Genomic DNA, 57,671 nt, shown 5'->3' on the forward strand with positions numbered 1-57,671 from the left:
TAAACCTGATACAGGCACCGTGCGTTGGGGAGTTACAACAAGCCAAACTTATATGCCAAAAGATGCTAGTAATGAATTTGATAGCAATCTAACTATTTTAGAATGGTTGCGTCAATATGCGGATAAAGAAGAAGATGATAATACCTTTTTACGAAGCTTTTTAGGAAGAATGTTATTTTCTGGTGAAGAAGTTAACAAAAAAGTTAATGTCCTTTCTGGTGGTGAAAAGGTTCGTTGTCTATTATCTAAACTTATGCTGACTAAAGCTAATGTGTTACTTTTAGACGATCCTACAAATCATTTAGACTTAGAATCGATCACAGCATTAAACAACGGTCTAATAGACTTTAAAGGTTCATTGCTTTTTACTTCCCATGACCATGAATTTATACAAACATTAGCCAATCGTGTCATTGTAGTTTCAGACCAAGGTGTCGTTGACCGCATGGATACTACTTACGATGAATTTTTAGAAAATGAAGCTGTACAAGAACGTGTGGACCAACTGTATGCTTAATTATGCGATAAAAGTAAAGCAAGCCCCTTCAATTGAATTTGGAGAGGCTTGTTTTTTAAAATCTTTTTGTTTTTCCCGTTGAAAATAATGCTACACAACCGTAGCCTGTATGACTAGCAATCGTAGGACCTAAAGAAAAGCGTGTAATTGGTGTTTCTGGGTAGTGTTGTTTTAATTGTTTACTAACTTTTTCTAAAGCTTTTTCATCACCACTATAAGCAATATAAAAATGGTTAACTATAGATAAATCCAGGTCTTCAATTGTTTCATCTACCATTCTCTGCAAAGCTTTTTTACGTCCATGCACTTTATCAACACTTTGTAATTGGCCTTTCTCATCTACATTAAGAATGGGTTTAATATTTAACAAACCACCAATCGCTGCTTGTGCTTTGGTTACTCTACCGCCATGCACCAAATGTTTCAAATCATCAACAGTAAACCAGGAACGCAGATGCTCTTTGCATATATCTAGCCATTGAACGGTCTCTTCTAAAGTCCTACCTTCTTTTTGTAAACGAGCTGCTTCCATTACCAACATCCCCAAGCCTAAACTAGCAGTTTTGGTATCAAAGCTAGTAACCGTAAAATCAGGATATTCTTCTTTTAATAACTCAATTGCATTTAGACTGCTTTCATAAGAGCCGCTTAAACCTGATGAAAAGCCAACGTATAAAATAGATATTCCCTTTTTTGCATAGGGTCTAAAAAAATCCATATACCTACCAACATTAATTTGTGCAGTTTTTGGATGTTTATTTTCTTTTAATTGATCTAAAAACCATGAATTATCAAAAGTTCTTCCAAGATCATCAGTATATTCTTTCCCCTCTAACTCAACAAACATAGGTATGTAAGCAATTTTATCCTTATCTAACAAGTCCGCCGATAAATCGCAGCAGGCATCTGTTATAATTTGAAACATATTCTCGCTCCTTTGGCGTTAACTTTTCTTTATTATACCTTATATTCTCAAATAAATTAAGCTTTTTACGTTTATAAAAAAACATCAGAAATTTTCTCTGATGTTTTTTAAGTTATTTTAAATTTGTGACCAAACACTTTCTAAAATATTTGTTTGATTCCGATCGGGACCCACTGAAAAAGTAGAAATTCTTACCCCTACAAGTTCTGAAATTCGACGAAGATAATTTCGTGCATTTTCAGGCAATTCTTCCAATGTTTTACAATTTGTAACATCTTCTGACCAACCAGGTAATTCTTCATAAACAGGCTTACACCGGTTTAATTCTTTTAGACTAGCAGGGTAATGATAGATTAACTTCCCATCTAATTCATAAGCCGTACAGATTTTCACTGTATCTAAACCACTTAAAACATCCACACAATTTAATGATAAATTGGTAATACCAGAAACCCGACGCGAATGACGCATAACTACCGAATCAAACCAACCAACACGACGAGGACGTCCAGTCGTTGTACCGTATTCATGTCCTACTTTTCTGATTTGATCGCCTACTTCATCGAATAATTCTGTAGGAAAAGGACCGTCGCCTACACGAGAAGTATAAGCTTTACATACACCCACAACTTTATCGATCTTAGAAGGGCCCACGCCACTACCGATTGTCACTCCTCCAGCAACTGGATTTGACGAGGTAACAAAAGGATAAGTTCCTTGATCAAGATCCAGCATAACGCCTTGTGCTCCTTCAAAAAGTACGCGTCTCCCACGGTCCAAAGCATCGTTTAAAATGACAGAGGTATCTGTTACATATTGCTTGATTTGTTGACCGTACTCATAGAATTCTTCAAAAATATCCTCAAAAGCCATTGCATGGTCATCATACATTTTTTCAAATTGTCTATTTTTGTCTGCTAAATTAATTTTCAAACGTTCACTAAAGATATCCTTATCTAGCAAATCAGCGACCCTTATACCAACACGAGCTGCTTTATCCATATAAGCTGGCCCAATTCCTTTAATTGTCGTACCGATTTTATCAGCGCCTTTAGCATCTTCTTGCAATTGATCTAACTTGATATGATATGGCAAAATTACGTGTGCACGATCAGAGATTCGTAAATTTTCTGTTGATACACCGTGTTCTTTTAGATAATTCAATTCTTCTACAAGTGATTTGGGATTTACCACTACACCATTTCCGATAACGCTTGTTTTTTCTTTATAAAAAATACCAGAAGGAATTAGATGCAACTTATAAGTCACATCATCGAATTTAATCGTATGTCCGGCATTATCGCCACCTTGATAACGTGCGATCACTTCTGCATTTTCACTCAAAAAATCAGTAATTTTTCCTTTTCCTTCATCGCCCCATTGTGTTCCTACAACTACTACTGAAGACATATGAATACCTCTTTCTTTTTGGACTATTTAGTAAACAACTCAAGTTTCGCACACCAAATTCGGTAGATAACCCTTGATATAGTTGGGTAGCGTATCGATCCAGTGTTGTAGTTGACTTTCAATAAAGTCTTGTAGTGTACTTTCTGCTTTTTCGCTGACAGCCTGAATGATCTTGACCAACTCAAGCAATGCCACAGACCAATCAAGTTCTTTCATCTGATCTGCGAGTTCATAAAATAAGCCGCCCAGTGTCCGCTCGTCATTGGCACAGCGTTGTTGCCAGCTCAAGAGAATATAACGGGTAAATACAATGGTCGTGTGACAGAGCAGGGCTTGATAATTCCGTGTCTGTGTTTCTTGCGCTAAATGAAGCAGTGATTTTGATGCTTTAAAGAATGTTTCGATATCCCACCGTAAAGAATAGGTTTTGACGATCTCTTGAGAAGACAGCGTCAGATCATCCGTCATAATGGCTAACCAGGCACTTTGTTTACTGTGGTTTTTCACAAAAACGATCTTCACAGGATGCTGACCAGCACAGGGCTGGACGATAATGGACGAAAGAATAGCTTCAGCAGTTACTTCTTCCGTCGATTTTTGGTAGAGTTCGCTTAATTTATAAAAACGCCCTTGGTAGAGATATTTTGTTTTTCCGTTTTTCATCATCCCTATCGTATGAATGCCTAAATCGTGTAACCGATCGATCATTTTCGGACAAGTAAACCACTTGTCCATGAGCACATGCGTGGCATAAATGCCCTGATCAAGGGCACGTGCCACCATTTCAACCGCCACTTCAGGCATGGGACGCTGCGCTTCTTTGAATCGACGAGTGCCCACGGTTCGCTGGTCTTGTACAGAGATGGTGGGCTGGACTTTTTTATTGCCAGAAAGCAAACTAAAATCAATAGGCAGAAACGAATACCCATCGGAAAAACCCAACGTGAGCATACGATATCCTTTGTAGCCTTTTTGCAAGGCATGATCCCATAGACGGGCTAAACCAGGGACTTTTTGACTCCGATTTCGATAAAAGGTAGAATCGTCTAAAATCAAGGTGCGTAGATGAGTTTGAGGATCCGTCAGACGATGGATCTTTTCGATCACCGAAGTACTGAAACGAAGAAGAAAGGTCCGCCAGTTATTGTGAGGATCGTTCATCAAACGATAGACCGTATCTTTTTTCATCCATTGGTCCGCCTCACGTCCAGAAAGGACTTGATGAAGCGATTTGCCTTTAAAGACTAAAGAAAAAAGAAAAGTAAAGATGACTGCGACGGAATAGCCTTTTTGCTTGTGGATGTGAGCTTGACGCAAAAAGGAAGGCACCTTTAATTCGGAAAAAGTCGCTTTTACTTCATTTGGTAATTGATTTTTGATGGCTTTTAAGTGTATCATAAGGGCAAGAACTCCTTTGTCTTTGATTTGTGGTAAATCAATTATAAAACAAAGCGAGTTCTTTTTGTATCTTTTGTTAAAAAAGTCAAGAAGGCGATTGAATTCAATGCAGGCCCAGATCTGGCAATGGATTATCCTATTTTTTTATGTGCGAAACTTGAGTAAACAAAAAATAAACAGCAACGGCCTAGCTTATCGACTGCTATTTTTCATTCCTGAATTATTGTACCAACATCCCACTATTATTACAATGAAAAAATCGAATATTTATCTTTTAAAACTTTTTTCATTAGTCAAAAAACGAACATTAATAAAAAAATAATAAAAATATCTTATAAAAAACGAAAAAAACTATGATTTTAATAAAAATCATAGTTTTCGTATAATGTTTCAAGGGCCTTTTTTTCCTGAATCAATTTCTTACCAATATTTGTTTGTGATACCCTTGTACGATTTTCGACTCGTTCTACTAACCTTTTTGTTGATAGAATATCTTTTTGTTGTTCAACAGATTCTTTTACCGAAGAAAATGGTTGATGTGCCACTAATTGTAATCCATAACTATTTGATAATAATGTATAACCAGCTAAGCCAGTTTCTTTCTGATAGCTTTTGGCAAAACCGCCATCAATGACTAACATTCGACCATTAGCCTTAATCGGATTTTCTCCCTGATTTGCTTTTACTGGCGTATGTCCATTAATAATATGTCCTGTTATCGGCAAACCAAAGTCTTTTAGTATCTCTTGGCAGACTGCTTCTTGATTTCTTAACCGATAATAGGCATTTTTTTCTTCATGATGGGTTTGTTTGTCTTCAATATAATAACGTTCAAAAGTTGCCATAACTTTTTTACCAAATAAAGAAGAACACTCTCCTGTCCATAAATACCATAATAAATCAGTCGAAAAATCATTAGAAAGCTCCGGATGTGCATAACTATATCGGATTTGTGCTTCAAAAAAATCCAACAAGCTTTTCCCAGAATAGTGTGTCTGCCCAATTCTCAGTGATTTAAAATCTCCATTTTGATGAAGCGGGATACAACCGTGAAGTAATAAATTCCCATTATAGCATAAATACATATTCCCTTTTTCCATCAAAAAATCCATATGACGTCGTAAAGGTTCAGAGTTTTGAAATGAAAGTAACAAATTTTTTACTAGCTCTTCTTCTTCCCCTGTCAATTCACAAGGATTATCAGGATCAATTGTAGGTCCGCTGAAATCAACTAATGAATAGATTTTACCCTGAAGACTTATTGTTGAGTTAGTATAATTAATAAAATCTAGCATACTTCTTTCATCCATGAGAAATTCAGGTCGACGCTTGATCAATTGACCTTCTAATTTAAACTGTAATATAGCCGTTGCTTGCTGAATTTTATTCAGACTATCTTTTTCAGCAGCAGAAAAATCTGTTTCATCTTCTAATTTAGGTGAAAACTTATCTAATACCTGATAATATTTATGGCTATACTCTACTAAAGGTCGTAAATTAACACCATAACGATCCTCGATAATTGCTAAGTTTCCATATCTTGCACAAATACGTAAAACATTAATAAGAGCAAGTGGTGAACCGGCCATACTTGCCAACCAAATAATATCATGATTTCCCCATTGAATATCCACTGAATGATAATGAATTAAACGTTCCATGATCATGTCTGGTGCTGGTCCTCGATCATAAATATCTCCTACTACATGTAAATGATCTACAACAAAACGTTGAATGACGTAACATAAAGCACTTATTAAGGGGGCTGCTTGCCTTAGCTGAATAATATTATCTATAATTGCTTGAATATAAGCTTGTTTATCACTTTCTTGTTGCTTTTCTGTCAGTAATTCCTCAATAACGTAGCTAAAACGAGAAGGTAATGCTTTATGGACTTTTGAGCGAGTATATTTACGGCTAGTATAATTAACGACAGTGATCAATAATTGAATTTGCTGTGCATACCATTTTTTTACTTCTTCTTGTGTTTTTCTTTCTTTTTCTAACTTAATTTTTTCTTCTGGATAATAAATTAAAGTAGCCAATTCATCAATATCCACTGTTTTTTTATCTAAGCATTCGGCCAATTTTTCTTTAACACTTCCAGAACCATTGCGTAATACATGATCAAATGCAGCATATTCGCCATGTACATCGCTAATAAAATGTTCAGTTCCCTTAGGTAAATGTAAAATTGCTTCTAAATTGATAAGTTCAGTGATTACATTTTCTTTATTTTCAAAATTTTCCTTTAACAAACTATAATAGTTTACTCCTGACATCTATATACGCTCCCTCAAAAAGTAAAATTGGTATTGTTGTATATAAATACAATACAAGTTAATAAAAATAGTTGCAAGCCTTTTTATTAAAAAAACTTACAACTATAATTCTTTACGTATATAAATTGGTATAGCCAATTAATCACTCAAATGCTGTTCGCGGTGAAAGAGAAGAAAATTTGTTATATTCTTTTATAAATAGTAACTCGACAGTCCCTCGCGCGCCATTCCGATTCTTTTCAATAATAACTTCAATTACATTGTCATTACCTGCTTCTTCTTCTTCCTCTTCATCATTTTCACGTTGATAATAATCATCACGATATAAGAAGGCTACAATATCAGCATCTTGTTCGATCGAACCTGACTCACGAATGTCACTTAAAACCGGTCTTTTATCTTGTCTTTGTTCCACACCACGAGATAATTGTGAAAGAGCTACAACTGGAACGTTTAATTCTTTTGCCAATTTTTTCAATTGACGAGAAATTTCCGATACTTCTTGTTGACGGCTTTCTCTACCTGAACCCTCAATTAATTGCAGATAATCGATTAAAATCAAGCCCAGGTTTCCTTTTTCTTGGGCTAATTTTCGACAACGTGCACGGATCTCAGAAACCTTAATTCCCGGTGTATCATCGATATAAATACTTGCTTTAGATAAACTACCCATTGCTACGATCAAATTACGCCATTCTTCATCTGTCAATTGCCCAGTACGTAAATGACTCGCATCAATGGAGCCTTCTGCACAAAGCATCCGACTAACTAACGATTCAGCGCCCATTTCCAAACTAAAAATAGCTACCGTATTATCGGTTTTTGTACCCACGTTTTGAGCAATATTTAAAGCAAAAGCAGTTTTTCCTACTGCAGGACGAGCTGCAATAATCAATAGTTCATCTTTTTGTAAACCAGCCGTCATTTTATCCAATGCTTGATAACCCGTAGGCAAACCAGTAATTTCTTCATTATTTTGAGCCAATTCGTCTATATTTTCGATCGTTTGGTTTAAAACATCTGCGATTGATTGGAAACCATTACTGTTTCTTTTCTCAGAAACTTCCATGATGCTTTTTTCTGCATCTTCTACAATTTCCTGTACATTTTCATTTTGTTCAAAACCGCTACTTACGATTTTATTGGCTGTTTGAATCAACTGCCGTAAAATTGCTTTATCATCAACGATCTTAGCATAATAAGAGACACTTGATGAAGTAGGTGAAACTTGACTTAATTCGGTTAAATAACTGATACCACCGACATCTTCTAAATCATTTGTTTTTTCAATTTCAGCTTTTAAAGTAATTAAATCAATCGCTTCATTACGTTCATTAAGCTGATACATACATTGAAAAATAATTTGGTGGCTCCTACGATAAAAACTGCTGGGTTCTAGCAATTCCATTGCTTCAATAATCGCATCCGAATCAAGAAAAATGGCACCCAATACAGCTTGTTCCGCTTCTATATCTTGTGGTGGGATACGATCTTGCCAAACTTCATTCATATTTTTTTCTCCTAAATACCTTCGTTTACAAACATACGAATATTCTTTTGAAAACGCAAGGCAGATCTGCTCATTACCAGACCTGCCTCTTCTTATTCTTCTACTACATGTACTCTAATAGTGCCTGTTACTTCAGGGTGCAACTTAACTGCTACGTTTGTATAACCCATTGAGCGAATAGGGTCTTTTAATTCAATTTTTCTTTTATCCACTTTAATATTATATTGACTCTTTAAAGCTTGTGCAATTTGTTTAGATGGGACTGAACCAAAAAGACGACCATCTTCACCGGCTTTAGCTGTAATCTCTACTACCGTTTTCTCATCTTCTAAATCATCTTTTATTTTTTGAGCTTCTTGTAGTTGTTCAGCTTCTTCTTTTTCTTGAGCTTGCTCTTTACCGCGCATTGCAGCTACATTCTTTTGATTTGCTTCTTTTGCTAAGTTATTTTTTATTAAATAATTTTGCGCATAACCATTGGGAACATTTTTTACTTCCCCTTTTTTTCCTTTTCCCTTTACATCTTGTAAGAAAATAACTTTCATCGTTTTCTCACTCCTTGTCATCTAATTTTTTTAACTCATTAATTAAACTTTTTTGTACTTCTTTCATTGACTGATCTTTAATTTGAGTTGCGGCATTACTGAAATGACCACCACCACCCAATTTTTCCATAATCCGTTGAACATTTACACCACCAGAACTTCTTGCGTTGATAGAAATTTCATGTTCAAACTGTTTTGTTATAACAAAGGCTGCCTCGATATCATTCATAGACAATAAAGTGTCTGCTGCCTTAGAAGCTGTGACATTATCATAAATTTCATTTTCAGAAGCTGCTGCCACAACAATATTTTTGGTTATATATTCACTACGTGCTACCAGTTCACTCATTTGTAGATATGAATTTAAATCTGAACTCAACAAATAGCGTACCAATGTCAAATCAGCACCATGACTTTTTAAATAACTTGCCATTTGAAAAGTTTGTGCTGTTGTTCGAGTAAAAAAGCTCTTCGTATCGACATAAATCCCTGATAATAATAAACCAGCAATAAATTTAGGTACTTTTTTTCGTTTATTTGATTGAAATTGGATCAATTCTGCTACTAACTCACTCGCTGAAGACGAAGCAGGCTCAACATAAGTAAGTAAAGGATGATCTGGAAACTCCTCACCACGTCGATGATGGTCAATAATCATAATTTTATCAAAGGCTTCAAACGCCTCTTTTGAAATAGAAAGCGACGGTCGATTATAATCCACCATAACCAACACACTATCATCATCAATATACTCTAGTGCCTTTTTTCCAGAAAAGATCAACTTAGCTATTTCAGGGTGTTTATTTATTTCTGTTAAACAACGCTCAGTATCTTCTGTTACTTCATCTTGTTCAATGATCACATAGCATTCTTTTTGATTAAACTGAGCTAAAGCAGCTACACCAAAAGCACTACCAATAGCGTCCATATCTGGATAACGATGTCCCATAATAAAAATCTTTTTATTTTCAGAAAAAATTTTCTTTAAAGAAGTGCTCATTGCTCGTGAACGTGTCCGCGTTCGGCGAATGGTACCTTCTGTTTGTCCACCAAAAAATTGCGGCTTTGCTTGCGAGTCAGCATCCTTTAATACAACTTGATCGCCGCCTCGTGCTAAGGCCATATCTAAATTGTTTTGGGCAACTTCGCCTATTTTTTCCATCGAGCTATGACCGTATGCTACTCCCATACTCATCGTTAGTACAAATTCGCTATTTGTATTTGATTCTTTTAGTCGTTGTAAAATATCAAATTTTTTTTCTTTAATCTGTTCAAATTCATTCATACTAGCGACAAAAAAATAGCGATCCGTATTTACTCGTTTGTAAAAAATATGATATTCATTCGCCCAGTCAGAAATCATTGTTGTCACTAATGTATTCAATAAAGAAATATTTTTATCATCCATTTTATCAATGATATCGTCATAATTATCCAAAGAAATAATGCCGATCACAGTCATAGACAGGGCTCCTTATAATTTCAAAATCCAATTAACAAAACTAAATAATCGCTTAACTTTTATAAAAAAATATTTTTATCTGGACGTTTCTACTCTTTTCCATTTTATCATAAACTATTTTATTATGCGATTTACAGAAATAAGATAGATGATAAAAAAACCGAATGACAAAAATGTCATTCGGATCAACTTTTTACATTTCATCATTTACGAAAGGTAGCAAGCCCATAATACGTGCACGCTTGATAGCAATTGTCAACTTACGTTGATTTTTTGCACCAGTACCTGTGACACGACGAGGTAAAATCTTACCACGTTCGGAAATAAATCTTTTTAATAATTCAATATCTTTATAATCTACATGTTCAATGTGATTTGCTGCAAGATAGTCTACTTTACGACGTCTACGTCCGCCTCTTCTTTGTTGAGCCATTCTATTTCCCTCCTATCAATTTATTAGAATGGTAAATCATCATCTGAAATATCAATTGATGATCCGCCAAAAGGATCGTTGTTATCACGATCAAAATTAGGTGTTTCAGGAGTTTGAGATGTTTGTGTTTGATTATAACTGTTCCCAAAGTTCGATTGATTGCCACCAACAGAGTCATTATCAGCAGAACGACGTTGCTCACTGACAGAACGAGGTTCCAATAATTGGAAATTTTCTGCCACAACTTCAGTTACAAAAACACGTTGTCCTTGTTGATTTTCGTAATTTCTTGTCTGAATTCTTCCAGTGGCGCCAATTAACGCGCCTTTACGTCCTAAATTTGCGAGATTTTCCGCAGCCTTTCTCCAAATGACACAGTTAATAAAATCCGCTTCCCTTTCACCATTTTGATTCGTAAATGTACGATTCACGGCTAAAGTAAAAGTAGCAACTGCTACGCCATTAGAGGTGTAACGTAAATCAGGGTCTTTTGTCAATCTTCCTACTAGTACAACGTTGTTAATCAAAATTACCATCTCCTCATCGTTATTGTTTCATGTGAAACACGTTATTCTTCTTCTTTCACAATCATATGACGAATGATATCGTTGCTGATTCTTGCACGACGGTTAAATTCATTAACCGCATCTGCAGTTGATGGAGAAGAAACGTTAACGATGTGATAGATGCCCTCGCGGTATCCGTTCATTTCATACGCAAAACGACGTTTTTCCCAGTCTTTAGATTCAATCACTTCAGCACCATTATCAGTAATAATAGTATCGAAACGGTCTACTAAAGCTGTTTTTGCTTCTTCATCAATGTCAGGACGAATAATGTACAAAATTTCATACTTCGTATTTTCCATTGATCTTTCACCTCCCTATGGTCTTTGGCTCCTTTTTTCTAGGAGCAGAGAGAGTTGTCCGTTAAGACTACTCACGAAGTAAAATTATACACGTATTTGTCTAGTTACGCAAGATATTTCGTCTTGATTATTTAGAATTTGTTGTACACAGTTAAGTACGCAAAAAATCAACAAAAGCTTTTTTTATTTTTGTACTTTTGTTGATTTTTGCTACTAAACTGTCTTTATTTATTTTTAATCTTACTTACTCTTCTATTGACTCTTCTTCAACTTTTTCCAACTCTTTTGCATCTACTGTTGTCATAGTAACAACTTTGGCGTCATCCTCCATTTTCATCAAACGAACACCCAATGTTGCACGGCTTGTTTGTGAAATATCATCAACATGGAAGCGAATAATAACACCTCTGTCGGTAATCAGCATAACATCTTCATTGCCTGAAACGGTTGTTAAACCTGCTAATGGACCATTTTTTTCAGTAATATTAGCTGTTTTTATCCCTTTACCACCACGGCCTTTTACTGGATACTGATCTTCACTGGTACGTTTACCGTAACCTTTTTCTGTAATAACCAATACCTCGTCATCTTCTTTAATAACAGAAGCACCGATCACATAGTCTTCTGATCTTAAACGAATCCCTCGAACTCCACTAGCAGTACGTCCCATATCTCGAACTGCTTCTTCCTTAAAGGTGACAGAATAGCCATTATGAGTACCTATGATTACTACGTCATCTCCACTGGTACTTAAAACATTAACCAGCTCATCGTCTTCTTTTAAGCCTATAGCAATTAAACCATTACTACGAATGTTTTTAAAGGATTCTACTGAAGTACGTTTTACTACACCATATTTCGTTGTAAAGAAAAGATATTTTCTTTCTTCTGATTCATTTGGTAAAGCAATAATCGTTTGAATCCGCTCATTGGAATTGACACCTAAGAAATTAATGACGGGGATTCCTTTAGCTGTACGTCCATATTCTGGTACTTCGTATCCTTTTGCCTTATAAACTTTTCCTGCATTAGTAAAAAACAATAAATTGTCATGCGTAGAACAAGATACCAAGGTGGTAACAAAGTCTTGATCATGAATTCCCATACCTTGAACACCGCGTCCGCCGCGATTTTGTGTTCTAAATTCACTATTAGCTGCACGTTTAATATAGCCATTATTGGTTAAGGTAACAACGATCTCTTCTTCTTCAATTAGATCTTCGTCTTCTAAACTTAAAACTTCACCAACCAACAATTCCGTACGACGTTTATCGCCAAAACGTTGTTCGATTTCATGTAGTTCAGTTTGAATAATTTCAATCACTCGTTCGGGTCTAGCTAAGATATCAGTTAGATCTTCGATTTGTTTTAGTAAATCTTGATATTCATTTTCGATTTTATCTCGTTCTAAACCAGTTAAGTGGCGTAAACGCATATCCAAAATCGCCTGAGACTGACGATCAGATAGTTTAAATTGCGCCATCATCGTTTCTTTAGCCTGAGCATCTGTTTCAGAACCACGAATAATTGCAATAATCTCATCAATATGATCTAAAGCAATCCGTAAACCTTCTAAAATATGAGCTCGAGCTTCAGCCTTTTGTTTTTCAAAAATTGTTCGACGAGTAATAACATCTTTCTGATGTTCTAAATAATCTTCTAAGATTTGTTTTAAGTTAAGAATCTTAGGAACACCATTTTCAATAGCTAACATGTTAAAACCAAAAGATGTTTGTAAAGCAGTCATTTTATACAGATTGTTTAAAACAACCGAAGCACTCACATCACGTCTTACATCAACAACAATTCGCATTCCTTCACGTGAAGACTCATCACGTAAGTCGGTGATGCCCTCAATTCTTTTATCTCGATGAAGTTCAGAGATTCGTTCAATCAATTTAGCTTTATTGACCATATAAGGTAATTCTGTAACCAAAATACGTTCTTTACCATTAGCCATTTCGCTAATTTCTACTTTACCCCTTACAGTGATTGAACCCTTCCCTGTTTCATAAGCACGTCGGATACCTGATTTTCCCATCACTAAACCGCCTGTAGGAAAATCTGGACCAGGTAATACTTCCATTAATTCATTTGTCGTTACTTCTGGATTTTCAATCAAACGATCGATAGCTGCAACGACTTCACCTAGGTTGTGCGGAGGAATATTGGTTGCCATACCTACAGCAATCCCTGTCGTGCCGTTAACCAATAAGTTAGGGAAACGGGCAGGTAATACCTCGGGTTCTTTTTCTGTATCATCATAGTTTCCAATAAAGTCAACGGTATCTTTATTAAGATCACGCAACATTTCAACAGATAAACGACTCATACGAGCCTCTGTATAACGCATTGCCGCGGCGCCATCTCCATCAACAGAACCAAAGTTACCGTGCCCATCAACTAAAACGTAGCGATAACTAAAAGTTTGTGCCATTCTTACCATGGCTTCATAAATCGCACTATCGCCATGAGGATGGTATTTCCCCATGACATCTCCGACGATACGAGCGGATTTTTTATGCGGTTTATCCGGTGTAACCCCTAATTCACTCATACCATATAAAATTCGTCGATGGACTGGTTTTAACCCGTCACGAACATCAGGCAGCGCTCTGGCTACAATGACGCTCATCGCATAATCGATAAAGGATCCGCGCATTTCACTTGATAAATTAATATCATGAACATGATTTTCTTGATCTCTCAAAATTTTTCCTCCTTTACGATTTAAATATCAAGGTTTTGTACATAATGAGCATTTTCTTCAATAAAAGCTCGTCTAGGTTCTACATGATCGCCCATCAACATTTCAAAAACTTGGTCCGCCTCAATTGCGTCTTCTATACTTACACGCAACATTAAGCGATTTTCTGGGTTCATTGTTGTTTGCCATAACTGATGTTCATCCATTTCTCCAAGCCCTTTATAACGTTGAACAGATGGCTTAGGACTTTGAGGAAGAGAATCGATGACCTCTTGCAGTTCTTCCTCCGCATGTTCACCGGGTTGTACGTAGCGAATGTTTTTGCCTTGTTTAACCCCATATAGCGGTGGTTGTGCAATATACACATACCCTGCTTCCACAACGGGCCGCATATAACGATAAAACAACGTTAATAAAAGTGTACGAATATGAGCGCCATCCACATCAGCATCTGTCATAATAACTAATTTATGGTAACGTGCTTTAGATACATCAAATTCTTCGCCAAAACCAGTACCCATCGCGGTAAATAACGAACGAATTTCTTCATTAGCCAAAATTTTATCCATACTTGCTTTTTCAACATTCAATATCTTTCCTCGTATAGGTAAAATTGCTTGAAATTCACGGCTGCGTCCTTGTTTAGCAGAGCCTCCAGCAGAATCTCCTTCGACAATAAATAGTTCGCTTTTTTCTGGATCTCGGCTAGAGCAATCTGCCAATTTCCCAGGCAAGTTACTGATCTCAAGTGCGCCTTTACGTCGTGTGACTTCCCGAGCTCGCTTAGCAGCTTGTCTAGCTTTTGATGCTAGCATTCCTTTTTCTACAATTCGACGACCAATAGAAGGATTTTCCATCAAAAACTTAGCAAAATGCTCAGAAAATAGTCGATCAGTGACCGTACGTACTTCAGAGTTTCCTAATTTGGTTTTTGTTTGTCCTTCAAACTGTGGGTCTGGATGTTTAACTGATACAACAGCAGTCAAACCTTCTCGAACATCTTCACCGGAAAGATTATCATCATTTTCTTTCATTAACTTTTGTTTATGTCCGTAATCATTAATAACACGAGTTAATGCTGTTTTAAATCCGGCTTCATGTGTACCACCTTCATAGGTGTGAATGTTATTAGCAAATGTCATCAAATTTGTATGATAACTATCAGTATATTGTATCGATACTTCCACATTGATATCTTGTTGTTGCCCTTCTAAATATATCGGTTCAGGAAACAAAACATCTTTACTAGCGTTTAAATGTTCAACATAACTTTTGATTCCGCCTTCGTAATGATAATTTTTAACTACGGGTTCTTCTGGACGACGATCTTCAATAGAAATATGCAAACCACGGTTTAAAAAGGCAAGTTCACGAATTCGAGTTGCCAATTTATCAAAACTAAATTCAACAGTTTCATTAAATATTTCTGAATCAGGTTCAAAATGAACTTCCGTGCCTTGTAATTCTGTCTCCCCTATTACTTTTAAATCTCCCGTAACTTTTCCACGGTGAAATTCTTGATAATAAATTTGACCATTTTTATAAACCTTTACCTCTAGTTTTTTAGATAAGGCATTAACTACTGAAGAACCAACACCATGTAGTCCTCCAGAAACTTTGTATCCACCACCGCCGAATTTTCCGCCAGCATGAAGGATCGTAAACACCGTTTCTACCGCGGGTCTACCCGTCTTATTTTGAATATCTACCGGAATCCCACGGCCGTTATCTGTTACTGTTATACTATTATCTTTTTCAACAATAACCTGAATTTCTGTAGCAAAACCAGCAAGGGCCTCGTCAATTGAGTTATCTACGATCTCCCAAACTAAATGGTGGAGCCCCTCAGAGCTAGTAGAACCAATATACATTCCCGGTCTTTTTCTTACAGCTTCTAGCCCCTCTAAAACTTGTATCTGGCTAGCATCGTATAAATCTGCTTGTTCACGCATATTCTTATCTTCTTCTGCCACTTATACATCTTCTCCTTCTAGTTGTCCTTGGTTGATATAAAAAATTTCAGGCTCTACAGACATTTTATCTTTTACTTGTTTTAGTGTTGTCGTTGTTAAGAAAGTTTGAACTTTCCCTTCAATTGTTTCTAATAAATGTAGTTGCCTGGAATCGTCTAGTTCACTCATCACATCATCTAGTAACAAAACCGGATACTCTCCTGTTTCTTCTTTTATCAAATCAATTTCTGCTAACTTTACACTTAAGGCAGCAGTTCTTTGCTGTCCTTGAGAACCAAACGTTTGTACATCTTTTTTATTAATTAAAAAAGATAAATCGTCCCGATGGGGGCCCACTAGTGTAATTTGTCGTAAACGTTCTTTATCTTTTGTTTTTTCAATTTCCTGGGTGTAAGCTTTTTTAACTGCTTGTTCATCATTCCAGTGATCTCCAGGGATACTCGAACGATATTCAATCGTTAGTTCTTCCTTTGATTGAGTAATTTTTTGATGCAATTGGTTTGCCCAAAATTCCAAACGTTTGACAAACTGTTGACGAGCCAACAGCACTTTACTCCCGTGGTCAATCAATTGCTCCGATAAAATGTCCAAGTATAGTTTATCAGTTTGTTTATGCTCAGCCAGTTGTTTAAGATATTGATTTCGTTGTTTTAATATTTTTTGATATTGCGTAGACTCGTAAAGATAAACAGAATCAATCTGAGCAATTTCCATATCTAAAAATTTTCTTCTTCCTTGTGGGCTACCTTTGACTAAAGAAAGATCCTCTGGTGCAAATAAGATGACATTTAACTGGCCAATATAACTAGAAAGCTTTTTTTGCTCCATATGATTAACTTTTGTTTTCCGACCTTTTTTAGTCAAAAACAACTCAATTGGAACACTTGTATATTTTTTTTGAATATTGCCTTTAATAAAACTTTGATCTTTTTCCCACTGAATAAGTTCTTGTTCGTTATTGGTTCGATGACTACGAGTTAAAGCTAGTGTATAAATACTCTCCAGCAAATTCGTTTTACCTTGAGCATTTTCACCTAAAAAAATAACAACATTTTTATGAAAATCTACCAATAATTCATCATAATTACGAAAATTTTTAATATGTAGATTATTTAGACGCATCTTTTGTGCCCTTTTCTGTCATAAAAAAAGTACCTATTTCAGGTATTTCAATCATTGTTCCAGCATAAAGTTTTCTTCCTCTGTGATTTTCAATTTCTCCATTAACAAAAATAGTATTTTCTTGTAAATACCATTTTGCTTGTCCACCGCTCGAAATGACATCGAGTTCTTTCAGTAATTGAGCAAGCGTCATATATTCTGTTTTCAAAATGATTTTTTCTTTCATTTTATCCCTCGATTTTCTTTTCGACATATACTTATATTATACCCTTTTTTAACAAATAAAACAAATAAATCCTTCTAATTTTGTTTCTCAGAAGTTTTAACATATTTAGATAATTTCAGCCTAAAACAAAAAGAAGAGCTTAGAATTTAATCTAAGCCCTTCTTAAGTTAAAAAGTATATTTTTATTAATTGGTCCGTACCGGTGTGATCAGTTGTAAGAAATCACCTTGACCTTCTGTAGGTTCCAAGGTAAAAGGTCGAACAGCTGAAATAAAGCAAATCCGTATTGTTGTATTTCCAAAAGCACGTAATGCATCTTTCATATAATCAGGGTTGAAAGAAATTTCTAATGGATCACCAGAAACTTTTTCATATTTTAAATCTTCTTCTACTTTACCGACTTCTGGTGAATTTCCATGTAAAACAACACTATTTTCTGTAATTTGCAGGCGAACAATATTATTACGACTTTCATGAGAAAGTAAAGAAGCCCGTTCAATAGCTGATAAAAGACCAGAAACATCAAATTCAATTTCGGTATTAAAAGAAGATGGGATTAAACGGTCTGTATCTGGATATTTTCCTTCAAGCAGACGTGAATAAAATTTCATCGTTTCGGTTTCAAATAGGACTTGATTTTCCATGATACTAATTTTAACTGTATCTTCTTCATCAGTTAAGGAGCGAGATAATTCAACCAAACTTTTTCCTGGAATAACAATATCAAATTCCTCTGTGTCATTTTCTAATGGGATAGTTCGTTGGCTGAGACGATGTGAATCAGTCGCTACAGCCAATAAACGATTATTTTGTAGTGTAAAATGAACCCCGGTTAAAATAGGACGACTTTCGTGTTGCGAAACAGAAAAAACCGTCTCGTTAATCAATTTATTTAACATATCAGCAGGTAATTGAATTTCCCTTTGTCGATCTACTGCTGGTAAATGTGGATAACTTTCTGAGTCTAGTCCATTAACCAAGAAGTTTGCTTTTCCAGAAGTAATTTCTACTTGATTATTATCCAAAACCTCTAAAGTAACATGATCTTCGGGCAATCGCCGGATAATTTCATTAAAAAAACGTGCTTGTAAAACAATACTTCCCGTACTTTCAATGTTCATTTTAGCTTTTTCATCATCAGAACTTAAAAAAGATTCAATTGAAATATCGGCATTACTTCCTGTTAGGGTTAAACCATTATTAGCCAAATCAATTTTTACTCCTGTAAGTATAGGCATCGTTGTTTTGGTAGAAATAGCACGTTGTACTGTTTGTAATTGTTGGGTAAAAGCTGTTCGGTTTAATGTTACTTTCATAAATAGGCACTCCTTTATATATTATATTAATAAAAAAATCGCAGTAATAGTAGAGCAGTGAATATTGTGGATAACTATAAAAAACAAGGGAAATTAATACTTTTCCACCTGTGGAAAAGTTGTGGATATCTTTTTGATTTTTCCCACATTTATACACATCATTGCATCAAGTGATTTTTTATCTCTTTAATTTCTGATTGTGCTTTTTCGTCTTCTTCCATTAATTTTTGAACTTTTTCATAAGCATGGATAACAGTTGTATGATCTTTCCCTCCAAAATCAGCTCCGATTTTAGGCAAGGAATAATCTGTTAATTCTCTACATAAATACATAGCGATTTGACGAGGGACAACAATACTTTTTGTACGTTTTTTGCCGGTTAAATCACTAACGTTCAAATGGTAGTAATCAGCAACTTCTTCTTGTACTTGTTCAACAGTAAGTTGACTTAAATTTGTTCCGATTTTGAGCGCTTTTAAAGCTTCCGCTGCTAAACTAGTTGTGATATCAGAACTTTGGATGGCAGCATAAGCTTGGACTCGCACTAAAGCTCCTTCTAGTTCTCGAATATTAGAATCAATTTGACCGGCAATATAACTTAAAGCATCGTCTGGAATTTCTAAATTTTCGGCTTCTGCTTTTTTACGTAAGATAGCAGTCCGAGTTTCTAAATCTGGCGGGGTAATATCTACTGATAACCCCCAAGCAAAGCGCGAGACAAGTCGCTGTGGCAAGGTAGGGATTTCATTAGGTAAACGGTCACTTGTTAATACGATCTGTTTATTATTTCTGTATAACTCTTCAAATGTATTAAAAAATTCTTCTTGTGTACCTTCTTTATTAACTAAAAATTGAATATCATCTACAAGTAATAAATCCATTGTACGATATTCATTCCGAAATTCTTCCATCTTATTATTTTGAATAGAACTAATAAAGTCATTAGTGAAATTTTCACTCGAAACATATTTAATCTTGGCATTAGGGTGAGTCACAAGCATTTGATGACCAATCGCCTGCATCAAATGGGTCTTTCCTAAACCAACACCGCCGTAGAAAAAGAGAGGATTATAGATAGAAGCCGGTTCTTCAGCAACAACTAAAGCAGCAGCATGAGCCATCTGATTACCTTTACCAATAACAAAGGTATCAAAAGTATATTTTGAATTGAGCATTGTTTTATGTTCAGGAACTTTGGGTGTTTCTTCTTCAGGTTCTACTTCTTTTTGCTTATAACGCTCTGCTTCATCTGGCGTTACAAAAGTAGGAAGAATTTCTTCTCCGCTCATCATAAAGAAAGTTTCAAGAATTTTTCCAGCTAAATTTTTTTCCCAATAATTTTTCTGAACTGTTGTGGGAACTTCGATAATTAGTTGGTTATCGTAATATGAAATAGGTTTTGCAGGTTCAATCCAGGTATTATAACTCACTGGATTCATCTCTTTTCTATAACTATCTTGCAGTTCTTTCCATATTGTTTCCAGAGATGGCATAGCAAATCCTCCTATAATAAATTAATCGAGATAGTATTAATTTATCATGGATTTTAAAAGTTTTCCACAGCTATAAAAGAAAAAGGGAAATAATTTTTTCCACACTGTGCACAAAAAAAATAAATGAAAAATTCCCAAGGTGCAAAATTAATTATCCACAGCTTTATATTTTTGTGGGCATTTTCTCTTTTCCACTTTTTTTCCACAGAAATAAGCGGAAAAAACTTGTTGATGTAAAAGCATTTATGAGATATATCCACAAAGTTGTTCGCAGCTGTGGAAAACTTTTTCCAGATATGTTTAGTTGTGTATAAACTGGGGAAATTCATGAGGATCTTTTTATATGTGGATAACTAAAAATTTTTAGTTATCCCAAGTTTGTAAACAAAAAAATGTGGATAACTAAGGTGAAAAAATTCAATAATAAGCAAGAAAAATAGGATTTTTTGTTGACAAAATAGGCAGATAGTCGATATACTATCAAAGTATGTCGTATAGACTTAAATTAGAAACCTTGATGGAGGTGGAATAGATGAAAAGAACATACCAACCTAATAAACGTAAACACCAAAAAGTTCACGGTTTTCGTAAACGTATGAGCACAAAAAACGGACGCCACGTCATTGCTAGTCGTCGTCGTAAAGGCAGAAAGGTTCTTTCTGCATAAGCCACTGAGCTTTCAGTGGTTTTTTTTATTCTTTTTTATACAAAGTTTTTTGTATAAGGGATGATTCATCTTTGCAAGTTATGGTATTATTTAGAAGTGAGTAGCTAGAATAGAAGGAATTGATGAAAAGGACATGAGAAAGTCTTATCGCGTAAAAAAAGAAAAAGAGTTTCAATATGTTTTTAAAAATGGAAAATCATATGCGAATAAAAAGTTTGTAGTCTATGTATTAGTGAAAGAGCAACCTCATTTTCGTGTAGGAATTTCTGTCGGTAAAAAAATAGGAAATGCGGTTACACGTAACGCTGTTAAACGTAAGATTCGCGCAAGTATCTATGAAATGAAAGACAGGATCGATCCTTCGCTTGATTTTCTTGTTATTGCACGTCCGTCCGTTTCAAATTTATCTTCCAAGGAAGTGTACTCGAATTTATTACATGTCTTCAAGTTATCGAAGATTATTAAATAAACGAAAGGAAAATTGTTCAGTGAAAAAAAGAAAACGTCTACTACTGATTTTAGGACTTATTTCATTAGTGGTATTTTTATCCGCTTGTGCTATGACAAATGAAGTGACATCTGAAAGTACTGGTTTTTGGGATCGCTACATTGTTTACACTTTTGCTCAAGTAATCCAATGGTTGTCTCTTGGAGGAAACCGTGGCATAGGGATTATTTTATTTACAATAATTGTAAGGATTATTTTATTCCCACTAATGAACTTTCAAACGAAAAGTATGCGAAAAACGCAGGAAGTGCAGCCTAAAATCACTGCATTACAAGAGAAATATTCTTCAAAAGATACAGAAACACAACAGAAATTACGTGAAGAGCAACAAAAATTGTATCAAGAACATGGGGTAAACCCTTATGCTGGATGTTTACCACTTTTAGTACAAATGCCGATCCTTATGGCAGTTTATCAAGCGATCTCTCGCGTACCAGAGTTAAGAGAGGGAAGCTTTTTATGGCTTCGCGTACTAGGAGAGCCTGACCCCTATTATATATTACCTGTTCTTGCCGGGATTTTTACTTTTTTAAGTACATATCTTTCAAGTATGAGTCAAGTAAATCCTAACTCTAGTGTTAAGATCATGAACTATGTGATGCCGATAATGATTTTGGTTATGGCAACAAATTTGCCGGGTGCTTTATCGTTATATTGGGTTATTTCAAATGCTTTTCAGGTTGGACAAACATTGTTGATCAACAATCCATTTAAAATTCGTCGTGAACGTCAAGAGGCAGAGCGTCAAGCAAAACAACGTGAACGCGAGTTGGAAAAAACTAAGTATCCAGGTAAAAAACAACGACATAAAAAACGTAAATAATCCAGAAAGGAGAGTTATTTATGCCAATTTATGAAGGACAAAGTGTGGAAGACGCGATACAAAATGGGTTAAAGGCACTTGGTGTGACTCAAGATGAAGTACAAACTACGATTATTGAAGAAGGTAAAAAAGGTTTTTTAGGTGTAGGTAAAAAGAATGCGCAAGTATCATTAGAATACATGGCAAAACAAGAAACTGAAAATAATTCTGAGACAGTAAACGAAACAGAAGCAGATAATGAAAAATCGTCAGAAGAAATTGAGACAGTGGAAGAAGTTTCAGATAAGGAAGCTGAACAAGCAGAAAAACTATCTGAAGGTTTAGATGATCAAGAAGCACTAACACAGTTGGGCATTTATCTAACAGATATAACTAAAGAATTGAATGCACCAGCAACGATAAAAACTAGCCGGGATGCTGGCAGAATTGTTTTTGATTTAGATACTTCTAAAAAAGGTCTTTTGATCGGACGACATGGTAAAACACTCAATGCTTTGCAGTATTTGGCTCAAGTATATATTCATCGAATTGCTAAAGATAAACTTCCTATCGTGGTAAATGTAGGAAATTACCGACAAAAACGTGAAGATATTTTAGAAAGTTTGGCTGAAAGAACAGCGGAAAAAGTAGATCGTACAGGTATGCCAGCATTTTTAGAACCTATGCCAGCATTTGAAAGAAAGCACATCCATGCTGTTTTAAGTAAAAAAAGTTACGTTACTACTCATTCTGAAGGAGACGAGCCTTATCGTTACTTAGTTGTTGAACCAGCTAAAAAGTACTATTAAGTCAATTTATCTCTGAAAAACTTATATTGAACGCTTTTCTTATGTCTATAATTTGATCATAAGAGAAGCGTTTTTTGTTATGAACCATAATTAATAGGACATTTTATTAATAGGCGTTTGACTTCATTTCTATTTTTAAGTATAGTTTACCTAGATCATTCTTATCAGAGCTATTACTTTGGTAAAAAAGAGAAGCTGTATTTTCGACAGCTTCTTTTTTTATCCACCAATCGTTGATTGGGTAAATTGAACGACAGTGCCATAGGCAAAAATTTCAAAGAAGGGACCGTTATCACCATTGATTCTTTCATGTTCGAAATGGCAATTGATGACGGCATTTGCTCCATAAGCAAATGCTTTTTCTTTTAATTGGTAGCCGACTTCTTTTAAAGCTTCATTTGGATCAAAATCAGGGTCAAAAATATCAACGGTAAATCTTTCTGCAACAAAAACCAGATCTCTTACGATATAAGGTTTGTTGACATTTCCAGTAGATAATAAAATCCGTTCGACGCGTTCTTCATGTTCCATAATGAACCCTCTTTTCTCCTTATTGTTAATCTTATTTTAGCTTTTTTTTAAGTTAATGGCAAAAGTTTCTAGTAAAAAATCAGAATGCTTGATAACATCACTAAATTATGCTAATCTAAAGCCATAATTTTATAGATAAGCAGTCAAAGTGCGAAGTCTATCCATGTAGAAAAATGGGTGGAGTGGGCACTTTTTTTTGTGCGATTGATACGATAAAAAATGATACATAGGAGGAAGAAACGTGGCAGAAGTATTGCAAGAATTTGACACAATTGCAGCGATTTCTACACCACCGGGTGAAGGAGCAATTAGTATTGTTCGTTTGAGTGGCGAAGAAGCTATCTCTGTAGCAGATGGTATATTTAAAGCAAAAGATGCATTAGCTCAAGCGTCTAGTCATACGATTCATTATGGTCATATCGTGGATCCTAAAACTGAAAAAACCCTAGATGAAGTAATGGTATCTGTAATGCGTGCACCTAAAACATTTACTAGAGAAGATATTGTCGAGATCAATTGCCACGGAGGCATGATTGTCGTTAATCAGATCTTGCAATTGCTCTTAAGAACTGGTGCACGTTTAGCTGAACCAGGCGAATTTACCAAACGAGCTTTTCTAAATGGCAGAATTGATTTATCACAAGCTGAAGCGGTGATGGATTTAATTCGGGCAAAAACAGATAAAGCGATGAATGTGGCTTTAAATCAACTAGATGGCGACTTATCTCGTTTGATTCGAACTTTAAGACAAGAAGTATTAGATACGCTAGCGCAAGTTGAAGTGAATATTGACTATCCTGAATATGATGATGTTGAAGAAATGACAAGTCAATTATTATTAGAAAAAGCAGGACAAGTTAAACAGCAGATACAAAGCTTGTTGGAAACAGCGCAGCAAGGAAAGATTTTACGAGAAGGATTGAATACTGCAATTATCGGTCGTCCTAATGTCGGCAAATCTAGTTTACTTAACCAGTTATTAAAAGAAGAAAAAGCAATTGTTACAGAAATTGCGGGAACGACAAGAGATGTCGTTGAAGAATATGTCAATGTCCGAGGCGTACCGCTTCAATTGATTGATACAGCTGGTATTCGTGATACTGAAGATACCGTTGAAAAAATTGGTGTTGAAAGAAGTCGTAAAGCATTGAGTGAAGCGGATTTAGTGCTTCTAGTCTTAAATCAAAGTGAACCCTTGGCAAAAGAAGACAGACAATTACTTGAAATGACAAAAGGTAGTAAAAGAATCATTCTGCTTAATAAAACAGATTTAATACCACAATTAGATCTTAATGAGTTAAATGATCTGCTGCAAGGTGACCCGATGTTTGAAGTTTCTGTTACCAATAACCAGGGGTTGGATCAGTTAGAAGAAGCAATTTCTGCTTTATTTTTCGGTGGCCAAACCCAAGATAAAGATGCTTCTTATCTGTCTAACACACGACATATCTCATTGCTTGAAAATGCTTCTTCTGCTTTAGATGAAGTGATTGCAGGTATTAAAGCAGGGATGCCGGTAGATCTTGTACAGATTGATATGACACGTTGCTGGGATTATTTAGGAGAAATTGTTGGTGATAGTGTGCAAGATGAATTAATTACGCAGCTATTTAGTCAATTTTGTTTAGGAAAATAGGAGGAAAAACGTAATGCAAGAATATCAAGCTGGTTCCTATGATGTAATTGTTATTGGCGCAGGACACGCTGGAGTAGAGGCTGCTCTTGCAGCTAGTCGCATGGGAAAGCAAACATTACTGTTAACAATAGATTTGGGAATGGTGGCCTTTATGCCATGTAATCCCTCCATTGGCGGTCCGGCTAAAGGTGTCGTTGTAAGAGAAATTGATGCCTTAGGCGGTGAAATGGGCAAAAATATAGATAAAACATATATTCAAATGCGTATGCTTAATACAGGAAAGGGGCCCGCAGTAAGAGCTTTACGGGCACAAGCAGACAAACATGCTTACTCTACAGAAATGAAGCATACAATTGAAAAAACAGAAAATTTAACTTTAAGACAAGGTATTGTTGAACGTTTAATTGTAGAAGATAATGTTTGTAAAGGTGTGGTGACAGCAACTGGCGCACGTTATGCTGCTAACGCAGTAATCATTACAGCTGGAACTGCTTTAAGAGGGGAAATTATTATTGGGGAATTGAAGTATTCTTCTGGACCTAATAACTCACAACCTTCTATCAGTTTAGCAGATCATTTGGAAGAATTAGGATTGGAGATTGATCGCTTTAAAACAGGCACGCCCCCTCGTATAAAATCGTCGTCTATCGATTATGAAAAAACGGAAATCCAACCAGGAGACAAGGCAGCTAACCATTTTAGTTTTAGTACGCCAGATAGTATTTATAAAAAAGAACAAATTCCTTGTTGGCTAACTTACACTAATCCAGGGACACATCAGATTATTCGCGAGAATTTAGACCGTGCACCCATGTTTACTGGTATTGTTGACGGAGTTGGCGCAAGATACTGTCCATCGATTGAAGATAAGATTGTTCGCTTTGCTGATAAGAAACGACATCAACTCTTTTTAGAACCTGAAGGAGCTGACACAGAAGAAATTTACGTTCAAGGTCTTTCGACTTCTTTGCCTGAAGGTGTTCAAACCGATGTTCTTCATTCCATTGAAGGTTTGGAAAAGGCAGAAATGATGCGCACAGGTTATGCTATCGAATATGATGTTGTGCTGCCTTATCAATTACGTCCTACTTTAGAAACGAAAGTTATTGATAATTTATTTACTGCTGGTCAAACAAATGGTACGAGTGGTTATGAAGAAGCGGCAGGACAAGGTTTAATAGCAGGAATTAACGCTAGCTTAAAAATACAAGAAGATGAACCATTTATTATGAAGCGTAGTGACGGTTATATTGGCGTTATGATCGATGATCTAGTGACCAAAGGAACCAACGAACCTTATCGCTTATTAACATCACGTGCAGAATATCGCTTATTATTACGTCATGATAATGCGGACTTACGTTTGACTCAAAAAGGCTATGATATGGGTCTTGTTGGAGAAGATCAGTATCAAGTATACTTGAAGAAGAAAACAGCGGTTGAACAAGAAATTGAACGTTTAAAATCGATCCGTATTAAACCAGCAGAAGTTCGAGATTTCTTAGAAGAAAAAGGTTCAGCGCCTTTAAAAGACGGCGTATTAGCCAATGAATTTTTACGCCGTCCAGAAGTAAGTTATCAAGATTTATTGCAATTTATAGCAAGGAATGAAGAGCTAACTGATAAAGAAGTTGAACAAGTTGAAATCCAAATTAAATACGAAGGCTATATTAATAAGGCCATGACCAAGGTTGATAAATTAAAACGAATGGAAGCCAAACGCGTGCCTGAAAATATAGATTATGAGGCCATTGATGGTTTAGCTACAGAAGCGAAGCAAAAATTACAAAAAATTCATCCCGAAACCATCGCGCAAGCAAGTCGTATTAGCGGTGTGAATCCTTCTGATTTGAGTATTTTGATGGTGTACATTCAAGAAGGAAAAGTTGCAAAACATTCTTCTATTTAATAATTTTAAACTTACTGTTTCTGTATAATATAGAGCAGTAAGTTTTTTTATATCAGAAAGTAATGGTTTAGCTCATATAAAAGTTTTCTTTGGAAAAAACACTTGTTTTCCTAGTATAATGAAAAGTAGGAGGGAAATGTATGAGAGAAGAAACATTTAAATATCCAGATACGCAAGCTTATGAATTTGTTAAACAAGAACTGAACAAACGAGATATTAGTTACCAAGATATTGCTAAAATGGCTTATGATGTAGCTTATGAATTTATTCCTGAAGCAAAATTAACTGAATTTGAAACAGCAACGGTTGATGTGTTGCATAAAAGAGAAGTTTTGAATAATGCGATGGTAGCGCTAGATTTGGATCGTTTAGCAACCCAAGAAAAATTAAGCCAACCTTTACAAAAGATTATTGAAAATGATGCGGGCGTTTTTGGAGTAGATGAAACACTTGCTGTAAGTATTGCAAGTATTTATGGAACGATTGGTGTAACTAACTTTGGTTATCTTGATCGTGTAAAAAGTGGTGTCATTCGAAAATTGGATACTGAAAAAGAAGGGCGAGTAAATACTTTTATTGATGATTTGATTGGTGCGTTAGTTGCAGCGGTCGCAGGAAAAATGGCTCATAAATATGCCTAATTATATTGAATGTAGGAAACTTTCTGTTAAGTGTTAAATAACAAAATGATGCAGCTTTTTGTCTTGAAGTTTGAAAGAGGAATTTTTTGCTAAAGCTTTTATACTAAGAAAGGGGCGTTTTGCTGTGTTATTTCGAGACCGGATGGATGCAGGTGAGCAACTGGCAGAGGCTATTGGTTTATTGGATGTTAAAAATGTCGTCATTTTAAGTTTACCTAGAGGTGGCATTCCTCTTGGAAAAATCATAGCTAAAAAACAAGGTGCGCCATTGGATATTATCTTAGCAAAGAAAATTGGTCATCCAACCAATCCTGAATATGCAATTGGTGCTATTGCAGAAGGTGGGACACCTATTTTAGGAGATGGTTATGTTGAGAAACTCCATGCACAATGGGTACAAAAAGAAATTCCTTTCATTCGAGTAGAAATGGCACGTAAACGAACGCTTTATAGAGAAAGTTTAAAAGATAGCACGCTAAAAGATAAAAATGTCGTTATTGTTGATGACGGTATTGCAACGGGCTTAACGATGTTTGCGGCAATAAAAGCTGTAAAAGAGGCGGGACCCAAAAGTGTAAGCGTTGCTGTTCCAGTAATCCCTAAAACAATATACGAACAGTTAAAACAAACAGTGGATAAAGTTTACGCTGTAAAAGCCCCTGATGATTTCTTAGGCGGGGTTGGCGCTTATTATGCAAGTTTTCCGCAATTAAAAGATGAGCAAGTTAAAGAAATATTAAAAAGCTAAGGATTGGTATCAAGGGAGAAAAATGGAAATCTATTTAAAAAGTATAGAAAAAGAGGCAGTTTTAGTTACTGAAATTATGACGGATGCGTTTAATTATGATGCTGAAATATATTTTGGTAAAGGAGCTGAATTCGGACCGCCTGGCTATTCGGACGGAACGCTAGCGCGTAAAGTTCTGCAAAACGTTCATGTGAATAATTATTTTATTTATTTATCCAATAAACAACTCGTAGGTTTCCTTAGTATTGATATAAAAAATGGTCAATTAGACTATTTTTGTATTCGATCAAATTTTATCAACCAAGGGATTGGCACAGCAACTTGGTCTGAAATTGAAAGAATATTTCCTGAGAAAAAATGGCAGGTTGAAACGCCTGCCTATTCTTTAAGGAACCATCGTTTTTATGAAAAATTAGGATTTAAAAAAATCGGAGAAAAACCCTATGACTCAGAAACTGCAGCTTTCTTATTCGAAAAATAGTTTGTTTAATTATTTAGGTGCTTTTTCTTATTATCTAAACACTTAAAGTTCTAGGTATTAAATTTCTGCCTTTTAAAAAGCTTCTTCAGATTGTTGCATAGCAATATCAAGTAGCTTTTGATTAAATTCCTTTTGCAGCGGGTTTATAGCTGCATTTTTATTTATGATTAGGTTAATATAAAATTTTGGCGCATTTTCTAAAGGTAAGCTAATAATATCTGTACGATTTTTGACTAGTAAATCAACCATAATTCCTACAGAAATGCCAGAAGCAATGAATGACCCCGCTGTCTGTATTTCTTTTGTATAAGAGATTTGTTTGGAATTAATCTGATTGTTTTTTGCCCAATGATCGAATATTGCATAATGTGTATATTCTTCATCTAAACTAATAAAAGAATAGTCTGAAAGCATTTCAGCTGTAACCAAAGATTCTTTAGCTAAGGGGTGGTTTGGCGCTACACATACTTGTAAAGGGCGTTCGTCTATTAAGTACTGCTCTAGCCAAGTTTCTTCAACGTTTGGAGAATCACTGCCACTAATTGCAATTGATAACTTATTCTCGTGTAACAAGTCCATCATGATTTTTGAACTTTCTTCTTCAACCAATTGTAAATTTGCAATAAATTGATTCATAGAGGGAAGCAAGTCTGATAAATAAGCACCACCGATGGTTGGTAAAAAACCTAATTGAACCGTATTTGTTTCAATATTAGCCATCTCTTTTTTGGTTGCTGTTAATAAATCAATAACTTTGCCTGAATTTTTATATAAGATTTCTCCGGCAGCTTCTAAATGAAAACTTCTTTTTGAGCGATCACGTGTAATTAATTTTGTATTAAACTCATTTTCTAATCTTTTCAAAGAAAGAGAGATTGAGGGCTGGGAGACATAAAAAGCTTCGGCTGTTTTAGTAAAACTAGAACTTTCTACTAGATGTTTAAAGTAAACCAAGTCTTGTATTTTCATCGTTTTTAACCTTCTTATAAATTTTATTTATAATAGCATAACAAAACTATATTTCACAAAGAAGTTGTTCGATGATATATTGAATCTAAGCTTAAAAAAAGCGATTACAAAGCTGATTTAAAAACATCTTTAGCTATTTGCTTTCAGAAAAACGAAAAGTTTGTTCATTTTTTAATTGTTTTGGTAAAAATAAGAAAGGAGAATTTTGTGGAGTATATCAAACAGATTTTTTTGATCTTTTTGTTTGCGCTTGCAGGAGAAGCTTTATCCTTACTTATTCCCATTGCTATTCCTGGAAGTGTCATTGGCATGGTACTATTATTTTTTTCCTTACACTTTGGTTGGTTAGAGATGGAAAAAGTTGCTGATGTAGGAAATTTTTTAACTAATAATATGGCGATCTTTTTTGTTCCAGCCGGCGTAGGTTTAATGTCTCATTTAGATATTTTAGCTTCAATTTGGGGGCGGCTTTTAATCATTATCTTTATTTCTTTAATTACTGTTTTAACTTTAGTGGGTATTATAGTGCAAAAAATAAAAAATAAGGCTGAAAAAAGTGCTTCTGTAAAGGAGGTAGAAGAAAATGCTTGAGGAATTTGTTAATGATCCTTTTTTTGGGATTTTTTTAACTCTTTTTTTCTATCTCATGGGTTTAAAATTGCATAAAAAATGGCAACTTGCTATTTTTACACCATTGATTTTTGCGATTGTTTGTGTAATCATTTTCTAATTGGTCTTTAGTATTCCTTTGACAGCCTATGATAATGGTGGGCAATTTATAAGTATATGGATCACGCCTGCTACTGTTTGTCTAGCAATAAAATTAGAAAATAATTTTCAATATTTAAAGGATAATTATATTCCCATACTTACAGGACTTATCTCTGGGGTATTGATACATACTGCTTTGATTTTAGCTCTTTGCTTACTTGTATCATTTAATGGTGATTTGTTTGCAACACTTTATCCAAAATCAATTACTACAGCAATTGCCGTAGGTGTCTCAGAATCTCTAGGTGGCATTGAATCATTGACGGTTGCCGTGGTTGTTTTCACTGGTATTTTAGGAGCTGCGATTGCTCCGGGCCTGTTTAAACTGATGAAAATTAACGATCCAGTAGCTCAGGGGATTGCGCTTGGTTCAGGAGCGCATGCTATGGGTACAACAAAAGCAATTGAAATGGGAGAAGTGCAAGGCGCAATGTCAAGTTTATCTATTGTTGTAACCGGTATTACTGTGGTATTGATTTCCCCAGTTGCCGAGATTTTACTAAATGTGTTTTTTTAAATTAAATTATTTGTAGAAGGAGAAATTATAAATGACAAAAAAAGATATTACAGAAGAAAATAAAGAAGACGTAAATAACGGCGGTTATGATGCGCCAAGTAATGTAAATGAAGTCGAAGTGATCAATACTTATGAACTAGAAGAAAAGGCGAAAGAAGTGGTTCCTAAAGGCGGCTTTGATTATATGTCAGGAGCATCTGGGGATGAATTTACTTTACAACAAAACACGAAAGTATGGGATAAAAAAGGCATACTACCTCGTGTGTTAGCAGACGTTGAATTCCCGGAAACGAGTACATCGATCTTCGGTCAAGAATTAAAAGTTCCCTTTGTTATGTCGCCGATTGCCGCTCATGGGCTAGCACATCAAACGAAAGAAGCTGGAACAGCAAGAGGGATCGCAGAGTTTGGTGGTTCTATTATGTCCATTAGCGCTTATTCTGGCGCTAGTTTTTCTGAAATAGAAGAAGGACTAAAAGATAATAAGCGTTGGTTCCAAATTTATATGTCAAAAGATGATGAAATGAATAAAAACATTATTGATGAAGCTAAATCCGATGGTGCCAGTGCCATTATTTTAACAGCAGACGCAACTTTAGGTGGGAACCGTGACAGAGATGACCGTAACAAGTTTGTGTACCCATTTGGCATGCCCATTGTTTCTCGTTATTTAAAAGGTGATGCAAAAAATATGTCGCTAAATAATATCTATGCGCAATCTAAGCAAAAAATTAGTACAGATGATGTTCACTTCTTAAAAGAGTATTCTGGCTTGCCCGTATTTGTCAAAGGAATACAAACGCCAGAAGATGCGATGTCAGCGCTTGGAGCTGGAGCTGATGGTATTTGGGTATCAAATCATGGAGGCAGACAGTTAGATGGTGCACCAGGTTCTTTTGAAGCATTAGAATCCATTAGTAAAGCAGTTCAAGGTCGTGCGCCCATTGTTTTTGATAGTGGTATTCGTCGCGGAGAACATATGTTTAAAGCTCTTGCTGCTGGTGCGGATATTGTAGGTATCGGAAGACCTGTCTTGTACGGCTTAGCCCTAGGTGGATGGAAAGGCGTCCAATCCGTTTTTGAATACTTTGAGAATGATCTAAGACGAGTAATGCAATTAGCCGGCACGCAAACAATTGAAGATATCAAAAAAGCACGTTTATTTGATATTAAATAATGAAAAAGATATAACTTAGAAGTATATAGCGGAGGATTACGTATTTTAGTAACCCTCCGCTATTTCACTGTTTTAATTATGTTTTTTTATAAATAACTAAAACTTGAAACACCGAAAACCCGACTAAAGGCTTGATATAACTAAGATTGTTCTAATAAAAATAGCACGAACCTTTCCAAATTGGTAAAATAGAATTGACTAAAAAACCATCTACCAAGGAGTGTTCATGCTATGTCAATTATAACATCAAACAACCAAAATAAAAACGAAATTTCATCCTCCATTGATACTTTTTTCCAACGGTTTAATGTATCCACTATTGCGAAAAAATCGAATGCACAAAAGGAAAAAGGAGTGAACTTTCTCGTGCTTTTTCGCTACCTTGTAACCACCCTCTTTTCCAATCGCTCTGCTTTCCGTGACTTCCAACTTCATCAGGAGGAGTTAGGATTTTCAGATAAAACGTTTCGCAACCTACTAAACAATGGGAAAATTAACTGGCAACGCTTCTTGATTCTCTTATCCAAACAGGTCATTGCTTTCATTCGTCCGTTGACAGAAAAGGATCGTAAAGAAGTGTTTATCGTAGATGATTCCATGTATGAGCGTTTGAATGCGAAAAATGTAGAGCTTTGTGGTTGGCAATACGATCATACTGACCACAAAAACAAGAAAGGCTTTCGTTTTCTTCAACTTGGTTGGAGCGATGGCAATACCTTTTTGCCTGTGGCGTTTAGCCTTTTGTCCGCAAGTAAGAAAGTACGTGAAGTAGAGAAAATAGATCATCGGACACACGCTGGGAGAAGAAAAGCACAAGCACAACGCAAAGGAACCGACGTACTCATAGAGCTTCTTCAAGCTGCTCTAAAAGAAGGAATACAGGCAAAGTATGTGCTCTTTGATTCGTGGTTTTCAAGCCCGAAAATGTTTCATGCTTTGCGCGGACTCAACCTTCATGCCGTTTGTATGGTGAAACGTTCAAAAAAAGTCTATTATCGCTATCACGGCGAGTGGGTCGATGTAAAGACTATTTTTCAAATAGAGAAAAAGCGAAGAGGTCGTTCAAGATATCTTCTTTCTGTTTGTGTTGAATCTGAATTGGAGGGTAAGATACTTCCAATTAAGCTTGTGTATGTGAGAAATCGCAACAAGCGGAATGATTATCTTGTCTTGGCTACAACCGATCTTTCTTTGAACGAAGATGAAATCATTCAGCTATATGGAAAACGCTGGTCGATCGAAGTGTATTTTAAAATCTGTAAACAACATCTCCGTCTAGCCAAGTACCAAGGGCTTTCTTATGATGGGATTTTTGCGCATACCATTACAGTCGCCGTTAGTTATCTCATTCTGGCTGTCCAACATCGTGAACAAGCCGATGAACGAACGATGGGCGAGTTATTTTATTTGATGATTGAAGAACTATCTGATATTAGTTTTTCAGAAGCTATCGTCCAACTTCTCGAGCTTTTTAAGGAAGTATTTGCGAACGAGATGATCCTTTCTGAAGAAACTTTAAATAACATCATGAGTCAGTTTATACAAAAACTACCTCAATCAACACAAAGACAGTTAAAAAAGGTTGCTTGAAATGAAATTTATCGTCCTTTTGCTTGATACCATAGGCTTAATGTGTACTTTTTATATTTCAAGTTTTAGTAAATAAATGATCTTTTTTCACTGATTTCACTACCCTTGGAAAAACCAAAAAACCAAAAATAATACACAAAACACCATTTCCCATAAATATATACGAGCCAAACGTTATACTATCAAATAAAAAAGTATAAATTAAAGAGCCGATGGGCAAAAGAGCCCGATTAGCTGTAGTAAGAATGGACATGACACGTCCAAGAAATTCCGTTGTAATCGTTTTTTGTAAGTAAACCATATTATTCACTTCTATGATAGCTAATGAAAAACCAATGAAAAATGAAACAACGCCTCCGTATAAAGTGATTGAGAATAGTTGATTCATATTTTGGAAAAGAATTCCTAATAATAACACTTCTATCCCCAAGGAAAATACTGGAATCATTATTTTAAAAATAAATGAACACCAGCTTGATTTAGAAGGAAAAATCACGCTAAAATTTTGGTTGGCAATATATGAGCTTTATTTTGGTGATTTTGAAAGTGGTGAGGAAATGGTCCATCAATTAGAAAATGTCCAAAGATTACTTTCCGATAGGGGGAAAGTAAACTTAAGAACTATTTTTGACATTCGCAGAAAAGATGCAATAAATTACAGAAAAAATATTCAGTAATCCATTATTATTTTGGTATTTTAATCTTTTTAACTTCTTTTAGCCTGATAAAAATGAACGCGATGATTTATAAGATCAGTTTGACAAGTTATGTTAAGTATCCGAATCTATCAATTATGGTCGTAATTTAAATTGCTCTATGACTGCTCGAATCTCATCTCTAACACGTTGAAAATCTGACCAATCTTTACCTGCTGGGTTATCGAATTTTCAGCTTGTGAGTAAAGAAATTTATATTGTCTTTTTTCTCTCATGAGCTTTTTTATGATAACTATTGACGTAAGATAGATAAACATCTATATTATATATAGAAAAACTTCTATATATGGAGGGGAAGAAAATGGATTATGGATTAACTGCGAATGTTTTTAAAGCTTTAGGTGATCCGAAAAGGGTACAGATTGTAGATATGTTATCTTGCGGTGAAATGTGCGCATGCGATTTATTAGAACGTTTTAACTTTACTCAGCCTACACTATCGCACCATATGAAAGTATTGATCAACGCAGGTATTGTACAAACTAGAAAAACAGGGACTTGGCATAATTATTCATTGAATGAAGAGAATATGAAGTTTCTTTCCAACCTTATTCAAAACTTGATTCAAAATACTGAAGAATGCCGTTGTCATACAATAGAAAAAAGTGATTGTTCCTCTAGTAATGAAAGTAAAGAGACATGCAACGCTATCAACCAGTAATTGTTAAGCTGTAGTCAAATGGCATCCAGAAGAAATTACTGGTGCAGCTTTGCATAATATTTTAGTTTAGAATCCTAGATTTTTAACCGAATCGTTTGTTTAAAGGAGAAAAAAACATGAAAAATGATGTAGCACAAGAACCGACTTTACAAGGAAGTGGCGGTATGGGACTATGGGAACGTTATTTGTCCCTTTGGGTGGCACTTGCTATGATCGCAGGGGTTTTATTAAGTCAGTTTATACCAGCTATTCCTGAATTTTTGAATCAATTTGAATACTATAATGTCTCCATCCCCACAGCAATTTTGATTTGGCTGATGATTTTTCCAATGATGTTAAAAATAGATTTTAGTAGTCTTTTACATGCGGGAAAAAAACCTAAAGGACTCATGTTAACAACCACAATTAATTGGTTAGTCAAGCCTTTTACCATGTTTGCAATCTCTGCTTTCTTCTTTTTAGTTGTATTTAGACCATTCTTAAGCCCCGAGTTAGGTAGAGAATACATAGCTGGAGCCGTCCTTTTAGGCGCTGCCCCTTGCACAGCAATGGTCTTTGTATGGAGCAGTTTAACCAAAGGGGACCCAGCATACACGTTATTACAAGTTTCTATTAATGATGTTATCGTTCTCTTTTTATATGCGCCTATCGTTGCTCTTTTATTAGGCGTAGGAAATGTTTCTGTACCGATGGGAACTCTTTTTCTTTCAATCTTTGTATTTATTGTAATCCCACTTGTGTTGGGAATTATTGTCAGAAAGTACGTAGTAAAAAATAAAGGGAAAGATTATTTTGAAAATACGTTTGAAAATAAGTTTGACGGAACAACAAGAGTAGGTTTGTTATTAACGTTAGTTATTATTTTTTCCTTTCAAGGAAATCAAATTATAAGCAATCCTTTTCATATTCTATTGATTGCCATTCCGTTAATTATTCAAAACATCGCTGTTTTTTTCCTTGGATATGGAGGAGCGAAAGCATGTAAGTTACCATTTTCTATAGCAGCACCAGCGGCAATGGTTGGAACAAGCAACTTTTTTGAAATTGCAGTAGCTGTCTCGGTTTCTTTGTTCGGGTTAAATTCTGGTGCGACATTAGCAACTGTAGTTGGTGTTTTAATAGAAGTTCCTACCATGTTATTACTTGTTAAATTTGCTAATAAAACAAAGCATTGGTTCGATGGATATACGTATTAGTAATACATTTTTATAGATGAAATGGAAACGAAAGGAAGATAAAGCTTTAAAAATCAGTTCTAATCCTCTTTTTCTAAGAATTTCCAATATTTGTTTTCCTCTTGCTCAGATATTGCTTCTCGATTACCCGGTATTAGACCAGTAAAGACAGGAAACATCCTTTCTATTTTCAGTTATTTTTGTTCAACTGTTTTTGATTCTTTAGGAAATCATCTTACTTTGTGGTGGACGGTTTCCTTATTTTTTAGTTATTATAGGGACCAGCTCCGTTTTTCCATGTATCGTGACATAATCAATCAATTTATCGACTAAATCTTTGGTTCATTGATAGTTTTCATTCGGTGATATAAGTGTGGATAAATTGCTGTTTATATGGAAAATTGAATAAATGGCATTCAATTAAAATATTTAGCAAACCCTTATTATTTTGTTATTTTTCATGAAATAAACAAATTCTTCAAATATTCGTAAGAAAAAAATAATCTTTGGGTGCTATAATGAAAGAAATAAAGGAGGAACATTTACATGAAAAAGCTACCACCGATTCTAAAGCCATTTGCGCTGGTGACTTTTTCTCTTATCATTGCAACGGCTACAGGGGTTGTAAATGGAAGGAGTTATCGTCAACCAGTGGCAGAAACAGAGACAACGACTACTGAAACCACTACAGAAGGTTCTGTAAGTACAGATGGAACAATGGAAACCTCCGATACAGCACCTTTGAATGAAGGCGAAAATAGTAGCTTACAACAAACACATGAAACGGATAACGACCTTGAAGAGGGTTCTGCAAATTCGGATGAAGGTGTACAAGAAGGAACGCAATCAAGTTCAGCCGTTGAACAAACGCCAGATAATGGGGAACAACCTGCAAGAGATCAACAGGAATCTCCTAATCAGCAAGATACGCCAGAACAAGGAAATGAACCACAAGAACAAGAGGAACAGAGTGGTCAGCAACAAAATCAACAAGACGTGCCTGATAACCAACAAAATCAACAACAGACACCTGAAGAAGGTGATGAACAATGACGCTTCTATTAGATATTATTAATGGATTTCATAAGTTTTTGTGGTATTTGAACATTAGTCCGAAGTATTTAAATCGTGCGTATACGATATTAAGCCTATTTCCTACACTTTATATTTTACGTATCGTGTATGGGCTATGGGTTAATCAAAATTATATTCAATTTAGTTTATATCTTCTTGTTTTTGTTATTTTGCTTTACTTTGTGGTTTTAAATTTCATCTACTATTTTTTTGACAAAAATGTTAAGGGTGATGTTACGCGATTATTTGCTAAGTATTTACCAGAAGATGTCTTTAATATCGAAGGTGATAATCAAATTTCACACAATTTGATGCCGAATACAAGCGAAGTGGCAATAGACTTTGTCGTTCATTTTGAATTACAACTAGAAGAAAATATCCAAACTTTGATCAGTGAAGATAAGATACCTACAAATAATTTAACAAACAGCGATGGCTTTTTACTTATGAAAAATACCTTGCACCCTTACTATTACTTGAAAAAGGTAGAAGAAGATCAATATGAACTACAAATCGGTACAAGCTATCGGGATTTAGAAAAAATTGGGACAATTCATCAAAAAGAAGCATTAGATCCGGTGGGTTTGTTTATTGTAGGCGGAGATTTTGTTAAAGAGGGCGTTCGCTATCATGAGCGTTATCATCTGAAATTATTGGTAAAAGATAATCCAACTCAGGATGTAAGTGCTGAAAAAATAAAGAATGAAGCAGAAACAACGAGTGAAGTGGGTAGTCGTAGCCAACGTCATAAAAAGAAAAACGCTAAATAAACCTATGCCCATGAATGTCTAACTCTGACATTTGTGGGTTTTGTGTTTTTTATTGGACAATGATAGACTTTATTCAGTATTAAAAATAATAAGTAGAAAAGAGTGAAAAGATGACGAAAGATTTGACTCTTACAGATTTATCTAATTTTTCCAATGATTTAAAAGAAGTACCAGCTAGCAATGTAATCGCTCGTGCTGTTCAAGAAAACGGTGTGGATGCTGCTAGTAAAAATTTTGCTGCAAAAAAAGCGTTAAACCGAGTCTTTTCTATTGAAGTAGAAACTGGAGAAGTGACTCATCAAAAACAAAGCGGACGTTGTTGGTTATTTGCTACTTTAAATACATTGCGCCATGATTTTGCTAAAAAATATCAGTTAAAAGATTTTCAGTTTTCACAGAACTATCTGTCTTTTTACGATCGCCTAGAAAAAGCCAATAAAATGCTAGAATGGGCTATTCGTTTGATTGACCAAGCAGAAGATGATCGTGAGTATTTAGCAATGCTTGAATGGGGCGATGAAGATGGCGGCCAATGGGCGAACGGTCCTGCTTTGATCAATAAATATGGATTAATTCCGCAGAGTGCGATGCCAGAAACCTATAATAGCGATAAAACAGCAGAGATTTCTAGAGTAATCAATTTGAAATTACGTAAAGCTATTGCTCATATGAAGACAATGGTGATCACGCCTAGCCATGAAGCGGATTTGCGTACTTATAAATTAGAATGTTTAAATGAAATTTATCGGATGTTAGTTTATGCTTTCGGGCAACCTCCAGCTTCTTTTGATTTTGAATATCGTGATAAAGATAATAATTATCATAATGTGCGTAATCTGACCCCAAAAACCTTTTTTACTGATTATGTAGCTGTTGACTTTGATCAATATACGGATTTAATTGATGCGCCTGATCATGAATACGGTAAAAATTATGGTCTGCCAAATCAGGATTATATATTTGACGGTAAAAAAATTGAGTTAGCTAACGTTGGCCTAACTGCTATGAAAAAAGCTGCTATTGCTTCTTTAAAAGATGGGCAAACAGTTTGGTTTGGTTGTGATGTAATAAGGGATATGGATCGAAAAGAAGGTATCTTGGATCCAAATTACTTTAAAAAAGGAGAACTTTTTGCAGCAGATCTCCAATTAGATAAAGCAGAGCGCTTAGCAACACGTGATGCTGAAGTCAGTCATGCGATGACATTAACTGGTGTAGATATTGTGGATGGTCAACCTACGAAATGGAAAGTTGAAAATAGCTGGGGGGATAAAACCGGCGATAAAGGCTATTTTATAATGTCAGATGCATGGTTTGATGAGTATGTATATGAGGTAGTTGTTCAAAATCAATATTTACAAGAAGAAGACAAACATGTTGCCTCTAAGGAAAAAGAAGACTTGACACCATGGGATTCTTTAAACTAATAGAAGGTGCTTGGGAATGAACCCAAGTATCTTTTATTGTTTTTAATTTTAAGCAGATAAAAATAAGTAATGAAAAGTGTTGAATAAATTTTTGTTTCACGTGAAACGTATTTAGCTGCTAATGCTTATTAAAATGAAGCTAAATTTTGATTTTAGAGCCAAGGAGATAAGTAATGAAGATAAACTTACTTTTTTCAATTGATGATCAATTTGTTGAGCAAATGAAGACTACATTGTTTTCTATTTATCAAAATACAGATGCTAGTCATCAATTTACAGTTTATGTTTTACAAAAAAAGTTACTAGAACAAAATGAAGCGATAAAGAGTTTTTGTACTCAGTGGGGTATGAACTATGTCCCGCTTGTAATTGGCGATGATTCTTTATTTGAATATGCTCCGGTTTCCTCACGTTATCCAGAAACCATTTATTATCGATTAATGGTACATAAATTTCTTCCTTGTAGTGTAGATAAAATTCTTTATTTAGATGCAGATATTCTTTGTATTAATGACTTCTCAGATTTGTATCAGCTTGATCTTAAAGAGTATTTGTATGCAGCAGCAAGCCATAAAAAGCTGACAAATATGACGAAAATGATCAATCAAGTACGATTAAAGACTTACGAGGCTGAAGGGTATTATAACTCAGGTGTTTTACTAATTAATGCGAAAAAAGCACGAGAAGAGGTTCAAGCAGAGGATATTTTTCATTTTATTAAAGAAAATCAATACAATCTTTTATTACCTGATCAAGATATTTTAAATGGTTTATATGGAAATAAAATTTTGCCTATTCCAGATGAAATTTATAATTATGATGTAAGAAAGAATGCTACTTATGATGCAATTAGTATGGGAGAATGGGATTTAGACTGGGTTAGCCGCAACAGTGTTTTTTTACACTTTTGCGGAAGAGAAAAACCTTGGGAAGACAAATATCGTGGCCGTTATGCTGCTTTGTACAAACATTTTTGGTATAAAGCAAAGAATGAATAGTATAAATACACTTGTTTTTAATGCAAGTGTATTTATTTTGTGCGCTCGGCATGGGCGATAACTTGGTGGTGAAAGTCCACTACAGGCTTGGCAGTAGGAACTGTTAGCTAAAAGCAAGGGTGTCCGTCGTGAGGCGGAATCTGAAGGAAGCTGGAGGCAAACACTCGCACTGACGAACAGGAATCTCATAAGAAGGCTGAATTGGGACGGACGAGCTTGCAAAACAAAGCAAAGTCCAATACTGCCCGAATCCCATACAGTAAATGAGGCGGTGACGTGAGTGGAAAGTTATCGCACCTTACCCGAGGAGGTCTGCCTAGCGATAGAAATCGTAGTAACAACGAATAGGCAGAAGTCAGCCAAGGTCATAGTAGTATCCTATGGATATGAAGGACTGAACAATAATAACTTTGAAGTAAACAAGGAGGTGGACGTGCTCACCAGGACCGCAGCCAATACCGTGGTAAAGACCGGTAGGTAGCTCACTCGTGGAAGGATAAGCTGGAAGCAAAAGAAGAAATGAGGAGCGCGTAAGGGAGCACGACAATAAGATGATGAACCAAAGTGGCTTTCCATTAATGAACGAACTCGTCAGCTCAATGAATATAGATCGAGCGATCGAGAAAGTCAAAAAGAACAAAGGAGCACCGGGAATCGATGATATGACGGTATCTGAAATCAAATCTCATTTGAACAAGTATCGTCGTCCCTTTGTACAAAAGCTGAGAGAAGGGACCTATCGCCCACAACCAACAAAACGTGTGGAAATTCCTAAAGGAAACGGCAAGAAACGAAAATTGAGCATCCCCGTCGTACGGGACCGCGTAGTACAACAAATGATTTTACAAGTCATCACGCCCTTGATCGACCCGACCTTTTCGGAAAACAGCTATGGGTTTAGACCTGGAAAAAGCTGTCAACAAGCAATAGCGAAGGCAGGCCAATATTATGAAGAAGGCTATGACGTGGTTGTCGACTGTGATTTAAAGAGCTATTTCGACACGATTAACCATCAGAAACTTATGCATCGTATGCAATGGTACATCGAAGAAAAGGCCGTTCTCCAACTTATTTGGAATTTCTTAAACGCAGGAGTAATGGAGGGCGAAATTCTTCGTCCAACTTCAAAAGGAGCCTCCCAAGGGAGCCCGCTTTCTCCTCTTTTAGCCAATGTTTATCTGGACCAATTGGACAAGGAACTCGAAAGAAGAAACCATCGGTTTATTCGATACGCGGACGATTTTATTATCTTTGTCCAAAGCGAGCGGGCCGCTCAGAGAGTCCAAGAAAGTATTACCCAATTCCTGGAAAAGAAATTACGATTGACGGTGAATCAAGAAAAGAGCCAAATCATTAAGGCGCATCAATTAGAATACCTGAGCTATCGTATGAGAAAAGATAAGGGAAAGTAAAGAGCCGACCCACAGCGTCGGCCAAACAAAAGTTCAAAAGAACGCTGAAAAGATTGACGAACCGAAAAAGGGTGGGCACGCTAGATGAGATGATCAAAACCATCAATCAGTACACCCAAGGTTGGATTCAATACTATAAAGACGGAGAACTAAAAACTTTCCTAGCTAAACAGATGGAATACTTACGACATAGGTTGCGAGCCTTGATTTGGAAAAGATGGAAGAAAGTCGATACGAAATACCGCCAACTGAAGGCAAGAGGGGCCTCTCATAAAGAGGCCATGACGTATGCGAATAGCCGGAAACAGTATTGGCGAATTTCAAAATCAAAACTTCTAAATAGAATCTTCAGCAAAGAAAAGTTCAAACAATGGAAACTCAAGGATTTCATTGAAATCCTTGAGAAATAAAAGCTTAAATTATTGAACCGCCGTATACGGAACCGTACGTACGGTGGTGTGAGAGGTCGACTAATCAATTAATGGTTAGTCTCCTACTCGATTAAAAGGAATAACTTTTAGACAGTTGATGGTAGTGTTTTTTTGTTATAAAAAAGTAAAAAGCTTTTGTAAAAGACTATCAAACTATTGCATAGCTAGCTATTTTGCGTTACAGTAGAGGATAGTCCGTGAAACATTTCTGTTTCACAAGAGAAAGGAAATCCTATGTTAGCTGAAGAATTTCAACAAAAGCTTTATCAACATCATATTGAGTTGTCACAAAAACAAATACAGCAATTTGAACATTATTATAAGCTTTTGATAGAATGGAATCAGAAAATAAATCTTACTGCAATAACGGATAAAAATGAGGTCTATTTAAAGCATTTTTATGATTCAGTGGCGTTAGCTTTTTCAGTCAATCTGGATAAAAAGGCCTCTATATGTGATATCGGTTCTGGCGCAGGTTTTCCTAGTATTCCCTTAAAAATTGTTTTTCCTGAATTAAAAATAACCATTGTTGACTCCTTAAATAAACGGATCAATTTTTTGCATACATTAGTTAAAGAACTAGGGCTAACAGAAGTTTATTTATTTCATGATCGAGCAGAAAATTTTGGCCAAGATTTGAAAAATCGATCTTCTTATGATTATGTAACTGCAAGAGCAGTTGCACGTCTGGATGTTTTATGTGAACTTTGTTTGCCGCTTGTAAAAAAGAATGGGTATTTTTATGCTTTAAAGGCTGCCAAAAGTCAAGAAGAATTGACTGAGGCCAAAAAAGCAATAGCAACTTTAGGGGGTAAATTCATAGAAGATAAGAAAACGTATTTACCTAACACACAAGATGAGCGAAATATCTTGGTCATTGAAAAGACAAAAGAAACCCCTAAAAAATATCCAAGAAAACCTGGCTTACCGAATAAAAAACCTATAAGGTAAAATTATAAAGGCAGTGATGGGAGGAAAACCTTCTTTTATCAGCTTCTAACAGAGGAGGAAAGTTTAATGGTTCGTATTATTTCCGTAGCTAATCAAAAAGGTGGCGTAGGAAAATCGACTACAGCGGTTAACCTAGGTGCTTGTCTAGCTTACCTAGGTAAAAAAGTTTTACTAGTAGATATTGATGCACAAGGAAATGCCACCAGCGGCGTGGGTATACGAAAACCCGATGTGGCACAAGATGTGTATGATGTGTTAATTAATGAAATTAAGTTAGAAGATACAATTTTACCTAGTTCCCGTGCCAATTTGGATGTCGTACCAGCAACGCTTCAATTAGCTGGCGCAGAGATTGAGCTAACAGCGATGATGGCTAGAGAGTCACGTTTAAAAACAGCGATAGATGAACTCAAAGAACAATATGATTTTATTTTAATTGATTGCCCACCATCACTAGGGCATTTAACGATTAATGCCTTTACAGCAAGTGATGGCATTTTGATACCTGTTCAGTGTGAATATTATGCTTTGGAAGGCTTAAGTCAACTGTTAAATACTGTTCGCTTAGTACAAAAGCATTTTAATCCTGAGTTGGAGATTGAAGGTGTCTTATTGACAATGTATGATGCCCGTACCAATTTAGGGGTAGAAGTTGTAGAAGAGGTTCGTCGTTATTTCCAAGAAAAAGTTTATCAAACGATTATCCCAAGAAATGTTCGTTTATCTGAAGCACCCAGTCATGGTTTATCAATTGTTGATTATGACTTACGTTCTAAAGGTTCTGAGGTCTACCAAGCACTAGCAAAGGAAGTGTTGGCTCGTGAAAAAGCAAAATAAAAGTTTAGGTAAGGGTATAAATGCCTTGTTTCAAGATCTTTCGGATATTGAAGAGGTCGAAGCAACGGAAAAAATTGTTGAGTTATCCTTGAATGAATTACGGCCGAACCCTTACCAACCACGAAAAACATTTGAAGAAAAATCATTACAAGAACTAGCAAATTCGATTGAAAAATCAGGCGTTTTTCAACCAATCATTGTACGTAAATCAAAGGTAAAAGGTTATGAAATTATCGCCGGTGAGCGCCGCTTCCGTGCTTCCAAATTGGCCAAAAAAGAAATGATCCCAGCGATCGTTCGTGACTTTGACGAAGAAGCAATGATGCAAGTAGCTGTTCTAGAAAATTTACAAAGGGAAGATCTGAATCCCTTAGAAGAAGCTGAAGCCTATGAAATGTTAATGAACAACCTGCATTTAACACAAGCTGAAGTAGCTGAACGTTTGGGAAAAAGTCGTCCTTACATAGCGAATTACCTTCGTCTTTTAACTTTGCCAAAACTAGTAAAAGAAATGGTACAAGAAGATCGCTTATCGATGGGCCAAGCCCGGACCTTACTGGGGTTAAAAAACAAAGAGCAGATGCTAAAACTTGCTAACCGTTGTGTAAAAGAAAACTTGACCGTACGACAACTAGAACAGTTAGTAGTCGATGCAAATGAAGCAAAAGATAAAAAGAAAGTACCTCGTGTGGTTAAAGAAAAACCTTACTATCTACGAGAAAGTGAAGACCGTTTAATGGATAAGTTCGGAACGAGTGTACAGATTAAAGAGAAAAAAGGCAAAGGGAAAATTGAGATTGATTATTTGTCTCAAAATGATTTAACACGTATCTTGGACATTTTGAATATTCACTTTGATGAAGAATAATAAGGAGAATGCTTATGTATGATCTAGGGGATACTGTAGAAATGAAAAAGCCTCATGCTTGTCAAACAAATCGTTGGCAAATTATCCGTATGGGCGCTGATATTAAAATAAAATGTGAAAATTGCGGACATATTGTTATGATGACACGCCGTGAATTTGAAAAGAAAATGAAAAAAGTTATAGAAAAGAAAAAGGAAGAGTGAAATTAGATGGCATTGACCGCTGGAATCGTAGGTTTACCTAATGTAGGGAAGTCTACTTTATTTAACGCAATTACAAAAGCTGGTGCAGAAGCAGCGAACTATCCATTTGCCACGATTGATCCTAATGTAGGAATTGTCGAAGTGCCTGATTGGCGTTTGCAACGTTTGACGGATTTATTTCAACCCAAAAAGACAACTCCTGCAAGTTTTGAATTTACTGATATTGCAGGTATTGTTAAGGGTGCAAGTCAAGGTGAAGGGTTAGGAAATCAATTTTTAAGTCATATACGTCAAGTAGATGCTATCTGTCATGTAGTACGTTGTTTTGATGATGACAATATTACTCATGTTGATGGAAAAATTGATCCTTTGGCTGATATTGAAACAATTAACTTAGAACTAATTTTGGCTGATCTAGAATCTGTTAATAAACAATATAACCGTGTTGAAAAAGTAGCTAAGACAAAAGATAAAGCAGCGATGGCAGAATTAGCAGTTTTAGACAAAATCAAGCCGGTTTTAGAAGCAGGAAAATCTGTTCGTACAATTGAATTTTCAGAAGATGAACAAGCGATTGTTAAGGGCCTATTCTTATTGACGGCTAAACCTGTTTTATATGTGGCTAATGTGGCAGAAGATGATGTTCAAGATCCAACAAGTAATCAATATGTTCAAAAAGTACAAAATTTTGCTGCAACTGAAAATGCTGAAGTTATTACTGTTTGTGCTCAAATTGAAGAAGAGATTGCTGAATTAGATGATGAAGATAAAGCAGAATTTTTAGAAGATTTAGGTATTAAGGAAAGTGGTTTAGATCAATTAATCCGCGCATCATTTAATCTATTAGGTCTAGCAACCTACTTTACCGCTGGGGAACCCGAAGTTCGTGCTTGGACCTTCCATAAGGGAATTAAGGCGCCACAAGCAGCAGGTATTATTCATTCGGATTTTGAACGTGGTTTTATTCGTGCTGAGACGGTATCTTTTGCTGATCTTGATAAGTATGAAAGTATGCATGCAGCAAAAGAAGCTGGTCGTGTTCGACTTGAAGGCAAAGATTATGTTGTTCAAGACGGTGATGTCATGTTATTCCGTTTTAATGTATAATAAACTGCCAATTTATAAATAAACTATGTTAAAATAATTCTTGTCAAATGCTTGTTTACCAGGCAAGAAGGGAGAAACGACGAACATGGAAGCAGAAAAACTGCGAGAATACGTTGCCCAAAACCGTGAATGGGAGAAGCAACTAACAAAAAGAAACCAACAATATATTTTTGATTTAAACAAAGCACTTGATGCTGCGAATTTACCAGAAGAAGAAAAAGTACAAGTTTTACATGAAATGTTGCCAGTGTTGGTAAAAGAGCAAAAAGACGGTCGAACCGCGCGGCAACTTTACGGAACAGTCTCAGAACGAACGGAAGCTATTTTAGCTGAACCTACCAAAGTTGAAAGTTCCAGACCTGTTTTGATGTGGGTAGATAATACCTTGCTTATCTTAGGGGTATTTGGTTTAATGATGGGAATCATAGGAGTGCTGTCTTCACAAAACAACCAAGTTTACGGCATTGTCACATTAATATTAATGGCAATGGTTGGTGGTTGGGTCTTTTACTTGATGTATAAATATATGTATCAATATGAACGACCAGGAGCGGATAAAAGCAAGCGTCCTAAATTATGGAAATCGATATTGATTTTAATAGGTTCTTTTTTCGTATGGACCGCTGTGATCTTTTTATCAGCCTTACTTCCAGACGTGATCAATCCGGTTTTAGATCCGTTCTTTTTAGTTATCATTGGTGGTGCTTCATTGTTACTTCGCTATTATCTAAAGAAGAAGTACAATATCGTTGGCAGTTTATCAATGCCTAAAAATAAGTAAAAAACTTGCATTATAAACCCTTTTAATAAATTATCCGAACTATAATGAGACGATCCTTGTGTTTTAAGGTTCTTGTCGTAAGCTTGCGACAATTTAGGGTCTTATCAAATATAGTTCGGGTATTTTTGTCTTTTTCTTATATCATAGTATGTTTCTTATTGTGAAGCTTGACTTCATGCGTGTTTTTTGCTATTTTCATTAAAATATATTGATTTTATTAAATAAAGGAGTGTTATAACAAATGACTAATTGGGAAACTAAGTTTGAAAAAAAGGGGATAACATTTGATGATGTATTACTTGTCCCGCAAGAAAGTCATGTGTTACCCAATGATGTTGACATGAAGGTAAAATTAGCCAAAAATATTCAGCTTAATATCCCGATTTTAAGTGCCAGTATGGATACTGTAACAGAAAGTAATATGGCTATTGCTATGGCCAGACAAGGCGGACTTGGCGTAGTTCATAAAAATATGTCGGTTGAAGCACAGGCCGATGAAGTAAGAAAAGTAAAAAGGTCTGAAAGTGGCGTAATTATTGATCCTTTCTTTTTAACACCTGAGCATTCAGTTTCTGAAGCAGAAGAATTGATGAGTCGTTATCGAATTAGTGGTATACCAGTGGTAGAAACGATGAAAAACCGAAAACTAGTGGGGATTATGACCAACCGTGATTTACGCTTTGTTACTGATTATTCAATCTCTATTGGCGAAATTATGACCAAGGATCATTTGATCACAGCTCCTGAAGGCACTTCTTTAAAAGATGCAGAGAAAATTTTACAGGCTCATAAAATTGAAAAATTACCTATTATTGATAATAAAGGTAGCCTAAGTGGGTTAATTACAATAAAAGATATTGAAAAAGTGATCCAATTTCCTAATGCGGCTAAAGATGAACATGGAAGATTGTTGGCTGTGGCAGCTGTCGGGATCACTAGTGACACCTTTGAACGAACCCAAGCCCTATTAGAAGCAGGTGCTGATGCTATCGTCATCGATACAGCGCACGGTCATAGCTCAGGTGTACTGCGTAAAATTAAGGAAATCCGTGCAGAATTCCCTCAAACAACTTTAATTGCTGGTAATGTGGCAACAGCACAAGGAACAAAAGCTTTGTATGATGCTGGCGTCGATGTGGTAAAAGTAGGCATCGGTCCTGGTTCAATTTGTACAACCCGGGTTGTTGCTGGTGTAGGCGTACCACAATTGACTGCGATTTATGACGCAGCTTCTGTTGCTCGTAAGTACGGTAAGACAATTATCGCAGATGGAGGAATTAAATTTTCTGGTGATATTGTAAAAGCTTTAGCTGCTGGTGGTTATGCGGTAATGTTGGGTAGTATGCTTGCAGGAACAGAAGAATCGCCAGGTGAATTTGAAATCTATCAAGGTCGACGTTTTAAAGCTTATCGAGGTATGGGCTCATTAAGTGCGATGGAAAAAGGCTCAAGTGATCGTTATTTCCAAGGTGGTGTCAATGAAGCAAATAAATTAGTTCCAGAAGGTATTGAAGGGCGCGTTGCTTATAAAGGTAGTGCATCTGACATTATTTTTCAAATGTTAGGTGGATTAAAATCTGGTATGGGCTACGTTGGGGCAGCGGATTTAAAAGCTTTACGCGATGATGCTCAATTTATTCAAATGAGCGGTAATGGTTTAAGAGAATCCCATCCTCATGACATTCAAGTGACAAAAGAAGCGCCCAACTATTCAGTAGAACAATAATTCAATTTAATATAATAATTAAAAGACGCGACAAAATAATTAACGTTGTCGCGTCTTTTGTGTTTATCCAATTTTAGTCATGCCGCCCATGTAAGGTACGAGAACTTCAGGAATTGTTACAGAACCATCTTCATTTTGATAATTTTCTAAAATAGCAGCTACTGTACGACCTACTGCCAAACCAGAGCCGTTTAATGTGTGTGCATAATGGAGTTTACCTTCTGTATCGCGGTAACGAATCATTGCACGCCGCGCTTGAAAATCTTCACAGTTTGAGCAAGAACTGATTTCTCTATAAGTATTTTGTGCTGGAATCCATACTTCAAGATCATAAGTTTTTGCTGCGGAAAAGCCCATATCTCCTGTAGATAAAGTCATTACTCGATAAGAAAGTCCTAATTTTTGTAGGATAGATTCTGCGTCAGCTGTCATTTTTTCTAACTCATCATAAGAATGCTGGCTATCTGAAAACTTAACCATTTCTACTTTATTAAATTGATGTAAACGGATCAGGCCTCGAGTATCGCGGCCAGCACTTCCTGCTTCTGAACGAAAAGCTGGGCTTAAGGCAGTGAAATAGACTGGTAATTGACTTACATCTAAAATCTCGTTGCTATAGTAATTTGTTAGAGGAACTTCAGCTGTCGGGATCAAAGTTAAGCCACTATCTTCTAACTGAAAGACATCTTCAGTGAATTTAGGAAACTGGCCAGTACCAAACATCGCTTGACTATTGACTGCATAGGGAGTAATCATTTCTGTATACCCTTGTTGGTATACATGTTGGTCTAACATAAAATTGTATAGTGCACGTTCTAGACGAGCGCCCAGTCCTTTGTAGTAAACAAAACGGCTACCAGAAACTTTTGCTCCTCGTTCAAAGTCGAGTATATTTAAGTTTTCACCAATCTCCCAATGATTTTTAGGTTCAAAAGAAAAAGTTTGAGAAGCTCCCCATTTGCGAATCTCGACATTGTCCTCTTCATCTTTTCCAACGGGTACACTGTCATGAGGGAGATTAGGTAAAGTTGTAGCGATGGTGTTTAATTTTTCGTCAATTGTTGCAATCTCTTTATCCAACGCTTTAATTTTGCTACCTACTTCACGCATTTCAGCGATTTGTTCAGAAGTATCTTCTTTATTACGCTTTGCTTGCGCAATTTTTTCGGATACATTATTACGATTCTTTTTCATTTCTTCTGTTTCCACTAACAAACTACGGCGTTTTTTGTCCAAACGGAGAAATTCGGTTAGCGTTTCTTCTGGAACATCCCTAGTTTGTAATTTTTCTTTTACTTGTTCGAAATTCTCACGAATCATTTTAATATCTAACAATATTTTTTCCTCCTTAAAAATTATAAAATAAAAAAACTATTTCATCCTAAGCGAGTATGCTTGGGACGAAATAGTTTGCTTCGCGGTGCCACCCAAGTTCGGCTAAATTGCCGCACTTGACTCTTGTAACCAAAGAGTGCAGGTTCTTTTTTTAAAAGAAACATTAAAAACTGGATTCTACCGTTTTTCTTTACTGATTCACACCTACCATCAGCTCTCTGAAAAGAATAAACGATATACTAGGTTTTTTGCTTGTTGATATGACGCTTTTAGCATAGCTGAAAAAAATTGTTTCGTCAACTAGAAGATTGATTATTACCAACTAACGGTAGATGGATAATAAATGAAGTCCAATCGGGATTAGACTTGGCATAAATATAACCACCATGCAAAGCAACAATGCTTTGAGCAATAGCTAATCCTAAGCCGGTCCCACCTGTTTCTTGTGAGCGTGATTCTTCCACGCGATAAAAGCGATCAAATAAAGAATCTAATGATTGTTTGGGAATCATCTTACCATTATTTTTCACTGAAATAACAGCTTCAGTGCCCGTTTTTTCAAGTTGGATAACTATTTTATCAGCACCTTCACCATATTTTAAAGCATTTGAAAGTAAGTTATTGAATACACGGACTAGTTTTTCTGTGTCGCCTTCCATTTCAAGTTGCTGAGGTTGTGCAGTTGTTTCAATGATGATCCCTTTATTACGTGCTTCAAGTTCAAAGTCAGCGGCTAGTTGCTCTATTAATTGAACCATATCAAAGGTAATTAAGTTGACCGGACTGCTTGGTTGGCGAGCTTTAGTATACTCAAATAAATCATCCACCAGAGATTTCATCTGCTTTGTTTTAACAAAAGCAGTATGAGTATATTTTAATAGCTCTTCTTCTGAATGATACTGTCGGTCTTCAATCAGTCCTAAATAACCTATGATTGAAGTTAAAGGTGTCCTGATATCATGACTGATATTTGTTATCAATTCATCTTTTGACTTTTCAATACGCCGCTCTTCTTCAATAGCTGTTACTGTACTATCTACTAAACCATTAATACTATCAACTAAACGTGCTAGGTCACCACGTAGTTCAAAAGGAATACGATGCCCGTAATTTCCATTTGCAATATAATGAAGCTCGCTAATAATATGACGTTGTTGCATTTGACGGTAACGACGAATTAACCGCCAATATAAGAAAATAATATCTAAGATAAGTAAAACAGGAATTAAGATATTTTTTCCACTAAGAAAGATATCTGTATTAAGATTTCTTACAAAACTCGTTCGTGATTCAAAAACTGCTTCGTTTAAAGCTGGTGTATTACTTATTATAGAAGAAAGCATCACCGATATTGCTATATTAACAATAATCAACAAAATAATTGTAACGATTGCTTCAACGAATAATTCACTAATTTCTTTTGAGGTAAGAATAACTTTGTTTTTTGGTTCTTTTTTATTTCGCATCGATCTTGTAGCCAACTCCCCATACGGTTTGAATGATTTTTTCTCCTCCAGTGGCTTCTTCAATTTTATCACGCAAGTGGCTCACATGTACCATGACTGTTTTTGCCGAGACGACACTTTCTTGTTTCCAAACACGTTCAAAGATTTCATCAGCACTGAAAACGCGATTTGGATGTGAAGCCAACAAGTAAAGAATACCAAATTCTAAAGCAGTTAACTGAATTTCTTTTCCACCAATGGTTCTTACTTCATGAGAGTCCCGGTTAATAACCAGTGAACTAATTTCTAAAATATCAGGTTGTTCTGAAGATATTTGTGTTTGTGTTCTCCTTAGTAAGGATTTAACACGAGCCATAACTTCCAATGGATTGAATGGTTTTGTCACGTAATCGTCGGCACCAGCGACTAACCCTTTAATTTTATCCATATCTGTAGTTTTAGCGGTTAATAATATGATTGGAATCTGCGACTCTTTCCTTAATGTTTTAACAATTTGCATTCCATCTAATTCTGGCATCATAATATCTAAAATGACCAGTTCTATATCAGAAAGAGTATGTATCTTGGAGAGTACTTCTTTCCCATCGTAGGCTACAATGGGTTCATAACCTTCATTGTGTAAATAGATACTTAATAATTCAACAATTTCTTTATCATCATCGGCAACTAATATTTTCATTTAGAGCCCTCCTTTTATAATTAAAGGTAATTCTTAATTACATTTTACCAAAAAACGAAACAATTTGATAAATTTATACTTATTCTTTAGAGAATAATAGAAATTATTTGTACAAGAATTTAAAAAAAGCGAACATTGTTATTCAAAAAGAAGGAATTTTAACCAAATTTTTTATTGGAAACGAACAAAAGTCAGCTATAAAATAAAAGAAAGCGAAATAACTAGAAACGTTGGCAGAAAGACATTTCGTTGTTGACGGATCGTTATTTTATTGGTATATTATATTTTGTCTTCAGGCAAGCCATTATCTTTAAGTTAATAAATAATAAGACATTTCTTTTTAAAAAAAGAAAATAAAATAAAAATTAGCTAACTTGCAAAAAGATATTGACAAACACTTGTCGAATTGATAAGATATAAAAGTTGCTACGGCAACAAGCAGTAGACCTTTGAAAACTGAACAAAGCAAGCAAACGAACCAATGTGTCGGGCGCTTCTTTGAAAGAAGAAGCAACCAAGCAATAAACGCGAACAACACGCGAGCAAAAAGTTGAAGAGCTAAGTACGATCAACGGTGTTGATCGATCAAATTCAAGATGAGAGTTTGATCCTGGCTCAGGACGAACGCTGGCGGCGTGCCTAATACATGCAAGTCGAACGCTGCTTAAGAAGAAACTTCGGTTTTTTCTTAAGCGGAGTGGCGGACGGGTGAGTAACACGTGGGGAACCTATCTATCAGCGGGGGATAACACTTGGAAACAGGTGCTAATACCGCATATGGCTTTTTTTCACCTGAAAGAAAGCTCAAAGGCGCTTTACAGCGTCACTGATGGCTGGTCCCGCGGTGCATTAGCCAGTTGGTGAGGTAACGGCTCACCAAAGCAACGATGCATAGCCGACCTGAGAGGGTGATCGGCCACACTGGGACTGAGACACGGCCCAGACTCCTACGGGAGGCAGCAGTAGGGAATCTTCGGCAATGGACGCAAGTCTGACCGAGCAACGCCGCGTGAGTGAAGAAGGTTTTCGGATCGTAAAGCTCTGTTGTCAGCAAAGAACAGGAGAAAGAGGAAATGCTTTTTCTATGACGGTAGCTGACCAGAAAGCCACGGCTAACTACGTGCCAGCAGCCGCGGTAATACGTAGGTGGCAAGCGTTGTCCGGATTTATTGGGCGTAAAGCGAGCGCAGGCGGTGATTTAAGTCTGATGTGAAAGCCCCCAGCTCAACTGGGGAGGGTCATTGGAAACTGGATCACTTGAGTGCAGAAGAGGAGAGTGGAATTCCATGTGTAGCGGTGAAATGCGTAGATATATGGAGGAACACCAGTGGCGAAGGCGGCTCTCTGGTCTGTAACTGACGCTGAGGCTCGAAAGCGTGGGTAGCAAACAGGATTAGATACCCTGGTAGTCCACGCCGTAAACGATGAGTGCTAAGTGTTGGAGGGTTTCCGCCCTTCAGTGCTGCAGTTAACGCATTAAGCACTCCGCCTGGGGAGTACGACCGCAAGGTTGAAACTCAAAGGAATTGACGGGGGCCCGCACAAGCGGTGGAGCATGTGGTTTAATTCGAAGCAACGCGAAGAACCTTACCAGGTCTTGACATCCTTTGACCGCCCTAGAGATAGGGTTTCCCCTTCGGGGGCAAAGTGACAGGTGGTGCATGGTTGTCGTCAGCTCGTGTCGTGAGATGTTGGGTTAAGTCCCGTAACGAGCGCAACCCTTATTGTTAGTTGCCAGCATTGAGTTGGGCACTCTAGCAAGACTGCCGGTGACAAACCGGAGGAAGGCGGGGATGACGTCAAATCATCATGCCCCTTATGACCTGGGCTACACACGTGCTACAATGGGAAGTACAACGAGCAAGCCAAGCCGCAAGGCCTAGCGAATCTCTGAAAGCTTCTCTCAGTTCGGATTGCAGGCTGCAACTCGCCTGCATGAAGCCGGAATCGCTAGTAATCGCGGATCAGCATGCCGCGGTGAATCCGTTCCCGGGCCTTGTACACACCGCCCGTCACACCACGAGAGTTTGTAACACCCAAAGTCGGTGCGGCAACCCTTCGGGGAGCCAGCCGCCTAAGGTGGGACGAATGATTGGGGTGAAGTCGTAACAAGGTAGCCGTATCGGAAGGTGCGGCTGGATCACCTCCTTTCTAAGGAAAAATACGGAAGGTCGACACATCGTTTGCGCTTTGTTCAGTTTTGAGAGGTCTACCCGTAGGGGGCCTTAGCTCAGCTGGGAGAGCGCCTGCTTTGCACGCAGGAGGTCAGCGGTTCGATCCCGCTAGGCTCCATAAACGATCGATTTTGGGTCGTTTGTTTGGTTCTTTGAAAACTGGATAGAAAAACAACAATCAACACCAACCGAGAATCCGCGTTGAACACGTTTTTTAACGAAGTTTACGCACATGTTCGAAGGGCTTTGATCGCTCAAAGCAAGAACCTTCGAGAAACCCTTGACCGCAAGGTCAAGTCAGGTTAAGTAAGAAAGGGCGCACGGCGGATGCCTTGGCACTAGGAGCCGATGAAGGACGGGACCAACACCGATATGCTCTGGGGAGCTGTAAGTAAGCTAGGATCCAGAGATTTCCGAATGGGGAAACCTCGCATTTTTCATCGAATGCGGCTTGTTCTGTGAATAGATAGCAGGCAAGCGGAAGACGCAGTGAACTGAAACATCTTAGTAACTGCAGGAAGAAAAAGAAAAATCGATTCCCTGAGTAGCGGCGAGCGAAACGGGAATAGCCCAAACCAGGATGCTTGCATTCTGGGGTTGTAGGACGTTTATGAACGGATGGGAATGTTAGCCGAAGGCTTTGGGAAAAGCCGCCGGAGCGGGTAAGAGCCCCGTAGGCGAAAACAGTTTTGTCCGTAAACGGATCCTGAGTACGACGGGACACGTGAAATGCCGTCGGAAACCGGGAGGACCATCTCCCAAGGCTAAATACTCCCTAGTGACCGATAGTGAACCAGTACCGTGAGGGAAAGGTGAAAAGCACCCCGGAAGGGGAGTGAAAGAGATCCTGAAACCGTGTGCTTACAAGGAGTTAGAGCCCGTTAATGGGTGATAGCGTGCCTTTTGCAGAATGAACCGGCGAGTTGCGCTGGCTGGCGAGGTTAAGTCTGAAAAGACGGAGCCGCAGCGAAAGCGAGTCTGAAATGGGCGTTGAGTCAGACGGCGCAGACCCGAAACCAGGTGATCTACCCATGTCCAGGTTGAAGGTGCGGTAAAACGCACTGGAGGACCGAACCCACGTACGTTGAAAAGTGCGGGGATGAGATGTGGGTAGCGGAGAAATTCCAAACGAACTTGGAGATAGCTGGTTCTCTCCGAAATAGCTTTAGGGCTAGCGTCAAGGAAGCAATGATGGAGGTAGAGCACTGTTTGGACGAGGGGCCCGTCTTGGGTTACCGAATCCAGATAAACTCCGAATGCCATTGATTGACCCTTGGCAGTCAGACGGTGAGTGATAAGATCCATCGTCGAAAGGGAAACAGCCCAGACCACCAGCTAAGGCCCCTAAATGTATGTTAAGTGGAAAAGGAGGTGGGGTTGCTTAGACAACTAGGATGTTGGCTTAGAAGCAGCCATCATTGAAAGAGTGCGTAATAGCTCACTAGTCGAGTGACCCTGCGCCGAAAATGTACCGGGGCTAAACATACTGCCGAAGCTGTGGAAAACACCTTAGGTGTTTTGATAGGAGAGCGTTCTAAGGGCGGTGAAGGTCGACTGAAAAGACGGCTGGAGCGCTTAGAAGTGAGAATGCCGGTATGAGTAGCGAAAGACAGGTGAGAATCCTGTCCACCGTAAGACGAAGGTTTCCTGGGGAAGGCTCGTCCGCCCAGGGTTAGTCGGGACCTAAGCTGAGGCCGAAAGGCGTAAGCGATGGCCAACAGGTTGATATTCCTGTACCTGTTATCTTCATTTGAGTGATGGAGGGACGCAGGAGGCAAAAGAAAGCAGACGAATGGAAAGGTCTGTCCAAGCAGTACGTCGGAGAAAGAGTCAAAGGCTTTTTCTTATTAACGATAAGCTGTGACGGGGAGGGAAATTTAAGTACCGAAGTTCTGGCGTCACACTGCCAAGAAAAACTTCTAGCAAGAAGGTAATGGCCCGTACCGCAAACCGACACAGGTCGTCGAGGAGAGTATCCTCAGGTGAGCGAGCGAACTCTCGTTAAGGAACTCGGCAAAATGACCCCGTAACTTCGGGAGAAGGGGTGCTGCTCTAACGAGCAGCCGCAGTGAATAGGCCCAAGCGACTGTTTATCAAAAACACAGGTCTCTGCAAAATCGTAAGATGACGTATAGGGGCTGACGCCTGCCCGGTGCTGGAAGGTTAAGAGGAGTGCTTAGTGTAAGCGAAGGTACGAATTGAAGCCCCAGTAAACGGCGGCCGTAACTATAACGGTCCTAAGGTAGCGAAATTCCTTGTCGGGTAAGTTCCGACCCGCACGAAAGGCGCAACGATTTGGGCACTGTCTCAACGAGAGACTCGGTGAAATTTTAGTACCTGTGAAAATGCAGGTTACCCGCGACAGGACGGAAAGACCCCATGGAGCTTTACTGTAATTTGATATTGGGTGTCTGTGATGCATGTACAGCATAGGTAGGAGCCGTAGAATTCGGGACGCGAGTCTCGAAGGAGGCATCCGTGGGATACTACCCTTGCATTATGGCCACTCTAACCCGCGCCACTGATCGTGGCGGGAGACAGTGTCAGATGGGCAGTTTGACTGGGGCGGTCGCCTCCTAAAAAGTAACGGAGGCGCCCCAAGGTTCCCTCAGAATGGTTGGAAATCATTCAAAGAGTGTAAAGGCAGAAGGGAGCTTGACTGTGAGAGCAACAACTCGAGCAGGGACGAAAGTCGGGCTTAGTGATCCGGTGGTTCCGCATGGAAGGGCCATCGCTCAACGGATAAAAGCTACCCTGGGGATAACAGGCTTATCTCCCCCAAGAGTCCACATCGACGGGGAGGTTTGGCACCTCGATGTCGGCTCGTCGCATCCTGGGGCTGTAGTCGGTCCCAAGGGTTGGGCTGTTCGCCCATTAAAGCGGCACGCGAGCTGGGTTCAGAACGTCGTGAGACAGTTCGGTCCCTATCCGTCGCGG

Annotated in this window: 52 protein-coding genes, 1 tRNA gene, 2 rRNA genes and 1 other annotated feature (2 of these 56 running past the window's edge); of the genes, 33 read left to right on the forward strand and 22 right to left on the reverse strand. The window is 37.0% G+C overall.

The genetic code is table 11. From position 1 onward, the window contains the following. A protein-coding gene (locus tag C7K42_RS08395) for an ABC-F family ATP-binding cassette domain-containing protein (protein WP_014123413.1) crosses the window boundary here: on the forward strand, window positions 1-517 show its 3' portion. Its footprint begins 1,106 nt before the window's first position; the window shows 517 of its 1,623 coding nt (coding positions 1,107-1,623); the start codon falls outside the window, past its left edge; the stop codon is at window positions 515-517. A 55-nt stretch (window positions 518-572) separates the two neighbouring features. Here the strand turns inward: C7K42_RS08395 and C7K42_RS08400 are convergent, their stop codons facing one another. The 16 genes from C7K42_RS08400 to dnaA all read right to left on the reverse strand — a co-directional run bounded on the left by C7K42_RS08400 (window position 573) and on the right by dnaA (window position 20,187). After that, window positions 573-1,442: a DegV family protein gene (locus C7K42_RS08400; RefSeq protein ID WP_014123412.1), complete on the reverse strand. Its 870-nt coding sequence runs from the start codon at window positions 1,440-1,442 to the stop codon at window positions 573-575. 117 nt (window positions 1,443-1,559) lie between these two features. Continuing rightward, window positions 1,560-2,852, reverse strand: coding sequence for an adenylosuccinate synthase (locus C7K42_RS08405; protein WP_014123411.1), 1,293 nt, complete (start codon window positions 2,850-2,852; stop codon window positions 1,560-1,562). Window positions 2,853-2,891: 39 nt separating this feature from the next. Then, window positions 2,892-4,250, reverse strand: coding sequence for an IS4-like element ISTeha3 family transposase (locus C7K42_RS08410; RefSeq protein ID WP_103099640.1), 1,359 nt, complete (start codon window positions 4,248-4,250; stop codon window positions 2,892-2,894). A 359-nt stretch (window positions 4,251-4,609) separates the two neighbouring features. Beyond that, the gene (locus C7K42_RS08415) at window positions 4,610-6,532 is read right to left on the reverse strand and encodes a fructose-1,6-bisphosphatase (protein ID WP_014123410.1); all 1,923 of its coding nucleotides are present in this window, start codon (window positions 6,530-6,532) and stop codon (window positions 4,610-4,612) included. A gap of 142 nt (window positions 6,533-6,674) precedes the next feature. Further along, on the reverse strand, window positions 6,675-8,042 hold the full coding sequence (gene dnaB, locus C7K42_RS08420) for a replicative DNA helicase (protein ID WP_014123409.1): 1,368 nt from the start codon (window positions 8,040-8,042) through the stop codon (window positions 6,675-6,677). A gap of 92 nt (window positions 8,043-8,134) precedes the next feature. Next, a complete protein-coding gene (gene rplI, locus C7K42_RS08425) occupies window positions 8,135-8,587 on the reverse strand; it encodes a 50S ribosomal protein L9 (RefSeq protein WP_014123408.1) in 453 nt (150 codons plus the stop codon). A gap of 7 nt (window positions 8,588-8,594) precedes the next feature. Then, window positions 8,595-10,049, reverse strand: coding sequence for a GGDEF domain-containing protein (locus tag C7K42_RS08430; RefSeq protein ID WP_014123407.1), 1,455 nt, complete (start codon window positions 10,047-10,049; stop codon window positions 8,595-8,597). A gap of 193 nt (window positions 10,050-10,242) precedes the next feature. Beyond that, a complete protein-coding gene (rpsR, locus tag C7K42_RS08435; protein WP_014123406.1) occupies window positions 10,243-10,482 on the reverse strand; it encodes a 30S ribosomal protein S18 in 240 nt (79 codons plus the stop codon). A 23-nt stretch (window positions 10,483-10,505) separates the two neighbouring features. Beyond that, window positions 10,506-11,009: a single-stranded DNA-binding protein gene (gene ssb, locus C7K42_RS08440; protein WP_041591730.1), complete on the reverse strand. Its 504-nt coding sequence runs from the start codon at window positions 11,007-11,009 to the stop codon at window positions 10,506-10,508. A 41-nt stretch (window positions 11,010-11,050) separates the two neighbouring features. Beyond that, window positions 11,051-11,350, reverse strand: a complete 300-nt coding sequence (rpsF, locus tag C7K42_RS08445) for a 30S ribosomal protein S6 (protein WP_014123404.1) — start codon at window positions 11,348-11,350, stop codon at window positions 11,051-11,053. A gap of 244 nt (window positions 11,351-11,594) precedes the next feature. Further along, window positions 11,595-14,060, reverse strand: coding sequence for a DNA gyrase subunit A (gene gyrA, locus C7K42_RS08450; protein WP_103099905.1), 2,466 nt, complete (start codon window positions 14,058-14,060; stop codon window positions 11,595-11,597). A gap of 20 nt (window positions 14,061-14,080) precedes the next feature. Then, on the reverse strand, window positions 14,081-16,030 hold the full coding sequence (gyrB, locus tag C7K42_RS08455) for a DNA topoisomerase (ATP-hydrolyzing) subunit B (RefSeq protein WP_014123402.1): 1,950 nt from the start codon (window positions 16,028-16,030) through the stop codon (window positions 14,081-14,083). Further along, complete coding sequence (gene recF / locus C7K42_RS08460; RefSeq protein ID WP_014123401.1) at window positions 16,031-17,152, reverse strand: DNA replication/repair protein RecF; 1,122 nt, start codon at window positions 17,150-17,152, stop codon at window positions 16,031-16,033. Further along, on the reverse strand, window positions 17,139-17,378 hold the full coding sequence (yaaA, locus tag C7K42_RS08465; protein ID WP_014123400.1) for a S4 domain-containing protein YaaA: 240 nt from the start codon (window positions 17,376-17,378) through the stop codon (window positions 17,139-17,141). The genes recF and yaaA overlap by 14 nt, the downstream gene beginning before the upstream one ends. Window positions 17,379-17,563: 185 nt before the next feature. Further along, window positions 17,564-18,694 (reverse strand): DNA polymerase III subunit beta, encoded by a 1,131-nt coding sequence (dnaN, locus tag C7K42_RS08470; protein ID WP_014123399.1) that lies wholly within the window; start codon window positions 18,692-18,694, stop codon window positions 17,564-17,566. Between the two features lie 158 nt (window positions 18,695-18,852). Continuing rightward, window positions 18,853-20,187 carry a chromosomal replication initiator protein DnaA gene (gene dnaA / locus C7K42_RS08475; RefSeq protein ID WP_014123398.1) on the reverse strand — a complete coding sequence of 445 codons (1,335 nt, stop codon included), beginning with the start codon at window positions 20,185-20,187 and terminating at the stop codon, window positions 18,853-18,855. A 532-nt stretch (window positions 20,188-20,719) separates the two neighbouring features. On the opposite strand from dnaA, the gene rpmH reads away from it, so the two are divergent. The 4 genes from rpmH to jag all read left to right on the forward strand — a co-directional run bounded on the left by rpmH (window position 20,720) and on the right by jag (window position 22,973). Beyond that, window positions 20,720-20,854 carry a 50S ribosomal protein L34 gene (gene rpmH / locus C7K42_RS08480; RefSeq protein ID WP_014125892.1) on the forward strand — a complete coding sequence of 45 codons (135 nt, stop codon included), beginning with the start codon at window positions 20,720-20,722 and terminating at the stop codon, window positions 20,852-20,854. A 133-nt stretch (window positions 20,855-20,987) separates the two neighbouring features. Next, window positions 20,988-21,323 (forward strand): ribonuclease P protein component, encoded by a 336-nt coding sequence (rnpA, locus tag C7K42_RS08485; protein WP_014125891.1) that lies wholly within the window; start codon window positions 20,988-20,990, stop codon window positions 21,321-21,323. A gap of 19 nt (window positions 21,324-21,342) precedes the next feature. Then, on the forward strand, window positions 21,343-22,185 hold the full coding sequence (locus tag C7K42_RS08490; RefSeq protein WP_014125890.1) for a YidC/Oxa1 family membrane protein insertase: 843 nt from the start codon (window positions 21,343-21,345) through the stop codon (window positions 22,183-22,185). A 20-nt stretch (window positions 22,186-22,205) separates the two neighbouring features. Further along, complete coding sequence (gene jag, locus C7K42_RS08495) at window positions 22,206-22,973, forward strand: RNA-binding cell elongation regulator Jag/EloR (RefSeq protein WP_014125889.1); 768 nt, start codon at window positions 22,206-22,208, stop codon at window positions 22,971-22,973. Between the two features lie 219 nt (window positions 22,974-23,192). On the opposite strand, the gene C7K42_RS08500 is transcribed toward jag, so the two are convergent. Next, the gene (locus C7K42_RS08500; RefSeq protein ID WP_014125888.1) at window positions 23,193-23,504 is read right to left on the reverse strand and encodes a heavy metal-binding domain-containing protein; all 312 of its coding nucleotides are present in this window, start codon (window positions 23,502-23,504) and stop codon (window positions 23,193-23,195) included. 241 nt (window positions 23,505-23,745) lie between these two features. On the opposite strand from C7K42_RS08500, the gene mnmE reads away from it, so the two are divergent. The 5 genes from mnmE to C7K42_RS08525 all read left to right on the forward strand — a co-directional run bounded on the left by mnmE (window position 23,746) and on the right by C7K42_RS08525 (window position 28,919). Then, window positions 23,746-25,140: a tRNA uridine-5-carboxymethylaminomethyl(34) synthesis GTPase MnmE gene (gene mnmE / locus C7K42_RS08505; protein WP_014125887.1), complete on the forward strand. Its 1,395-nt coding sequence runs from the start codon at window positions 23,746-23,748 to the stop codon at window positions 25,138-25,140. Between the two features lie 13 nt (window positions 25,141-25,153). Further along, window positions 25,154-27,049 carry a tRNA uridine-5-carboxymethylaminomethyl(34) synthesis enzyme MnmG gene (gene mnmG / locus C7K42_RS08510; protein WP_061840910.1) on the forward strand — a complete coding sequence of 632 codons (1,896 nt, stop codon included), beginning with the start codon at window positions 25,154-25,156 and terminating at the stop codon, window positions 27,047-27,049. A gap of 140 nt (window positions 27,050-27,189) precedes the next feature. Beyond that, complete coding sequence (locus tag C7K42_RS08515) at window positions 27,190-27,690, forward strand: phosphatidylglycerophosphatase A family protein (protein WP_014125885.1); 501 nt, start codon at window positions 27,190-27,192, stop codon at window positions 27,688-27,690. 124 nt (window positions 27,691-27,814) lie between these two features. Next, complete coding sequence (locus tag C7K42_RS08520; protein WP_014125884.1) at window positions 27,815-28,438, forward strand: phosphoribosyltransferase; 624 nt, start codon at window positions 27,815-27,817, stop codon at window positions 28,436-28,438. 22 nt (window positions 28,439-28,460) lie between these two features. After that, a complete protein-coding gene (locus tag C7K42_RS08525) occupies window positions 28,461-28,919 on the forward strand; it encodes a GNAT family N-acetyltransferase (RefSeq protein WP_014125883.1) in 459 nt (152 codons plus the stop codon). A 72-nt stretch (window positions 28,920-28,991) separates the two neighbouring features. Here the strand turns inward: C7K42_RS08525 and C7K42_RS08530 are convergent, their stop codons facing one another. Then, window positions 28,992-29,888, reverse strand: coding sequence for a LysR family transcriptional regulator (locus C7K42_RS08530; protein WP_014125882.1), 897 nt, complete (start codon window positions 29,886-29,888; stop codon window positions 28,992-28,994). Window positions 29,889-30,095: 207 nt separating this feature from the next. Here C7K42_RS08530 and C7K42_RS08535 point away from each other — a divergent pair, with 207 nt between their 5' ends. The 5 genes from C7K42_RS08535 (at window position 30,096) to C7K42_RS08550 (ending at window position 33,943) form a co-directional block, all read left to right on the forward strand. Beyond that, window positions 30,096-30,479 (forward strand): CidA/LrgA family protein, encoded by a 384-nt coding sequence (locus C7K42_RS08535; RefSeq protein ID WP_014125881.1) that lies wholly within the window; start codon window positions 30,096-30,098, stop codon window positions 30,477-30,479. Then, on the forward strand, window positions 30,472-30,618 hold the full coding sequence (locus C7K42_RS13185) for an LrgB-like protein (protein ID WP_014125880.1): 147 nt from the start codon (window positions 30,472-30,474) through the stop codon (window positions 30,616-30,618). The genes C7K42_RS08535 and C7K42_RS13185 overlap by 8 nt, the downstream gene beginning before the upstream one ends. Next, entirely contained in the window at window positions 30,619-31,176 is a 558-nt protein-coding gene (locus C7K42_RS08540) for an LrgB family protein (protein WP_014125879.1), read from the forward strand. Window positions 31,177-31,207: 31 nt separating this feature from the next. Beyond that, window positions 31,208-32,353 carry a lactate oxidase gene (locus tag C7K42_RS08545; protein WP_014125878.1) on the forward strand — a complete coding sequence of 382 codons (1,146 nt, stop codon included), beginning with the start codon at window positions 31,208-31,210 and terminating at the stop codon, window positions 32,351-32,353. Window positions 32,354-32,584: 231 nt separating this feature from the next. Next, the gene (locus tag C7K42_RS08550; protein ID WP_038027114.1) at window positions 32,585-33,943 is read left to right on the forward strand and encodes an IS4 family transposase; all 1,359 of its coding nucleotides are present in this window, start codon (window positions 32,585-32,587) and stop codon (window positions 33,941-33,943) included. A 58-nt stretch (window positions 33,944-34,001) separates the two neighbouring features. On the opposite strand, the gene C7K42_RS08555 is transcribed toward C7K42_RS08550, so the two are convergent. After that, on the reverse strand, window positions 34,002-34,361 hold the full coding sequence (locus tag C7K42_RS08555) for an MFS transporter (protein WP_124175417.1): 360 nt from the start codon (window positions 34,359-34,361) through the stop codon (window positions 34,002-34,004). 599 nt (window positions 34,362-34,960) lie between these two features. Here C7K42_RS08555 and C7K42_RS08565 point away from each other — a divergent pair. The 15 genes from C7K42_RS08565 to guaB all read left to right on the forward strand — a co-directional run bounded on the left by C7K42_RS08565 (window position 34,961) and on the right by guaB (window position 49,080). After that, complete coding sequence (locus C7K42_RS08565) at window positions 34,961-35,320, forward strand: ArsR/SmtB family transcription factor (RefSeq protein WP_014125875.1); 360 nt, start codon at window positions 34,961-34,963, stop codon at window positions 35,318-35,320. 116 nt (window positions 35,321-35,436) lie between these two features. Further along, complete coding sequence (gene arsB / locus C7K42_RS08570; RefSeq protein WP_103099850.1) at window positions 35,437-36,516, forward strand: ACR3 family arsenite efflux transporter; 1,080 nt, start codon at window positions 35,437-35,439, stop codon at window positions 36,514-36,516. A 525-nt stretch (window positions 36,517-37,041) separates the two neighbouring features. Next, a complete protein-coding gene (locus C7K42_RS08575; protein ID WP_014125873.1) occupies window positions 37,042-37,548 on the forward strand; it encodes a hypothetical protein in 507 nt (168 codons plus the stop codon). Then, window positions 37,545-38,339, forward strand: a complete 795-nt coding sequence (locus C7K42_RS08580; protein WP_014125872.1) for a DUF6681 family protein — start codon at window positions 37,545-37,547, stop codon at window positions 38,337-38,339. Before C7K42_RS08575 ends, C7K42_RS08580 begins: the two co-directional genes overlap by 4 nt. Window positions 38,340-38,449: 110 nt before the next feature. After that, on the forward strand, window positions 38,450-39,766 hold the full coding sequence (locus tag C7K42_RS08585) for a C1 family peptidase (protein WP_014125871.1): 1,317 nt from the start codon (window positions 38,450-38,452) through the stop codon (window positions 39,764-39,766). A gap of 173 nt (window positions 39,767-39,939) precedes the next feature. Further along, a complete protein-coding gene (locus C7K42_RS08590) occupies window positions 39,940-40,764 on the forward strand; it encodes a glycosyltransferase family 8 protein (RefSeq protein WP_014125870.1) in 825 nt (274 codons plus the stop codon). A 551-nt stretch (window positions 40,765-41,315) separates the two neighbouring features. After that, on the forward strand, window positions 41,316-42,176 hold the full coding sequence (ltrA, locus tag C7K42_RS08605) for a group II intron reverse transcriptase/maturase (RefSeq protein WP_014123943.1): 861 nt from the start codon (window positions 41,316-41,318) through the stop codon (window positions 42,174-42,176). Window positions 42,177-42,229: 53 nt separating this feature from the next. Continuing rightward, entirely contained in the window at window positions 42,230-42,586 is a 357-nt protein-coding gene (locus C7K42_RS08610; RefSeq protein ID WP_014123482.1) for a group II intron maturase-specific domain-containing protein, read from the forward strand. Window positions 42,587-42,841: 255 nt separating this feature from the next. Then, on the forward strand, window positions 42,842-43,558 hold the full coding sequence (gene rsmG / locus C7K42_RS08615) for a 16S rRNA (guanine(527)-N(7))-methyltransferase RsmG (protein ID WP_014125869.1): 717 nt from the start codon (window positions 42,842-42,844) through the stop codon (window positions 43,556-43,558). A 66-nt stretch (window positions 43,559-43,624) separates the two neighbouring features. Then, window positions 43,625-44,395: a ParA family protein gene (locus tag C7K42_RS08620; protein ID WP_014125868.1), complete on the forward strand. Its 771-nt coding sequence runs from the start codon at window positions 43,625-43,627 to the stop codon at window positions 44,393-44,395. Further along, window positions 44,379-45,263, forward strand: coding sequence for a ParB/RepB/Spo0J family partition protein (locus tag C7K42_RS08625; RefSeq protein WP_014125867.1), 885 nt, complete (start codon window positions 44,379-44,381; stop codon window positions 45,261-45,263). Before C7K42_RS08620 ends, C7K42_RS08625 begins: the two co-directional genes overlap by 17 nt. A gap of 14 nt (window positions 45,264-45,277) precedes the next feature. Beyond that, the gene (locus tag C7K42_RS08630) at window positions 45,278-45,466 is read left to right on the forward strand and encodes a DUF951 domain-containing protein (RefSeq protein ID WP_014125866.1); all 189 of its coding nucleotides are present in this window, start codon (window positions 45,278-45,280) and stop codon (window positions 45,464-45,466) included. A 6-nt stretch (window positions 45,467-45,472) separates the two neighbouring features. Beyond that, window positions 45,473-46,573 carry a redox-regulated ATPase YchF gene (ychF, locus tag C7K42_RS08635; protein ID WP_014125865.1) on the forward strand — a complete coding sequence of 367 codons (1,101 nt, stop codon included), beginning with the start codon at window positions 45,473-45,475 and terminating at the stop codon, window positions 46,571-46,573. Between the two features lie 85 nt (window positions 46,574-46,658). After that, window positions 46,659-47,354, forward strand: coding sequence for a DUF1129 domain-containing protein (locus C7K42_RS08640; protein ID WP_014125864.1), 696 nt, complete (start codon window positions 46,659-46,661; stop codon window positions 47,352-47,354). A gap of 241 nt (window positions 47,355-47,595) precedes the next feature. Then, the gene (gene guaB, locus C7K42_RS08645) at window positions 47,596-49,080 is read left to right on the forward strand and encodes an IMP dehydrogenase (protein ID WP_103092153.1); all 1,485 of its coding nucleotides are present in this window, start codon (window positions 47,596-47,598) and stop codon (window positions 49,078-49,080) included. A gap of 63 nt (window positions 49,081-49,143) precedes the next feature. On the opposite strand, the gene serS is transcribed toward guaB, so the two are convergent. The 3 genes from serS to croR all read right to left on the reverse strand — a co-directional run bounded on the left by serS (window position 49,144) and on the right by croR (window position 52,560). After that, window positions 49,144-50,415 (reverse strand): serine--tRNA ligase, encoded by a 1,272-nt coding sequence (gene serS, locus C7K42_RS08650; protein ID WP_014125862.1) that lies wholly within the window; start codon window positions 50,413-50,415, stop codon window positions 49,144-49,146. 58 nt (window positions 50,416-50,473) lie between these two features. Then, window positions 50,474-50,677 (reverse strand) — a binding site (T-box leader). A 34-nt stretch (window positions 50,678-50,711) separates the two neighbouring features. Further along, complete coding sequence (locus C7K42_RS08655; RefSeq protein WP_094244081.1) at window positions 50,712-51,881, reverse strand: sensor histidine kinase; 1,170 nt, start codon at window positions 51,879-51,881, stop codon at window positions 50,712-50,714. Continuing rightward, window positions 51,871-52,560: a response regulator transcription factor CroR gene (croR, locus tag C7K42_RS08660; protein WP_014125860.1), complete on the reverse strand. Its 690-nt coding sequence runs from the start codon at window positions 52,558-52,560 to the stop codon at window positions 51,871-51,873. The genes C7K42_RS08655 and croR overlap by 11 nt, the downstream gene beginning before the upstream one ends. Window positions 52,561-53,152: 592 nt before the next feature. Here croR and C7K42_RS08665 point away from each other — a divergent pair. From C7K42_RS08665 to C7K42_RS08675, 3 genes are all read left to right on the forward strand, one after another. After that, window positions 53,153-54,711: ribosomal RNA gene (locus tag C7K42_RS08665) — 16S ribosomal RNA — on the forward strand. 68 nt (window positions 54,712-54,779) lie between these two features. Beyond that, window positions 54,780-54,852: transfer RNA gene (locus tag C7K42_RS08670), tRNA-Ala, on the forward strand. 182 nt (window positions 54,853-55,034) lie between these two features. Beyond that, window positions 55,035-57,671: ribosomal RNA gene (locus tag C7K42_RS08675) — 23S ribosomal RNA — on the forward strand; it runs 276 nt beyond the window's last position. Together the 16S and 23S rRNA genes with 1 tRNA gene alongside form the textbook arrangement of a ribosomal RNA operon.

It is taken from the genome of Tetragenococcus halophilus subsp. halophilus DSM 20339 (genome assembly GCF_003841405.1).
GTDB lineage: Bacteria > Bacillota > Bacilli > Lactobacillales > Enterococcaceae > Tetragenococcus > Tetragenococcus halophilus.

Excerpts from the sequence above, each read along its gene's own strand:
- rnpA (WP_014125891.1), top strand. The coding sequence starts at position 20,988 with ATGAGAAAGTCTTATCGCGTAAAAAAAGAAAAAGAGTTTCAATATGTT.
- guaB (WP_103092153.1), top strand. The coding sequence starts at position 47,596 with ATGACTAATTGGGAAACTAAGTTTGAAAAAAAGGGGATAACATTTGAT.
- C7K42_RS08530 (WP_014125882.1), bottom strand. The coding sequence starts at position 29,888 with ATGAAAATACAAGACTTGGTTTACTTTAAACATCTAGTAGAAAGTTCT.
- ychF (WP_014125865.1), top strand. The coding sequence starts at position 45,473 with ATGGCATTGACCGCTGGAATCGTAGGTTTACCTAATGTAGGGAAGTCT.
- C7K42_RS08590 (WP_014125870.1), top strand. The coding sequence starts at position 39,940 with ATGAAGATAAACTTACTTTTTTCAATTGATGATCAATTTGTTGAGCAA.
- rpsF (WP_014123404.1), bottom strand. The coding sequence starts at position 11,350 with ATGGAAAATACGAAGTATGAAATTTTGTACATTATTCGTCCTGACATT.
- C7K42_RS08410 (WP_103099640.1), bottom strand. The coding sequence starts at position 4,250 with ATGATACACTTAAAAGCCATCAAAAATCAATTACCAAATGAAGTAAAA.
- C7K42_RS08400 (WP_014123412.1), bottom strand. The coding sequence starts at position 1,442 with ATGTTTCAAATTATAACAGATGCCTGCTGCGATTTATCGGCGGACTTG.
- dnaB (WP_014123409.1), bottom strand. The coding sequence starts at position 8,042 with ATGAATGAAGTTTGGCAAGATCGTATCCCACCACAAGATATAGAAGCG.
- jag (WP_014125889.1), top strand. The coding sequence starts at position 22,206 with ATGCCAATTTATGAAGGACAAAGTGTGGAAGACGCGATACAAAATGGG.
- C7K42_RS08575 (WP_014125873.1), top strand. The coding sequence starts at position 37,042 with ATGAAAAAGCTACCACCGATTCTAAAGCCATTTGCGCTGGTGACTTTT.
- C7K42_RS08565 (WP_014125875.1), top strand. The coding sequence starts at position 34,961 with ATGGATTATGGATTAACTGCGAATGTTTTTAAAGCTTTAGGTGATCCG.
- croR (WP_014125860.1), bottom strand. The coding sequence starts at position 52,560 with ATGAAAATATTAGTTGCCGATGATGATAAAGAAATTGTTGAATTATTA.
- C7K42_RS08545 (WP_014125878.1), top strand. The coding sequence starts at position 31,208 with ATGACAAAAAAAGATATTACAGAAGAAAATAAAGAAGACGTAAATAAC.
- C7K42_RS08550 (WP_038027114.1), top strand. The coding sequence starts at position 32,585 with ATGTCAATTATAACATCAAACAACCAAAATAAAAACGAAATTTCATCC.
- C7K42_RS08630 (WP_014125866.1), top strand. The coding sequence starts at position 45,278 with ATGTATGATCTAGGGGATACTGTAGAAATGAAAAAGCCTCATGCTTGT.
- recF (WP_014123401.1), bottom strand. The coding sequence starts at position 17,152 with ATGCGTCTAAATAATCTACATATTAAAAATTTTCGTAATTATGATGAA.
- yaaA (WP_014123400.1), bottom strand. The coding sequence starts at position 17,378 with ATGAAAGAAAAAATCATTTTGAAAACAGAATATATGACGCTTGCTCAA.
- C7K42_RS08620 (WP_014125868.1), top strand. The coding sequence starts at position 43,625 with ATGGTTCGTATTATTTCCGTAGCTAATCAAAAAGGTGGCGTAGGAAAA.
- C7K42_RS08405 (WP_014123411.1), bottom strand. The coding sequence starts at position 2,852 with ATGTCTTCAGTAGTAGTTGTAGGAACACAATGGGGCGATGAAGGAAAA.
- C7K42_RS13185 (WP_014125880.1), top strand. The coding sequence starts at position 30,472 with ATGCTTGAGGAATTTGTTAATGATCCTTTTTTTGGGATTTTTTTAACT.
- ltrA (WP_014123943.1), top strand. The coding sequence starts at position 41,316 with ATGATGAACCAAAGTGGCTTTCCATTAATGAACGAACTCGTCAGCTCA.
- mnmG (WP_061840910.1), top strand. The coding sequence starts at position 25,154 with ATGCAAGAATATCAAGCTGGTTCCTATGATGTAATTGTTATTGGCGCA.
- C7K42_RS08500 (WP_014125888.1), bottom strand. The coding sequence starts at position 23,504 with ATGGAACATGAAGAACGCGTCGAACGGATTTTATTATCTACTGGAAAT.
- C7K42_RS08640 (WP_014125864.1), top strand. The coding sequence starts at position 46,659 with ATGGAAGCAGAAAAACTGCGAGAATACGTTGCCCAAAACCGTGAATGG.
- C7K42_RS08415 (WP_014123410.1), bottom strand. The coding sequence starts at position 6,532 with ATGTCAGGAGTAAACTATTATAGTTTGTTAAAGGAAAATTTTGAAAAT.
- C7K42_RS08515 (WP_014125885.1), top strand. The coding sequence starts at position 27,190 with ATGAGAGAAGAAACATTTAAATATCCAGATACGCAAGCTTATGAATTT.
- C7K42_RS08655 (WP_094244081.1), bottom strand. The coding sequence starts at position 51,881 with ATGCGAAATAAAAAAGAACCAAAAAACAAAGTTATTCTTACCTCAAAA.
- rpmH (WP_014125892.1), top strand. The coding sequence starts at position 20,720 with ATGAAAAGAACATACCAACCTAATAAACGTAAACACCAAAAAGTTCAC.
- rpsR (WP_014123406.1), bottom strand. The coding sequence starts at position 10,482 with ATGGCTCAACAAAGAAGAGGCGGACGTAGACGTCGTAAAGTAGACTAT.
- dnaA (WP_014123398.1), bottom strand. The coding sequence starts at position 20,187 with ATGCCATCTCTGGAAACAATATGGAAAGAACTGCAAGATAGTTATAGA.
- C7K42_RS08585 (WP_014125871.1), top strand. The coding sequence starts at position 38,450 with ATGACGAAAGATTTGACTCTTACAGATTTATCTAATTTTTCCAATGAT.
- C7K42_RS08430 (WP_014123407.1), bottom strand. The coding sequence starts at position 10,049 with ATGACTGTGATCGGCATTATTTCTTTGGATAATTATGACGATATCATT.
- C7K42_RS08525 (WP_014125883.1), top strand. The coding sequence starts at position 28,461 with ATGGAAATCTATTTAAAAAGTATAGAAAAAGAGGCAGTTTTAGTTACT.
- arsB (WP_103099850.1), top strand. The coding sequence starts at position 35,437 with ATGAAAAATGATGTAGCACAAGAACCGACTTTACAAGGAAGTGGCGGT.
- dnaN (WP_014123399.1), bottom strand. The coding sequence starts at position 18,694 with ATGAAAGTAACATTAAACCGAACAGCTTTTACCCAACAATTACAAACA.
- C7K42_RS08580 (WP_014125872.1), top strand. The coding sequence starts at position 37,545 with ATGACGCTTCTATTAGATATTATTAATGGATTTCATAAGTTTTTGTGG.
- rplI (WP_014123408.1), bottom strand. The coding sequence starts at position 8,587 with ATGAAAGTTATTTTCTTACAAGATGTAAAGGGAAAAGGAAAAAAAGGG.
- rsmG (WP_014125869.1), top strand. The coding sequence starts at position 42,842 with ATGTTAGCTGAAGAATTTCAACAAAAGCTTTATCAACATCATATTGAG.